Annotated in this window: 75 protein-coding genes, 1 other RNA gene and 2 pseudogenes; 45 read left to right on the top strand and 33 right to left on the bottom strand. The window is 59.1% G+C overall.

Going from position 1 to position 49,582, the window contains the following annotated elements:
• From ACN0TA_RS17715 to ACN0TA_RS17590, 26 genes and pseudogenes are all read right to left on the bottom strand, one after another.
• Positions 1–252 (bottom strand): annotated as a pseudogene (locus tag ACN0TA_RS17715) (hypothetical protein); the annotation flags it as partial.
• Positions 253–255: 3 nt separating this feature from the next.
• Positions 256–513, bottom strand: a complete 258-nt coding sequence (locus tag ACN0TA_RS17710; RefSeq protein WP_417585425.1) for a hypothetical protein — start codon at positions 511–513, stop codon at positions 256–258.
• A gap of 23 nt (positions 514–536) precedes the next feature.
• Positions 537–908 (bottom strand): hypothetical protein, encoded by a 372-nt coding sequence (locus ACN0TA_RS17705; RefSeq protein ID WP_417585423.1) that lies wholly within the window; start codon positions 906–908, stop codon positions 537–539.
• Positions 909–968: 60 nt separating this feature from the next.
• On the bottom strand, positions 969–1,184 hold the full coding sequence (locus ACN0TA_RS17700) for a hypothetical protein (protein ID WP_417585421.1): 216 nt from the start codon (positions 1,182–1,184) through the stop codon (positions 969–971).
• Positions 1,185–1,850 carry a Lar family restriction alleviation protein gene (locus tag ACN0TA_RS17695; protein ID WP_417585419.1) on the bottom strand — a complete coding sequence of 222 codons (666 nt, stop codon included), beginning with the start codon at positions 1,848–1,850 and terminating at the stop codon, positions 1,185–1,187. It lies immediately after the preceding gene.
• Positions 1,847–2,695: a hypothetical protein gene (locus ACN0TA_RS17690; protein WP_417585417.1), complete on the bottom strand. Its 849-nt coding sequence runs from the start codon at positions 2,693–2,695 to the stop codon at positions 1,847–1,849. Before ACN0TA_RS17690 ends, ACN0TA_RS17695 begins: the two co-directional genes overlap by 4 nt.
• Positions 2,692–2,880: a hypothetical protein gene (locus tag ACN0TA_RS17685; RefSeq protein WP_417585415.1), complete on the bottom strand. Its 189-nt coding sequence runs from the start codon at positions 2,878–2,880 to the stop codon at positions 2,692–2,694. The genes ACN0TA_RS17690 and ACN0TA_RS17685 overlap by 4 nt, the downstream gene beginning before the upstream one ends.
• An 87-nt stretch (positions 2,881–2,967) precedes the next feature.
• Positions 2,968–3,423: a hypothetical protein gene (locus tag ACN0TA_RS17680; protein WP_417585413.1), complete on the bottom strand. Its 456-nt coding sequence runs from the start codon at positions 3,421–3,423 to the stop codon at positions 2,968–2,970.
• Positions 3,392–3,790 carry a winged helix-turn-helix transcriptional regulator gene (locus ACN0TA_RS17675; RefSeq protein ID WP_417585411.1) on the bottom strand — a complete coding sequence of 133 codons (399 nt, stop codon included), beginning with the start codon at positions 3,788–3,790 and terminating at the stop codon, positions 3,392–3,394. The genes ACN0TA_RS17680 and ACN0TA_RS17675 overlap by 32 nt, the downstream gene beginning before the upstream one ends.
• 49 nt (positions 3,791–3,839) lie before the next feature.
• On the bottom strand, positions 3,840–4,301 hold the full coding sequence (locus tag ACN0TA_RS17670) for a single-stranded DNA-binding protein (RefSeq protein ID WP_417585409.1): 462 nt from the start codon (positions 4,299–4,301) through the stop codon (positions 3,840–3,842).
• Complete coding sequence (locus ACN0TA_RS17665) at positions 4,285–4,815, bottom strand: HNH endonuclease signature motif containing protein (protein WP_417585407.1); 531 nt, start codon at positions 4,813–4,815, stop codon at positions 4,285–4,287. The genes ACN0TA_RS17670 and ACN0TA_RS17665 overlap by 17 nt, the downstream gene beginning before the upstream one ends.
• The gene (locus tag ACN0TA_RS17660; protein ID WP_417585405.1) at positions 4,815–5,690 is read right to left on the bottom strand and encodes a lambda exonuclease family protein; all 876 of its coding nucleotides are present in this window, start codon (positions 5,688–5,690) and stop codon (positions 4,815–4,817) included. Before ACN0TA_RS17660 ends, ACN0TA_RS17665 begins: the two co-directional genes overlap by 1 nt.
• Entirely contained in the window at positions 5,687–6,298 is a 612-nt protein-coding gene (locus ACN0TA_RS17655) for an ERF family protein (protein ID WP_417585403.1), read from the bottom strand. Before ACN0TA_RS17655 ends, ACN0TA_RS17660 begins: the two co-directional genes overlap by 4 nt.
• A gap of 2 nt (positions 6,299–6,300) precedes the next feature.
• On the bottom strand, positions 6,301–6,471 hold the full coding sequence (locus ACN0TA_RS17650) for a hypothetical protein (protein ID WP_417585401.1): 171 nt from the start codon (positions 6,469–6,471) through the stop codon (positions 6,301–6,303).
• Positions 6,468–6,755 (bottom strand): hypothetical protein, encoded by a 288-nt coding sequence (locus tag ACN0TA_RS17645; protein WP_417585399.1) that lies wholly within the window; start codon positions 6,753–6,755, stop codon positions 6,468–6,470. The genes ACN0TA_RS17650 and ACN0TA_RS17645 overlap by 4 nt, the downstream gene beginning before the upstream one ends.
• 115 nt (positions 6,756–6,870) lie before the next feature.
• Complete coding sequence (locus tag ACN0TA_RS17640) at positions 6,871–7,212, bottom strand: hypothetical protein (protein ID WP_417585397.1); 342 nt, start codon at positions 7,210–7,212, stop codon at positions 6,871–6,873.
• A 94-nt stretch (positions 7,213–7,306) separates the two neighbouring features.
• On the bottom strand, positions 7,307–7,741 hold the full coding sequence (locus ACN0TA_RS17635; protein WP_417585395.1) for a hypothetical protein: 435 nt from the start codon (positions 7,739–7,741) through the stop codon (positions 7,307–7,309).
• Positions 7,738–8,106, bottom strand: a complete 369-nt coding sequence (locus ACN0TA_RS17630) for a hypothetical protein (RefSeq protein WP_417585393.1) — start codon at positions 8,104–8,106, stop codon at positions 7,738–7,740. The genes ACN0TA_RS17635 and ACN0TA_RS17630 overlap by 4 nt, the downstream gene beginning before the upstream one ends.
• A 504-nt stretch (positions 8,107–8,610) precedes the next feature.
• Positions 8,611–8,877, bottom strand: coding sequence for a hypothetical protein (locus tag ACN0TA_RS17625; RefSeq protein ID WP_417585391.1), 267 nt, complete (start codon positions 8,875–8,877; stop codon positions 8,611–8,613).
• A 90-nt stretch (positions 8,878–8,967) separates the two neighbouring features.
• The gene (locus tag ACN0TA_RS17620; protein WP_417585389.1) at positions 8,968–9,180 is read right to left on the bottom strand and encodes a DUF551 domain-containing protein; all 213 of its coding nucleotides are present in this window, start codon (positions 9,178–9,180) and stop codon (positions 8,968–8,970) included.
• Between the two features lie 37 nt (positions 9,181–9,217).
• Complete coding sequence (locus ACN0TA_RS17615; protein WP_417585387.1) at positions 9,218–9,541, bottom strand: hypothetical protein; 324 nt, start codon at positions 9,539–9,541, stop codon at positions 9,218–9,220.
• A gap of 114 nt (positions 9,542–9,655) precedes the next feature.
• The gene (locus ACN0TA_RS17610; RefSeq protein ID WP_417585429.1) at positions 9,656–10,024 is read right to left on the bottom strand and encodes a hypothetical protein; all 369 of its coding nucleotides are present in this window, start codon (positions 10,022–10,024) and stop codon (positions 9,656–9,658) included.
• A 211-nt stretch (positions 10,025–10,235) separates the two neighbouring features.
• A pseudogene (locus ACN0TA_RS17605) lies at positions 10,236–10,685 on the bottom strand (DNA cytosine methyltransferase); the annotation flags it as partial.
• Between the two features lie 63 nt (positions 10,686–10,748).
• The gene (locus tag ACN0TA_RS17600; protein WP_417585385.1) at positions 10,749–10,892 is read right to left on the bottom strand and encodes a hypothetical protein; all 144 of its coding nucleotides are present in this window, start codon (positions 10,890–10,892) and stop codon (positions 10,749–10,751) included.
• A 124-nt stretch (positions 10,893–11,016) separates the two neighbouring features.
• Entirely contained in the window at positions 11,017–11,187 is a 171-nt protein-coding gene (locus ACN0TA_RS17595; protein ID WP_417585383.1) for a hypothetical protein, read from the bottom strand.
• Positions 11,184–11,549: a hypothetical protein gene (locus tag ACN0TA_RS17590; RefSeq protein ID WP_417585381.1), complete on the bottom strand. Its 366-nt coding sequence runs from the start codon at positions 11,547–11,549 to the stop codon at positions 11,184–11,186. Before ACN0TA_RS17590 ends, ACN0TA_RS17595 begins: the two co-directional genes overlap by 4 nt.
• Before the next feature lie 50 nt (positions 11,550–11,599).
• On the opposite strand from ACN0TA_RS17590, the gene ACN0TA_RS17585 reads away from it, so the two are divergent.
• Positions 11,600–11,863, top strand: coding sequence for a hypothetical protein (locus ACN0TA_RS17585; protein WP_417585379.1), 264 nt, complete (start codon positions 11,600–11,602; stop codon positions 11,861–11,863).
• Between the two features lie 328 nt (positions 11,864–12,191).
• Here the strand turns inward: ACN0TA_RS17585 and ACN0TA_RS17580 are convergent, their stop codons facing one another.
• The 4 genes from ACN0TA_RS17580 to ACN0TA_RS17565 all read right to left on the bottom strand — a co-directional run bounded on the left by ACN0TA_RS17580 (position 12,192) and on the right by ACN0TA_RS17565 (position 14,404).
• Positions 12,192–12,449, bottom strand: coding sequence for a DUF1654 domain-containing protein (locus tag ACN0TA_RS17580; RefSeq protein ID WP_417585377.1), 258 nt, complete (start codon positions 12,447–12,449; stop codon positions 12,192–12,194).
• A gap of 161 nt (positions 12,450–12,610) precedes the next feature.
• The gene (locus ACN0TA_RS17575; RefSeq protein ID WP_417585375.1) at positions 12,611–12,877 is read right to left on the bottom strand and encodes a hypothetical protein; all 267 of its coding nucleotides are present in this window, start codon (positions 12,875–12,877) and stop codon (positions 12,611–12,613) included.
• A 92-nt stretch (positions 12,878–12,969) separates the two neighbouring features.
• Positions 12,970–13,473: an ImmA/IrrE family metallo-endopeptidase gene (locus ACN0TA_RS17570; RefSeq protein WP_417585373.1), complete on the bottom strand. Its 504-nt coding sequence runs from the start codon at positions 13,471–13,473 to the stop codon at positions 12,970–12,972.
• Positions 13,474–13,750: 277 nt separating this feature from the next.
• On the bottom strand, positions 13,751–14,404 hold the full coding sequence (locus ACN0TA_RS17565) for an XRE family transcriptional regulator (RefSeq protein WP_417585427.1): 654 nt from the start codon (positions 14,402–14,404) through the stop codon (positions 13,751–13,753).
• Positions 14,405–14,510: 106 nt separating this feature from the next.
• On the opposite strand from ACN0TA_RS17565, the gene ACN0TA_RS17560 reads away from it, so the two are divergent.
• The 28 genes from ACN0TA_RS17560 to ACN0TA_RS17425 all read left to right on the top strand — a co-directional run bounded on the left by ACN0TA_RS17560 (position 14,511) and on the right by ACN0TA_RS17425 (position 32,512).
• Entirely contained in the window at positions 14,511–14,738 is a 228-nt protein-coding gene (locus ACN0TA_RS17560; RefSeq protein ID WP_417585371.1) for a helix-turn-helix domain-containing protein, read from the top strand.
• A gap of 169 nt (positions 14,739–14,907) precedes the next feature.
• Positions 14,908–15,099 (top strand): hypothetical protein, encoded by a 192-nt coding sequence (locus tag ACN0TA_RS17555; RefSeq protein WP_019407181.1) that lies wholly within the window; start codon positions 14,908–14,910, stop codon positions 15,097–15,099.
• Positions 15,099–15,992, top strand: coding sequence for a YdaU family protein (locus tag ACN0TA_RS17550; RefSeq protein ID WP_417585369.1), 894 nt, complete (start codon positions 15,099–15,101; stop codon positions 15,990–15,992). Before ACN0TA_RS17555 ends, ACN0TA_RS17550 begins: the two co-directional genes overlap by 1 nt.
• Complete coding sequence (locus tag ACN0TA_RS17545) at positions 15,989–17,824, top strand: toprim domain-containing protein (protein ID WP_417585367.1); 1,836 nt, start codon at positions 15,989–15,991, stop codon at positions 17,822–17,824. The genes ACN0TA_RS17550 and ACN0TA_RS17545 overlap by 4 nt, the downstream gene beginning before the upstream one ends.
• Positions 17,825–18,076, top strand: a complete 252-nt coding sequence (locus ACN0TA_RS17540; RefSeq protein WP_417585365.1) for a TraR/DksA C4-type zinc finger protein — start codon at positions 17,825–17,827, stop codon at positions 18,074–18,076.
• A complete protein-coding gene (locus ACN0TA_RS17535) occupies positions 18,073–18,258 on the top strand; it encodes a hypothetical protein (protein ID WP_417585363.1) in 186 nt (61 codons plus the stop codon). Before ACN0TA_RS17540 ends, ACN0TA_RS17535 begins: the two co-directional genes overlap by 4 nt.
• On the top strand, positions 18,251–18,766 hold the full coding sequence (locus tag ACN0TA_RS17530; protein ID WP_417585361.1) for a hypothetical protein: 516 nt from the start codon (positions 18,251–18,253) through the stop codon (positions 18,764–18,766). The genes ACN0TA_RS17535 and ACN0TA_RS17530 overlap by 8 nt, the downstream gene beginning before the upstream one ends.
• Positions 18,763–19,119 (top strand): Ref family recombination enhancement nuclease, encoded by a 357-nt coding sequence (locus tag ACN0TA_RS17525; protein ID WP_417585359.1) that lies wholly within the window; start codon positions 18,763–18,765, stop codon positions 19,117–19,119. Before ACN0TA_RS17530 ends, ACN0TA_RS17525 begins: the two co-directional genes overlap by 4 nt.
• Positions 19,116–19,547 (top strand): hypothetical protein, encoded by a 432-nt coding sequence (locus tag ACN0TA_RS17520; RefSeq protein ID WP_417585357.1) that lies wholly within the window; start codon positions 19,116–19,118, stop codon positions 19,545–19,547. Before ACN0TA_RS17525 ends, ACN0TA_RS17520 begins: the two co-directional genes overlap by 4 nt.
• Complete coding sequence (locus ACN0TA_RS17515) at positions 19,544–19,765, top strand: hypothetical protein (protein ID WP_417585355.1); 222 nt, start codon at positions 19,544–19,546, stop codon at positions 19,763–19,765. Before ACN0TA_RS17520 ends, ACN0TA_RS17515 begins: the two co-directional genes overlap by 4 nt.
• On the top strand, positions 19,762–20,130 hold the full coding sequence (locus ACN0TA_RS17510; protein WP_417585353.1) for a VRR-NUC domain-containing protein: 369 nt from the start codon (positions 19,762–19,764) through the stop codon (positions 20,128–20,130). The genes ACN0TA_RS17515 and ACN0TA_RS17510 overlap by 4 nt, the downstream gene beginning before the upstream one ends.
• On the top strand, positions 20,130–21,323 hold the full coding sequence (locus ACN0TA_RS17505) for a hypothetical protein (RefSeq protein WP_417585351.1): 1,194 nt from the start codon (positions 20,130–20,132) through the stop codon (positions 21,321–21,323). The genes ACN0TA_RS17510 and ACN0TA_RS17505 overlap by 1 nt, the downstream gene beginning before the upstream one ends.
• A 12-nt stretch (positions 21,324–21,335) precedes the next feature.
• Positions 21,336–21,881 (top strand): hypothetical protein, encoded by a 546-nt coding sequence (locus ACN0TA_RS17500; protein ID WP_417585349.1) that lies wholly within the window; start codon positions 21,336–21,338, stop codon positions 21,879–21,881.
• Between the two features lie 759 nt (positions 21,882–22,640).
• A complete protein-coding gene (locus ACN0TA_RS17495; protein WP_417585347.1) occupies positions 22,641–22,928 on the top strand; it encodes a hypothetical protein in 288 nt (95 codons plus the stop codon).
• Positions 22,925–23,137, top strand: a complete 213-nt coding sequence (locus ACN0TA_RS17490) for a hypothetical protein (RefSeq protein WP_417585345.1) — start codon at positions 22,925–22,927, stop codon at positions 23,135–23,137. The genes ACN0TA_RS17495 and ACN0TA_RS17490 overlap by 4 nt, the downstream gene beginning before the upstream one ends.
• A 437-nt stretch (positions 23,138–23,574) precedes the next feature.
• On the top strand, positions 23,575–23,787 hold the full coding sequence (locus ACN0TA_RS17485; RefSeq protein ID WP_417585343.1) for a hypothetical protein: 213 nt from the start codon (positions 23,575–23,577) through the stop codon (positions 23,785–23,787).
• Between the two features lies 1 nt (position 23,788).
• Positions 23,789–24,307 (top strand): hypothetical protein, encoded by a 519-nt coding sequence (locus tag ACN0TA_RS17480; RefSeq protein ID WP_417585341.1) that lies wholly within the window; start codon positions 23,789–23,791, stop codon positions 24,305–24,307.
• Positions 24,308–24,310: 3 nt separating this feature from the next.
• Positions 24,311–25,801, top strand: a complete 1,491-nt coding sequence (locus ACN0TA_RS17475; protein WP_417585339.1) for a terminase — start codon at positions 24,311–24,313, stop codon at positions 25,799–25,801.
• Positions 25,801–27,177: a DUF4055 domain-containing protein gene (locus ACN0TA_RS17470; RefSeq protein ID WP_417585337.1), complete on the top strand. Its 1,377-nt coding sequence runs from the start codon at positions 25,801–25,803 to the stop codon at positions 27,175–27,177. Before ACN0TA_RS17475 ends, ACN0TA_RS17470 begins: the two co-directional genes overlap by 1 nt.
• Positions 27,177–28,262: a minor capsid protein gene (locus ACN0TA_RS17465; RefSeq protein ID WP_417585335.1), complete on the top strand. Its 1,086-nt coding sequence runs from the start codon at positions 27,177–27,179 to the stop codon at positions 28,260–28,262. The genes ACN0TA_RS17470 and ACN0TA_RS17465 overlap by 1 nt, the downstream gene beginning before the upstream one ends.
• 7 nt (positions 28,263–28,269) lie before the next feature.
• Positions 28,270–28,521 (top strand): hypothetical protein, encoded by a 252-nt coding sequence (locus ACN0TA_RS17460; protein WP_417585333.1) that lies wholly within the window; start codon positions 28,270–28,272, stop codon positions 28,519–28,521.
• Complete coding sequence (locus ACN0TA_RS17455; RefSeq protein ID WP_417585331.1) at positions 28,476–29,114, top strand: hypothetical protein; 639 nt, start codon at positions 28,476–28,478, stop codon at positions 29,112–29,114. Before ACN0TA_RS17460 ends, ACN0TA_RS17455 begins: the two co-directional genes overlap by 46 nt.
• Positions 29,115–29,228: 114 nt before the next feature.
• The gene (locus tag ACN0TA_RS17450; RefSeq protein WP_417585329.1) at positions 29,229–29,972 is read left to right on the top strand and encodes a hypothetical protein; all 744 of its coding nucleotides are present in this window, start codon (positions 29,229–29,231) and stop codon (positions 29,970–29,972) included.
• Positions 29,973–29,975: 3 nt separating this feature from the next.
• Positions 29,976–31,016 carry a hypothetical protein gene (locus ACN0TA_RS17445; protein ID WP_417585327.1) on the top strand — a complete coding sequence of 347 codons (1,041 nt, stop codon included), beginning with the start codon at positions 29,976–29,978 and terminating at the stop codon, positions 31,014–31,016.
• Between the two features lie 44 nt (positions 31,017–31,060).
• Positions 31,061–31,360 (top strand): HeH/LEM domain-containing protein, encoded by a 300-nt coding sequence (locus tag ACN0TA_RS17440; RefSeq protein WP_417585325.1) that lies wholly within the window; start codon positions 31,061–31,063, stop codon positions 31,358–31,360.
• A gap of 3 nt (positions 31,361–31,363) precedes the next feature.
• Positions 31,364–31,741: a hypothetical protein gene (locus ACN0TA_RS17435; RefSeq protein WP_417585323.1), complete on the top strand. Its 378-nt coding sequence runs from the start codon at positions 31,364–31,366 to the stop codon at positions 31,739–31,741.
• 1 nt (position 31,742) lies between these two features.
• Positions 31,743–32,117: a hypothetical protein gene (locus ACN0TA_RS17430; protein ID WP_417585321.1), complete on the top strand. Its 375-nt coding sequence runs from the start codon at positions 31,743–31,745 to the stop codon at positions 32,115–32,117.
• Positions 32,117–32,512, top strand: a complete 396-nt coding sequence (locus ACN0TA_RS17425) for a hypothetical protein (protein ID WP_417585319.1) — start codon at positions 32,117–32,119, stop codon at positions 32,510–32,512. The genes ACN0TA_RS17430 and ACN0TA_RS17425 overlap by 1 nt, the downstream gene beginning before the upstream one ends.
• 533 nt (positions 32,513–33,045) lie before the next feature.
• Here the strand turns inward: ACN0TA_RS17425 and ACN0TA_RS17420 are convergent.
• Together ACN0TA_RS17420 and ACN0TA_RS17415 are read right to left on the bottom strand one after the other, a co-directional pair.
• Entirely contained in the window at positions 33,046–33,543 is a 498-nt protein-coding gene (locus ACN0TA_RS17420; RefSeq protein ID WP_417585317.1) for a hypothetical protein, read from the bottom strand.
• Positions 33,544–33,619: 76 nt separating this feature from the next.
• Complete coding sequence (locus ACN0TA_RS17415) at positions 33,620–34,027, bottom strand: Arc family DNA-binding protein (protein WP_417585315.1); 408 nt, start codon at positions 34,025–34,027, stop codon at positions 33,620–33,622.
• Positions 34,028–34,248: 221 nt separating this feature from the next.
• On the opposite strand from ACN0TA_RS17415, the gene ACN0TA_RS17410 reads away from it, so the two are divergent.
• The 16 genes from ACN0TA_RS17410 (at position 34,249) to ACN0TA_RS17335 (ending at position 49,175) form a co-directional block, all read left to right on the top strand.
• Complete coding sequence (locus ACN0TA_RS17410; RefSeq protein ID WP_417585313.1) at positions 34,249–35,232, top strand: Rha family transcriptional regulator; 984 nt, start codon at positions 34,249–34,251, stop codon at positions 35,230–35,232.
• Complete coding sequence (locus ACN0TA_RS17405; RefSeq protein WP_417585311.1) at positions 35,229–35,804, top strand: hypothetical protein; 576 nt, start codon at positions 35,229–35,231, stop codon at positions 35,802–35,804. The genes ACN0TA_RS17410 and ACN0TA_RS17405 overlap by 4 nt, the downstream gene beginning before the upstream one ends.
• On the top strand, positions 35,797–36,255 hold the full coding sequence (locus ACN0TA_RS17400) for a hypothetical protein (protein WP_417585309.1): 459 nt from the start codon (positions 35,797–35,799) through the stop codon (positions 36,253–36,255). Before ACN0TA_RS17405 ends, ACN0TA_RS17400 begins: the two co-directional genes overlap by 8 nt.
• Before the next feature lie 242 nt (positions 36,256–36,497).
• Positions 36,498–36,914: a phage tail terminator-like protein gene (locus ACN0TA_RS17395; protein ID WP_417585307.1), complete on the top strand. Its 417-nt coding sequence runs from the start codon at positions 36,498–36,500 to the stop codon at positions 36,912–36,914.
• Positions 36,915–36,975: 61 nt separating this feature from the next.
• Positions 36,976–37,881 carry a phage tail tube protein gene (locus ACN0TA_RS17390; RefSeq protein WP_417585305.1) on the top strand — a complete coding sequence of 302 codons (906 nt, stop codon included), beginning with the start codon at positions 36,976–36,978 and terminating at the stop codon, positions 37,879–37,881.
• Positions 37,882–37,890: 9 nt separating this feature from the next.
• Positions 37,891–38,283, top strand: coding sequence for a hypothetical protein (locus ACN0TA_RS17385; protein WP_417585303.1), 393 nt, complete (start codon positions 37,891–37,893; stop codon positions 38,281–38,283).
• A gap of 367 nt (positions 38,284–38,650) precedes the next feature.
• A complete protein-coding gene (locus ACN0TA_RS17380; RefSeq protein ID WP_417585301.1) occupies positions 38,651–39,049 on the top strand; it encodes a hypothetical protein in 399 nt (132 codons plus the stop codon).
• Between the two features lie 53 nt (positions 39,050–39,102).
• On the top strand, positions 39,103–39,462 hold the full coding sequence (locus ACN0TA_RS17375) for a hypothetical protein (protein ID WP_417585299.1): 360 nt from the start codon (positions 39,103–39,105) through the stop codon (positions 39,460–39,462).
• Positions 39,459–41,741 carry a tape measure protein gene (locus ACN0TA_RS17370; RefSeq protein ID WP_417585297.1) on the top strand — a complete coding sequence of 761 codons (2,283 nt, stop codon included), beginning with the start codon at positions 39,459–39,461 and terminating at the stop codon, positions 41,739–41,741. Before ACN0TA_RS17375 ends, ACN0TA_RS17370 begins: the two co-directional genes overlap by 4 nt.
• Positions 41,738–42,259, top strand: coding sequence for a hypothetical protein (locus tag ACN0TA_RS17365; RefSeq protein ID WP_417585295.1), 522 nt, complete (start codon positions 41,738–41,740; stop codon positions 42,257–42,259). Before ACN0TA_RS17370 ends, ACN0TA_RS17365 begins: the two co-directional genes overlap by 4 nt.
• Entirely contained in the window at positions 42,256–42,738 is a 483-nt protein-coding gene (locus ACN0TA_RS17360; protein ID WP_417585293.1) for a DUF1833 family protein, read from the top strand. Before ACN0TA_RS17365 ends, ACN0TA_RS17360 begins: the two co-directional genes overlap by 4 nt.
• A complete protein-coding gene (locus ACN0TA_RS17355; protein ID WP_417585291.1) occupies positions 42,738–43,163 on the top strand; it encodes a hypothetical protein in 426 nt (141 codons plus the stop codon). Before ACN0TA_RS17360 ends, ACN0TA_RS17355 begins: the two co-directional genes overlap by 1 nt.
• Positions 43,126–45,807, top strand: a complete 2,682-nt coding sequence (locus ACN0TA_RS17350; RefSeq protein WP_417585289.1) for a host specificity factor TipJ family phage tail protein — start codon at positions 43,126–43,128, stop codon at positions 45,805–45,807. The genes ACN0TA_RS17355 and ACN0TA_RS17350 overlap by 38 nt, the downstream gene beginning before the upstream one ends.
• A gap of 73 nt (positions 45,808–45,880) precedes the next feature.
• The gene (locus ACN0TA_RS17345) at positions 45,881–48,130 is read left to right on the top strand and encodes a hypothetical protein (RefSeq protein ID WP_417585287.1); all 2,250 of its coding nucleotides are present in this window, start codon (positions 45,881–45,883) and stop codon (positions 48,128–48,130) included.
• 44 nt (positions 48,131–48,174) lie between these two features.
• The gene (locus ACN0TA_RS17340; RefSeq protein WP_417585285.1) at positions 48,175–48,663 is read left to right on the top strand and encodes a glycoside hydrolase family 104 protein; all 489 of its coding nucleotides are present in this window, start codon (positions 48,175–48,177) and stop codon (positions 48,661–48,663) included.
• Positions 48,660–49,175 carry a DUF2514 family protein gene (locus ACN0TA_RS17335; protein ID WP_417585283.1) on the top strand — a complete coding sequence of 172 codons (516 nt, stop codon included), beginning with the start codon at positions 48,660–48,662 and terminating at the stop codon, positions 49,173–49,175. The genes ACN0TA_RS17340 and ACN0TA_RS17335 overlap by 4 nt, the downstream gene beginning before the upstream one ends.
• 133 nt (positions 49,176–49,308) lie before the next feature.
• On the opposite strand, the gene ssrA is transcribed toward ACN0TA_RS17335, so the two are convergent.
• Positions 49,309–49,582, bottom strand: a transfer-messenger RNA (tmRNA) gene (gene ssrA / locus ACN0TA_RS17330); the annotation flags it as partial.

Raw genomic sequence — 49,582 nt, 5'->3', positions numbered from 1 at the left:
GGAGACGCTCACGACACTGCGTCCCTTCGTACATGAAACTGATTTCAATGCTGGAGGCCGACGCGCGCCGGACTCCATTCCGCTTTCCACCCATGCTTCGTACCCTTCCACGCTGATCAGCACATGGCCGTCCGGTGCCTTGATCCAGATTTCACCCAGGGGCCAGACTCCTTTGGAGAGCTTGGACCGGATTGCGTGCTCAGTGTAGCCGGTTGCCTCTGCAAATTTCTTGACCGTCTGGTATCTGGCCATCCCTCACCCCCTCACCGTTACGCCGGCTGCTTCGATGGCGGCGCGGCATTTGTCAACTGCGCGGTTGTGCTCATTGCACATCATCATGTCGTCGCTCGGATAACCGTCATCGCACGTCAGCTTTTCGGGAAGCTCAACCACCAGCTCCCGCCGCGACGCCAGCCACACATTCCGCATCTGATCCTTCACGTCCTCGAACTGCTCGCGGTGGGGCTTCTTGATCCACCACGCCTCGAACTCGGCACCGGTCTTGTCTGTCATCTCTATCTCCTCCCGCATTGGGGCTAGGCGTTGGCGTCCTGAATGTCTTCTTCCGTGAGCACGTATTCGGTCACGTCTGTGATCCGGTAGAAGGCTGGATGGCAGTGGCGATTCACCCAATCGCTCAGCATCGCTTCGAGCTCTGCCTTCGCCTCGGCCGTAACGCATGGGAAGTCCTCGGCGTGCTCGCCGAAGTTGTCATAAGCGCGTTCGCCCATCATTTCGAGAACGTCATATGCACTGATAAAAGCGGTAGCTGGTGGGGTTACCCCTGTTCCGAAGTAAACCGTGTCGCCCGCCTTCAGCTCGTCATTGCCAGCCAGCAAGTCGCTGAGGCAGTCGCAGTTCCAGTCTTCTTCGTTGTCTGACCAGTACGTCGGGTTTTCAGTAGTCATAGCAAATCCTCCCAGCCGACTCTCGCCGGCAGGCTGTGATGTGGTGTGTGGGTTAGGGAATTAGCGAGTCAGAGGAACAGGCCAGCCAAGCGGCATTCCGTCTTTGCGGATTAGGTGTTGCGGCTGGTCATCCATCATGCGCATCGGCACATCTCCAGCGCCGCAGCTTTGGCAGCCGTGGGATATGCCACGGCAGATCGGATGCAGGCGAACATGGCCGCTCCGGCACTTGTTGTTCGTGCCGTCGTACTCGGTGCAAGGAATCAACTCTTTCATTCACTCCTCCTTCGCATCCATGGCGGCGCGAGCTGCATCGATGGCATCACGGAATGTAAGTCCTGGCTTATTCCAGTCCTCGCCATACATGAACGTCCATCGCCCGCTTTCTTCTTCGTAGAACCAATGGTTTTCGACGAACTCCAGCCGCTCCGCATCCTTCCGCAGCGCCTCGACCTCGGCGCGGAGCTGGTTGACCTGACGAGCCAAGACGATGTGCGAGTGCAATGCGTCTTGATAGAACTCTTCCTTGACGTCTAGCGCGTGTTTCAGAGCGCCCCGCTCGGCGGTCACGGCAGACAGGGCGGCGAGGTGCTGCGTGACAGTCATCAGCGCTTCGCCCTTCGCGCAGGACTTCACGATCCTGACGTGAGGGATATAAATGCTCGGCTGGTCGCGGCGGTAGTCGCCATCCATGTAGCCAATCACATCAATCCCTTCCGCCTCTGCGGGCTTGGCGCGGCTGTTCCAAGCCTCGATGGCTGCATCCCGGCCCGGCTGGTCTTCCAGTTCGCTTTGCTGCACGCCGACTGGTCCGCGCGCCAGGCAGGCGCAATGCTCGTCAACCATGCCCTGGCAGATAACCACCGAGGCATCCGAATCCAGCTGCTCGACGAACGCATCTTGTTGCCCGCAAAACGGGCACGACTTCAGTTCTTCGCTCATGCATCACCTCGTTTGGCGGGGCTGGCAGCACGCAGACAGCCACGATGCTCGCTATCGGTCACCAGATACCCGCAGCACTGGCAGCGCGGGGCGGTCTGCGCGATGGGGGCGGCGTAGATTGCAACCCGCCCGTCTCCAGGTTCCTTGCTGAGCGATGCGGCACACCCTGCCACATGGTCCGGAGACAGCCGCTCAAGGTCGGATGCACGAAGGTAGGCAGCAGGCTGCTGCTCGGTCTGCGCGGGGCGTGTGGCGCGACTCAAAAGGCGCTCGACGAACAAGTCGAATTCCTCTGCCGTGAACAGGTAACCATCGCCGTCCTCTGCTGGCTGTCCTTCTTCGAACGCCATCTGGTGAATTTCATCTGGCAGTAGCGCATCCTGCGCCGGGGCTGGCTCGCTAACGTAGCGTTTCCTCTCGCAATACATCAGGTCGGCATAACCGCCAGGCTTACCCATGCGGTGATAGCCTTTTTCGTCAGCCGGAATCCCAGCTTGGCATCCGTCGCACTGGTTGATTGGGGCCGGCTCGGCCTGCTGGGATAGGGCGGCGTCCCAGGCACGTCGATATACATGCTCGACACGATGTGATTGCAGATGCTTACTCGCATCAACGACGGCCTCCAGCTCCGGCACCTTGAACTCCGCTAATACGTCTGCCTTGTGACTGTCATAAAGCATCGTGATTGCGACCGATGCTGTGTCACGCAGCAACCCCGTCACCTGCTCCAACTGCCGCCACGTCTTGCGGTGCCGCTCCATTTCCAGCTGCACCTCGCCCTCTAGCCGCTTTATCTCTTCCAGCGCATTGACTAGCGTCTGGCTGTTGTCTGTGGTGATGGTCATACCTGGCTCCAAAGCTCTGCGTTGCTCAATTCATCGTCCGTGACGTACAGGTGGTTTGCCTCGCCCTGCATCAGCGTCACAGCGCCATTGCTAACTACCTTCACGTATCGGGTATTGGTCGGATTGTGCAGCCAGATGACGCACTGCCGGTTGATGCGGCGGACTGTTGCTGATTCGGTGAACATGGGTGCGCTCCTTCGGCGGGACGCACCGTAGGCAGGCGCAGTCGCCGATCAATTTGCGTGGTGTGGTTCTGCAATAGATGGGGCGGGTCATGCGACAGCGCGCCTCTCAGGCCAAGCGCCACACGCATCGAACACGCGATAGGCTTGGTCCTCATCCAGCCCCTTGCCGCCCGGCACAGCGATCCAGCCAGAGCCGATCTTGTGGTTCGGATTGCATCCGGCCAGCAGCTCCCGGTAGCAGTGCTCAAGCACCTCGGCCAGGCTGTCGGACTTGTACATGCCGTCAGGGGCTATTTCGGTCGACTTCATGTAACGCCGGCCCTGGTCATCGATGCAGAACGCGCCGATGTAGATGACCCAGCGGTGCGCGATGTCGCAGACCGCTTCGGCGATCTTGTGGCTTGGCGCGATGTTCTTGCAGGTCTTCCAGTCCATCAGGCCTTGCCGGCCTTCGGGGTCGATATTGACGACCGATACCCGGAACTGCCGAAGGATGGCGCGGCTGATTCGCTCAAGCCTGGCCCGAGGCAGCGTGCTTCGCATCTCGAATCTCCCGGATAATTTTGCTGACGGTCGACGCGGAAAGGCCGGTGCGCTTGGCTATTTCCTTGGTGTTCAACTGGCAGTTGGCTAGCGCCTGGATTCGCTCGATGTTGCGTGCATGTACCTGCTGGCGTTCATCGTTGACCTTGGCGCGTGAGCGAACCTTCACCGCCTCGTCGCTTAGGCGCTGCTGCTTCCGCTCCGGGCAGCTAATGCGGTAGGGAATCCGCTTGTCAGTGGTGAGGATCGGGGTAGTTTCAACGGGGCCGTGCTCAGCCTCGAATGCGGCCATCTTGCGGGCTATTTCCTGGCGCGCAGCCTCGTGCGACGCCAGCGAGTTAACGCGGTCGTATCGGTAGTCTTGCATGGTTATTGTCCGGGGAGGAGGGCGCCGAGGAGCGCCCTAAGTCATTGATTTAGAACGGAATGTCGTCGTCGAAGCTGTCATAGTCCGGCGCGGGCTGCTGTTGCGGCTGGCTCTGTGGGCGGGGCTGGTTTTGCTGCTGTGGTCGCTGTGGCCTGTCGCCACCTTCAGCCTTCCCCCCGAGCAGCTGCATCGTGCCGCCCATATCCACCACAACCTCCGTGGTGTACCGCTTCACGCCGTCCTTTTCCCATTCCCTGGTCTGAAGACGGCCTTCGATGTAGCACTGGCTGCCCTTACGCAAATACTCGCCCGCGATCTCTGCGACCTTGCCGAACAGCACGACGCGGTGCCACTCGGTGCGTTCCTGCTGCTGGCCGGTCTGCTTATCCTTCCAGCTATCGGTAGTGGCTAGCGTAATGTTCGTCACCGCATTGCCATTGGGTAGGTATTTAGTTTCGGGATCGCCGCCGCAATTCCCGATGAGGATGACGCGGTTAATTCCACGTGCCATTTTGGTTTCTCCGTCTGTTAATAGCGTTGGCTTTTGCGTGCAGGCTGGCGTGCTCTGCAGCAGTCATTACTTGAAGGTTCGATGGGTTGTTGTTAGCGCGGTTGCCGTCGACGTGGTGAACGTGCTCTCCTGGCTGAAGAGGCCTGCCTAGCATTTGCTCGGCAATAACGCGGTGCTGGGATCGGCCTTTATGCTCTCCTCTTGTTATTTCTAAATAGCCGCTTGGTTTAAGCGATATCCCGCATGCGTGAGCGTCTGCATAGGCAGCCATCGATTCCTTGATTCGCTCCCTGTGCTGCTCCGTAAACTCGCGCCGCTTCCCTCGCATGCCCGAACCAAGGCGCCCCTGCGCGGCTGCAGATCGAACTCCATCGGAGCGGCTTCTGAGCTTCCCTGCGCGCTGGACGTGGTAACGCACCGTCGAACGAGACAAGCCGATCAAGCCCTCTATCTCCGGCAGACTGAAACCGAACTCGTACAGATCGACTATTTGCGCCGGAACTCCGCGCGCCATTAGCGGCACTCCTTAACTGAATAAACAACGGTTGGTTTCTTGCGATAGGCCGCCAGGTCGGCGCCTGGCGCGTAGCGCTCGATGGCCTTGGCGTAATCGACGGTGCCGGAGCGTTCCGACCGAATGACATGAACCAACCGGCCTCTCTGGCTCTGCTCGCCCGCCTCTGCAATCAGCGCCTTTTTCGCCGCTTCCAGCCGGGCGCCGGCCTTGTCCGCTTCGGCCTTGGCGTCGGCATACTCAGCTTCTAGCGCCGACCATGTGAGGTCTTCGCGGATAAGCGGGATCAGGTGGCGCGCCGACTTCTCTTCGCTGGCGATGGTCGCTAGATACTCAGCGCGGAAAGCCTCAAGGGCGGGCATGTGCTGGAACAGCCAGAGCGGATCAGCCTCGACGCGCTCAACCATAATTTCGCCATCGCGCCAGATCACGAAGTCGCACCAGTCGCGCATAGTGCAGGCCAGTTGAAGCTGGATTTGCGCGGCGTAGTGCGGCACCTCAGCCAGCGTCGTGTAAGTGGCGCGAAACGGGCATTTCACCTCGATCAGCCCGTCATGCCCGACAAGTCCGTCTGGCGACGCGGCCAGCCAGTCGTGTTCTGCGTGAATATGCAGGCCGGTAGAGATGATCAGGCACTCAGCCTGATCCTCGTATGCCGCGATGGCTTCTGGCTCGTGCTCATGTCCGAAAGCCGTGGCCTCGTTGCCGGTGAACTCCGATTCGGCGCCGTGGTACTCGCGCACCATGTCGCGCATCACATCGTCGCGGCTCTTGTATTTGTCTAGGCCGAGGATCGCAGCAACCCGCGACCCAGTGATTCGGCCAATGCGCTGTTCTAGCCAGTCAGCGCCCTGAAATGCGTTGAGAGAAGTCATGCGGCCTCCTTCTGGCTTTCCAGGTGCGCCAGGGCTCCATCAAACTTTTCGGCCGGCAGCAGGTCGAGCGACGGAATGCGAATGCTTGCGCACCATGCGGCCTCGTCGATATTGGAGGCGGCAATGATTTCCCGCAGCGTGGCTACTTGATCGGCGCTGATCCGTGGCTTCGCAGGCTTTTCAGGCTGCGGCGCAGGGCGTTGCTGCTGACGCGGCGCGTGGCCAACTGCGCTATTCGCGTCATCGTCTTCCTGCGCCACGCCTGCGACCGCTGCCAGCGAGTAGCGGCGGCAGTAGGTGATGGCTGAACCAACGCCTTGCGCATCCTGCTTGCTAACTGGCGCGCTGATCGTGCTGCTCATCCACTGGCCAGAGCTGTGCATCAGGACCGTCTCTACGCTGACAATGCCGGCCTCAAAGCTCGGGCACTGAGATACAGATAGGCCGTGCGAAGCGAACACAGGGCGCACCGTGTTCAGGATCTCAGCCAAGTCGGCGTACTTGCTCTTGAAGTGCGGGTTGTTGCTGGACTTGCTGGCGTTCTCAAGCTCGCCCTGGGCCTTGGCAAGCGCTGCGGCCAGCTCGTTGATCTGTTCTGACTTGTTCATGCTCAACCTCCGAAGAAGTAAAAGATCGCCGCCTCACCAATGAGGCCGAAAGCGAGCGTTGCGGAAAGGACGCCGAACCCGGTAAGGGTCCACCAAGCAGCTGCGAAGCTGTGGCCTGATGGAGTGTCGTCGTGCGGGCCGGTGTCGTAGGGGAGGGGAAGGGTGCGGTTCATATGTACTGGTCCTTCGTAAGCTGGCCTAGGCACGCGATAGGCTTCAGGTAGTGCAGGTCAGATATGAAGCAATTTCGATCCCAGGACGGGTTGACCAAAATGTGGTACCCGCCGGGGCTGCCCTTCTTGCGATCGCTTCGAATCCCATTGAGGAAGCCGGTGTAGAGCAGAGCCTTATGCACCGGGTTGCCTTGCCTGAACGCAACTTCAACCTGATACCAGCTGGATTCTTCCCATCCGCCATCTGGCGCGATGATCGTTCTTTCATCTGGCGGCATTTTCATCCCGTCACCATCCCTGCAAGTCCGCTCAGATAGAACCAGCCGGTAATCCCGGCCAGCGTCAGTAGAAAGCCGCGCCACCATGCGTAGCGCAGGGATCGTTGTCTTTGGCTAGCCATCACATCGCCCTCCCGATTTCGGCTGCTGCGCGGACGATGGCGCGGCGCCAGCCTGACGTGTAGTCTTCGGGGCCGTACATGTATTCGATGCACTCAACGCCATTTTCGTCTTCTACAACAACGCAAGCCTCTGAAGACAGAACATTCAGACATAGACCGGCAGCCAGCCGCAGCGCATCGCCGTCGTCGTCGAGTGGGTTCCATGGCACGAAGTCGTCACCTTCAAGAATCCAAATGTCCCGCAGATCAACTGCGCCGTTGTGGTATTCGATCTTGTCGCCCCATCCGCCAGTAACCCCAGCAGCCTTCGCGGCCATCTCCAACAATTCCCTGTCATCCATCACACGCCCCCCAACAGGCCGACATGGGCCAAGTAGGCTAGGAAGCCAGCCACGCCTAGCAGCCCGAAGGCCCCGGCGAGTTCGGTTACGGCGTTCATGGCTGCTCTCCTTGCAGGGCGGCGAATGCTTGGTGCTGCGCATCATCCATTTCGTACAAAGCGTCTCGCATTCCTGGAAGACGCTGCATGTCGAGGTATGCCTCGCGACTCAGCAGCTTGAGGCGAGCTTGGTTGGCGTTATAGAAACGTTCCAATGCCGACCGCAGCGCATCCCGCTCAGCGAGAAGGGCGTCGCGCTCGGCTTGTTGCGCATGGAGCGTGCTGATCAGTCCATCGACCTGCTCCTGCAGTTCGCACACCGCGACTCCGTAGCTGTCGCCATCTTTGGTGCGCACGTCCACGCCCAGCAGATCACGCAGCAGGGCAACCATCTCGGATGGATCCGCGATGACGTAGTGGTCGTCAGGCTCGCGGACGTACTCGAAGCCCTTCTTCAGGCACTCTTCCTGCCAGTTCACTTCCTTGCTCATGCCGCTCTCCCGTGCTTTATCTGTTCGGCTTCCTTGCGGCGCCGCTCGGCTTCGTGTTCGATGAATGCCGCCTGGAGCTTGTCGATGCTTCGGACGATGTCGCCGAGGGCCAATGCAAGCCCCGGATTACGCTGCCCGATGACTGCTTGCGTGCTGTCCCAGCGCCATTTCAGGCCCATCTCAATGATCAGCGAGGCGGCCATCTCGACCGGAATCTCAACCTTGTCCGCAGCAAACTCGGCGTAGGCCGCGACGATGGACGGCTCAAGCTCGTCCAGCCCCTCGTGCAGGGCTTCTTCGAGCGTTGTGTTATCAGCAGGCAGGGACGACTCTCGACGCCGCTGGCCGCGTGCTAGTGCGTTCATGCTGAATCCTCGCGGAATGGCACCCACTGCAAAGCCCCCGTCCTGTATCGCAGGACCAGTGAGGTACAAGGGGAGGCTTTGCGGTGAGTGCTGGGGAGGGTAGGAGGTGATGCAGTGGCCGGACGCTACTCCGGCTATTGCGCCGTACAGTCTCAGACTGCCGCCTTTCGGCCTCACGGCTGCGTGTCTGCTTTCCACGCCGCACTGCATCGGGGAGTGATCTGCCCTGAGTCGAACAGGGAAGACATGCTGGGCTTCTCGCCAGATTGATCAGGTCCGGCACCGGCCGGCGCTACATGGGGGCTACCCGTTCACGCCGGCCGCGCATCAGGCTCGCGGTCCGCGCCAGATCACTCTCCGATACACGCTCCTTACGGGAGCGAATCGGCCATCTCAACGGGCAAGCTGTGAGAGCCCGCCAACGGCTGCCGGTGTTTTACGCAATCAGGGCACTACCGGCTTATCCCTGTCGCAGGTATCCCGAAGGGGCGCTGCGCTCGCCTGTTACTTGGTGCGGTCTGCCAACATTGCGTCTGCGTACAGGCCGCGCATCTGAGCCAGCATTTCCATGAGTTGATCGCCCGAAAATACCTTTTCGCCAATGTCCTCCAAAGCAAGTTTGGCGTCAGCCATCGTGATCGGAGCATGTGCCGCGAAGTAATCGCGAACGGAAATGCCGGGGCTAGGAAGCGTTTTCCGTATCTCATTGCCCGAAACGAACTTGTGGCCGCCTTCGCTTGGAAACGCCGGCCCGCCTGTTTTATCTTCCATCATCCATCTCCTTCCAATTCCTCCCCCACCACTCCCAGACAATCCATACGATCCAGATAGCGGTGAGGAGGAGTAAGCCGTGATAGGGGGTCATTGCGGGGGCGGGGGAAGTGGCATCCAGTGGGTGATATTGCCGTAGCACTCCCAGTTGCTAGAAAGCCCGTCCATGACCGTTACCAGAGTGAACTGGCCCTCCAAAAACAGGGCACACATGGTGTTCTGGTTAGTGGTAAAAGCCAGAACATTTGCTGGCATAAAGTAGGCGTCAGGCAATCGCTCGGTCACGCTTATCCATTCGCTCATCTCATCTCCTATGTGCTGATGGGTGCCCATGGGGCGGTTAGGCGGGAAGGTTATTGTCGCTGCCAGCGTGCGACATGAACTCGCTGATCGTCTCTTCGCCGATGGCTTCCAGCGTGTCGTCCGGGTCGCTGTTCGCAAGCAGCCACTTGCGCACGTCTTCTTCGCCGATCGCTTCCAGCATCTTCTCGGCTGGCACCTCAAGCAGAATGTCGCTCGGGTCCAGGTCGTACAGGCGGTCGTCTAGGTCGAGCGCTTCGGCAACTTCTCGCCCCACCGCTTCGGCAGTCACTTCTAGATAGCTTCCGTAGCCGCTGCCGAGGTGTGTTGCAGAAACGCTTGAAGCCTTAAATATGATTTCCATTTCGGTAGCTCCGTTGTTTATCTCTGCCTCTCCAGCCACACCTCATAAGCCAGGGTGGCTAATAGAACGGCTGCCATTAGGTACAGCTCGGGGAGGGTGGGCATGGGTTAGGCCTCATCGCGGCTTGAATGAAGATCCGCGCCGCTTCAGCATTGATGGCGTTTCCGTAGGCGCGCAGTCGTCCCACTCGGGAGGTAGCGCCATGAGCCAGCGGGAATGTGCCGGGTTCAACTGGCCGCCACTTTCCATCCCGGCACAAGAGCCAGTCAGCATCTCGCCAGAGGCCGTTAACCGGGCCGGCTGATCCGTCTTGCAGCAATCCACCGTCTTCCGGCTGATGTCGTTGTTGCCCGCTGCGTTGTTCCCGTTCTGCGCCGGGGTTCCCGCCATTGGCGTCGGCCAGCCTGCCAGGAAGTAGCTCGCCTGCATCCCTAGATCCGTCACCGTTGCCACGCTTCGCCCCATATCCAGCTTGCATTGCATGTGCTGCTCCGGCGTCCCGCCTGGTTGGTTCGCTGTCGGAGTGGCCCAGCCTGCTAGCGTCGCGAAGGCGCATTCCGAGAGAGGCTTTCCGCGTGTCTGCAGCAGGCGGCTCGCTAGAAACTCCTGCGAGGCGCTTGCGCTTATAAAGTCTCGTGCTGCCGGCGTTGGCCAGCCAGTAGAGCCTGTCGCGGATGTGCGGGGCACCGACGCCCGCAGACGGGAACGGGACGGCCCCGAAGGCGTACTCCATGGCTTCCAGGTCAGCTTGTACAAGGTCGAGCCAAGGGCCTGCGTCGCTGCTTGCAACCTGCTCTCCAAAGACGACTGGAGGGCGGCACTGCTCGATGAGCCAATTGAACGCTGGCCAGAGGTGGCGCTCATCAGCAAACCCAGCTCCTTTGCCTGCCGCGCTGAAAGGCTGGCATGGGCAACTCCCGGTCCATACAGGAACGTCATCTGGCCATCCGGCTCTACGAAGAGCGAGGGACCAGACTCCAACGCCTGCAAAGAAGTGGCATTGCGTGTAACCGGCGAGGTCTGCAGGGCGGACATCCTCGATACTCCTCTCGTCTACGTCGCCAGGCGCGATGTGGCCAGCGGCGATCAAATTGCGCAGCCACTGAGCCGCGTATGGGTCATGCTCGTTGTAATACGCGGCCATCTGCGCCTCGCTTGTTAATCCATCACGCCACCAACTCCACCTCATGCACTCGCTTAACCCTTGTCAGCGGCCCACCGTAAACGGCAGATCTGCGCGCTGGCCTACCGCCTGTCTTCCGTAGGGGAACTGCTCGGTGCCGCGATCCTTTGGGACCAGCTCGAGCGGGGCGGGTGGATTGCTCGGCGGTTCAGGCTCGGTCTTCTTCATACGTGCCTCCTTGATCTGCTAAGGAATCCTCGGTAGTTCGTTTCGGTTATCTTCCCGCTGGCCACTCTTGCGAATGGCCAGAAGTGAATGTTCCGTTCTCCGTTGCGCGCTATGCCGAGTCGTCTCAGTGCACGACTGGCTTTTGCGCGTCGCTAACGTCTTTGGCCAGATCATCCAGTGCTTCGCGCAGAAGATCGGCCGCGTATTCCTCTATGCTCATGCCCGCAGCCTCAGCTTGAATTTCGAGCTCTATCTGCACTTCTTCGGGGAAGTCCGAGATCCTGATTTTCGTCATGCTGTAAGCCCTGCCTCATCCAGTCGCTGAGCTCTGACTACTAGCTGCGTCCTGGGCGCGTCTGGGCGGCGTATCGGGCGCACCTGTGCGTGCTCTCCGCCTACCAATAACGCCAGCACCAGGGGAGCGATGATTCCCCGGCGCATGGCTTCAAGGCAGAGGCCGCGTGTTGTGCGCTGGTTGCCCAGCTTGAAGCGGGCGTCGTCTAGCTGCTGCTTGACGGTGTAGTGGCTGCAGTCCATCAGCCGTGCGATTTCCTTTGCCGTCTTGTCTGTTGCTGCCCAGAGAACGGCAAGCAACTGGCGCGGTGCCAGGCCTTCGCCGAGGCGTCCTTGCCAACCATCAATTTGGATGGTGTCCATGTGATTCTCCGAATCGGTCTGATAATGTTCTGGCAAACAAGGAGGTGACCATGGATGCCAAAAGTCTTGATCTTCTTCGCCAGCTGAAAGCCTCGTTAACAGCCGAGCGGCGCGACAAGGAATGGCCTGAGAAGACCTGCAGGTTCTGCAAATCAAAATTCCGTTATCACTACAGCTGGAGCCCGGCGCCGATCATGTGCAAGGGCTGCAGAATTGAGCGTAAGACGCCGTATCAGCCAGGCGAGGGCGATACGCTGTACTTGGAAACCCAAGTATTTCGCGGCGGTAGCCCTGGAGCTGGTCGCCGTAAGTAACTAGCGCTCGCATTCCAGAACGCCCTCATCAGAAGGCGCTCCAGCAATACTTGCTTCACACCGACCCGCTACTGGCGGCCATCGGTGCGCTTGTCGCTATGTCAAAGAACTCATCGCTAGTCGGTCCCCTTGCGGGGGCTAGGAGAAGGTTTCGGCCTTCCCGCCCTATCCGGCGAATCTCCGGAGTTGTGTGTTGCTGTCGTCGCTGTCGTCGCTGTGTTTCGCTTCGATGGGTGAATAATCACGCATTGTGTTTATCGTGTCAACACGCGATGTGATTATTTTAATCACAGGCAAAGAAAAGCCCGCTCAGTGGCGGGCTATGGTTTCAGTGTTCTGATCCGGTCCAGATGACGTGGACGCTTCCATCTGGCCATCGGCGCATGGTCACGTTGTCTGTCTGTTCGATCTCTTCGAGAAGGCGCTCCCAGTCCTCGGGCCGGTCGTCCGGCTGGCGGGTGAGGTTAGCTTGGCGCTCGTACTGCGCGCGCGGTGTGGTGATGAGGTGGTTGATGCGCCGCACCAGGCGGCCATAGCTGGAGGCTTGGCGTTGGTGGGTGATGGTGTGGGCCTGAGTCCGATTCATGGCTAGCTCCTTACTGCTGGATATCCGTACAGTAATAAGGGGTTAGCGAAAGTTCAATCGGAACGGGGAGGGTGAGATTAATTGTGTAAAGTTTTGGAGCGGATCGGCCAGTCGGGACCAAGCTAAGCTTCGAAGACCTCGGCAAGGTGACAGGTTTCGAACTAGGAAAACTTCTTGACCACGTATTCCTTTGCGACGGCGAGGGCTTCCTTGAAAAGATCGGCCACGGTACCCGTCGGGAGTTTATCCTCCTCCCTTGGCTCGCTGGAAAGCCTCATCAAGATGAGCATCAACGCAAGCGGGAACGCAGCTAGCAGCCAAAGCAGCATATGATCGTGCGGTTTGCCAGCAATTATTCCACCCCATACGTAGAGCACGAACGTGGCAAGGACTGCTGCTGCGAACATGAAGAGCGTCTTGAAGATCATTCCGCGCCACTGATAGCGTCGCTTCAGTTCCTCAAGCTCGCTTTTGGAGCGCTCATCGGCTAGAACGCTCGCGTTGTCGAGCGAAAAGTCGACTATCGACGTCTGAGTAGACCCAGGTTCTTCAGTCGGTACTCCATCGCTGCGCCTGATACATTCAGGGCTTGGGCTAGCGCCGTTATCGACGTCAGGTCCTTCTTTTGTATCAGCCATTGCAAGACCTCGGCTGGCATCAATAGCTCGGCGGCGAAGTTATTTGCTTCCCGCTCTTTTAGCAGCGCTGCACTTGTGTAATTCCTGGCATTGTCGCGAAAAGCGGCGCCATGCTTCAGAAACATATGGCCAAGCTCGTGTGCGACAGTAAACCGCTGGCGAACCTTCGCGTCGGACGGGTTCACTGTGATGAGCGGGCCGCTGGCGGTCAGATCGAAGCTGCCGCTCAGGTCTTTTTCACGCATTCGCGGATCAGCTACGACCGAGGCCCCAGCGCGACGGGCTAGCTTTGCCGGATCGATAGGCAGGCTTCCATCCCAATAGGCGTCAAGGGCGGCCTTGGCGTCCATAATTTCCAGGGATGACTTGTTAGCGATTTCGCTCACTGCAACCTCCTGGGGCGATGATGAATTGATCCCGAATCGACCGCGCGGTTTTTCAGGGCGGGCGAGTATAGCGACATTCCACTTTAAGTGTATAGCAACAGCTATAAGCCAAATGAGGCCAGATGTATACCTTAAAATACAGACAACGGCGCGGGTCAGTCGTCCTCATACGGCTCTCAAGCTCATTCCCCGAGCTACTTAAAGTCGCCGGGGTCTGTAGCTCTCTCGCAGTTGACGGCAGCTACTCCAGGACGGCGCTATCTATCGTTTGGCTGAGTTAGAGCCTGACCTTACTCGGCGGCACGATGGCGCCGACGAAGTGGATGTGTTCGATGTCATCGAAGGCGATGGTACGCATGTCGTAGGCCGGGTTGACGGAGAGCACGCCCACCTCGACATCGTTGGCGTAGCCCAGCAGCTTCAGCATGCTTTCCCCATCGCGCAGGCGGATCATGACGTATTCACCTGGTACCAGTCGGCCGTTTGGTTCACAGACTGCAATCCAGCCGCTGCGGATCGCGGGGGCCATGGAGTCGCCCTTTAGGCGTAGCGCATAGGCGCTGGCGTCGCGGGAGTAGGCGTCTACGGTGCCGTCAGCTTCTTCCAGGGCATACCAATAGCCCTCTGCGCCCATCTGTGCTGTCCCGACGATAGGGATAGCCCGGTACGGGCTCACGATTGGCGGGCCTTGCTCGACGTTGCTGGCGTCGTCCGCGTCGAACTGGCCGCCCTCGCCAAGTAGCAGCCACTCCTTAGGGATGCGAAGCACATCCGCCATCAGAGCAATGTCGTCCAAGGACGGCTCACGCGTGTCCTTTTCGTAGTTTCCAACGCGTGACTGGGAAGCCCATTTGCATGCCTTAGCAAGACCTGCTTGTGACATGCCTGCACGGTTTCTGTAGTGAGCGATACGAGCGCCGAGTGTCTTCATGTCGCTGATTTTAATCACGCTATGAAATATGTTGCGCTCACTCTTTGTGTTTGCTAATAACACGATATGTGTTTATCCTATGCGCATTGATCACAGGAGTAAGGCAATGAACCGAATCGCCGAGCTACGAGAGGCGGCCGGGATCACCCAGGCGGCCCTGCACCGGAAGCTCAATTGGAAGCAGTCCAGGCTGGCTAACTACGAATCTGGCGCTCGCCCGCTGAAGCTGGAAGACGCCCGATTGATCGTTAAGGCACTGAACCAGCTTGGCGTTCGCTGCACCTTGGACAAGGTTTTCCCGCCTTTCCTGAAGCAGTCGAGCGAAGCGGCATAAGAGACATCCCTGTCAGTGGTTTCCATGGTTCCCATCTTAGGACCAACGGATCGGACAGGTAAGCGAAGCGGAGAGGGTGAGGATTTATCCAGTGCCCGGAAAGCGGAAACAAAAAAGCCACCGGGCAAGGGTGGCTTCTTCAACAACACAGCTAGAGCTGGAGCCAATTATGCCGAATACACCGATTAAGTGCAATTCCTACCTGATCGTTCTTGAGGGTGACGAGCTAGTCATCTCGCAGAGCGGCCATCAATCCATTCAGAACCTGCGCATCACCTGCGATCAGCTAGAGGTGTTTTGCGCCCATCTGCAGATCGCTCGCCGTGATCGCACTCCTGTCGTGAAAGAGGAGTGCCGGTAATGCATTACTTCAAGCGCAACATCGGTGACTACCACAAGAAGGCCGGTCGCCTTTCCATGCTTGAGCACGGTGCGTACACGCTTCTGATGGATGCGTGCTACGACCGTGAACGCTTCCCTACCATGGATGAAGCTATCGACTGGTGCTGGGCTCGCAGCGATGAAGAAATAGCAGCCGTGAAGTTCGTGCTGACGAAATTCTTCACCCTGGAAGGCGAGCAATACACCCAGCAGCGTATCGCTGATGAAATCGAGTCGTTCCATGAAAAGTCTGAGAAAAACAAGCAGATAGCTCTGGATCGTGAGGCGAAGCGCAGAGCGAAGCGTGCACCAGACGAGCACGAAACGTGCACGAATGGCCACCTAACCACTAACCAAGAACCACTAACCAGTAACCAAGAAGAGCAAGAGCAAAAAGCTCTTGTGCCATCTGCCGATGACACGAGCGCCTACTCGGCTGAGTTCGAAGAGTTCTGGGCTGAGTACCCGAAGCGTGAAGGCGGCAATTCCAAGAAGGGCGCCCACAAGGCCTGGAATGCTCGGCTCCGTTCGGGCGTGAAGGCAGAAGACCTGATCCTGTCGGCCAAGCGTTACGCCGACCAGATGCAGGCCAAGGGCAACATCGGCACGTCGTTCGTGAAGCAGGCCGCGACCTTCCTGGGGCCGGATGAGCATTGGCGCGAGGCCCTGGCTTCGAACATCCACCCGCTGCGCACCACTGCCTCCGGCGGCGTCGTGAAGGGCGATTCCCGCACCTGTCCGCCGCTGACCCGCAAGGGCGATTTCGAGTACTGGAACGCCATCGAAAATCGCTGGGAAGTCCGCAACACCGAAACCCACGATCCGGCCACTGGCTACGCCTGGTCCTACCTGAAGTCTCGGGGGCAGGCATGACTCCCTCCGAGATTGCCAGCCGTCTGGCTGATCGCGTCAACGACGTGTGCCACTACCTGCTGCCGGCCGGTAAGCGTGAAGGCTCGGAATGGCGCGTCGGTAGCACCAATGGCGAGAAGGGGCAGAGCCTCGGCGTTCACCTGAAGGGCGATAAGTCCGGCGTCTGGTGCGATTTCTCGACCGGCGAGACGGGAGACCTGCTGGACCTGTGGCGTGCGACTCGTGGCTGCGACATGCGTACCGCGCTGAGCGAGGCCAAGAGCTACTTGGGCGTTCACGAGCCGAAGCTTGAATCTCCCAAGGTCAAGGAATTTGCCCGCCCGGATCGGCCGAAGTGTGGCACGCCGAAGGAAGATAGCCCGGTCATGGCCTACCTGAAGGGCCGCGGCCTGAAGGCTGAAACCATCGCCAAGTTCAAAATCGCAGAGCAGGGTCGGCTGATCGTCTTCCCCTACCTGCGTGACGGCGGCCTGGTTCACTGGAAGACCATTGGCATTGACCGCGACGAGAACGGCAAGAAGACCGGCATTCGCACATCGCCAGGCACTGAGCCGTGCCTGTTCGGCTGGCAGGCAGTTCCGGCCGACGCCCGCGAAGTCACCATCGTGGAAGGCGAGATCGACGCCATGACCGCCTGGCAGTACGGCAAGCCGGCGCTGTCGGTTCCGTTCGGCGGCGGCAGCGGCAACAAGCAGGCTTGGATCGAGCACGAGTATTCCAACCTGGAGCGCTTCGACACGATCTACCTGTGCCTGGACGCGGACGAGGAGGGCGAGAAGGCCACCGAAGAGATCATCAAGCGCCTCGGCCGCGAGCGCTGCCGCCTGGTTAGCCTTGGCTGCAAGGACTTCAACTACGCGCTAGACACACTGATGTTGACCGAAGACGACATCGACGAGTGCTACGCCAAGGCGAAGAACCTTGACCCGGACAAGCTGGCCGGCGTGCTCGACTTCGCCGATGAGGTTTGCGCCGAGTTCTTCGAGCGCAATCCGACCGTCAGCGGCATGGAAGTGCCGTGGGAGAAGGCCCGCGACGTGATCCGCTTTCGCTCCTCCGAGCTGAGCGTCTGGACCGGCTGGTCTGGCCACGGCAAGTCGCAGCTCCTGAACTACCTGGCCTATCACGGTATGCGCAAGGGCGAGAAGTTCTGCATCGCCTCCATGGAGATGCCGGCCCGCCGCACTCTCCAGCGCATGGTCCGCCAGGCTTCCGGCCTGTGCTATCCGACCCGCGGCTACATCAACGCCATCCTTGAATCGCTGGCCGGCAAGCTCTGGATTTACAACCAGGTCGGCTCGGCCAAGACGAGCGAGATGCTCGAAACCTTCCGCTACGCAGCCCGCCGCTATGGCGTGACGCATTTCATCGTGGACAGCCTGGCCAAGCTCGGCATGGCTGAGGACGACTACAACGGCCAGAAGCAGGCCATGGAAGCCCTGGTTGGCTTCGCTCACGAGATGGGCGTGCATGTGCATCTGGTCGCTCACCCGCGCAAGGCGGAAGACGAGTCGAAGGCGCCCGGAAAGCTCGACGTTCGCGGTGGCGCCATCCTCACCGACCTGGCAGACAACGTGATCACGGTCTGGCGGAACAAGAAGAAGGAAGAGGCCATGAAGCAGGGCGGTGAAGACGCTTCTGTCTTCGAGAGCCAATCCGACGTGCACATGATCATCAGCAAGCAGCGGCTCACCGGCGAGGAAGGAAAGATCCCGCTCTGGTTTGACCAAGGCTCCGCTCAATACCTTGAACGCGCAGAAAGCAAGCCGCGCCAGTGGGTGAACTACTCCGGCCAAGTCGAGCAGCGCCCTGACCTGAAGGAAACCGCATAAATGCCAGTCATCAATGAAATGGCGGAAGCCCTGGAGCAAGTCCGCACAGCCCCCGACGTAACAGACCGCGCTACTGGCCTAGAGGAGGCTGATCGGATAGGGGGCGTGCAAGTAGTGCGCGCCAGGCTGCATGTTCAGGGCGCTGAGTTCTGCATCGACTGCGACGAGGAGATTCCGGCCGCTCGCCGCAAGGCCTATCCGTCGGCGGTGTGCTGCGTTGAGTGCCAGGGGATTCGGGAGGTGCGGAAATGAAATTTCTGCTCTACGTCCTGTTTGGCTTCGATCTGTTCGCCAGCCTGGTAATCATGATTCTCGCAGCGACCGGCAAGGATGTCGGTGAGGCACAGCGCTATAACGGGCTGCGCCTGCTGATTGAGGTCGCCGCCCTGGCTGTTATCGCTGAGATCGGCAAGCGGGGTGCTGCCCGTGGCTGAGACCAAGCGCAAGCCAAAGAAAGCCCGCCCGGTCTACTTCAGCGTCCGTCGCCTGGTCGATCCGTCGACCGGTGAGGAGGTGGGCGCCCTGGTCCCGCGTCACCGCATCGATCAACGCCTGATGCGTGAGCGGAACTACCGCATCGGTGACGAACTGCGCGCCGACCTGAAGAAGCCTCGCAACGCCAAGTTTCACCGCCTGGTTCACTCGCTCGGTGGGCTTGTCGCTGACCAGATCGAAGCCTTCCAGGGCATGGGCTGCCACGACGCCATCAAGCGCCTGCAGCGAGAGACGGGCATCTGCTGCGAGGTCCAGACCATCGACCTGCCAGGCATCGGCAAGCTGGACGTATCGGTAGCCCAGTCGCTGGCCTTCGATGAGATGGAGGAGGGCGATTTCTACCGGCTGTGGCAGGGAATCTGCCGCCACATCTGCGAACGCTACTGGCCGGGCATGACTGAAGACCAGATCGGCCAGATGGTTGACCTGATGCCGGAGGCTGCATGAAAGGCAAGACGCCAACCAAGGCTCAGAGCGACTACCACGACCAGATTGCCCAGCTCGGCTGTATCGCGTGCAAGAAGGACGGTCGGTTCAACCCAGTCGTGAGCATCCACCACTGCGATGGCCGCACGAAGCCCGATGCTCATTGGCTAGTGCTTCCAATCTGCGCTGGACACCATCAGCACGGAACCGGCGCTCCCGGTCTGACCGGAATTCACCCATTCAAGGCCCGCTTCGAGCTGGCCTATGGCAAGCAGGAAACACTAATCCGCGACTGCGCCCTGCAGTTGCTTGATATGGGCCTGACGCTACCGGCGCGGGTCATGGAATTGATCGGACTGGAGCAGGCGGCATGAGCCACGAACATTACTTCATCGACGTATCTCACATCGACCGGCTCGACGTGTACCGCCTGCTTGATCTGTTCAAGGTCACCTGCCCGGTTGCTCAGCACATCGTCAAGAAGGCATTGGCGGCAGGCCAGCGCGGACACAAGGACACCCGGCGCGACTGGCAGGACATTGCCGATAGCGCCGCACGCCGGTTGCAGATGATCAGCGAGGACGAATCAACTTTCGGTCAACAGAACACCTTCGACTACCGCACCGATGCCGAGAAGGCCACAAAGGACCCTCGCACCGTTGCCGGCGTAGACGTGTCGTTCGACACAGAGAAGCACATGAACTTCGCGCCGGAAAACCAGTGCGGCAAGTGCGGCTTCCCGAGCACTGCCCCTTCCAAGGCTCATTGCAAGCACCACTACGCGGAGGCCAGCCATGCATGAACCACTCTGCGGCGAATGCTGGATTGAACTTGGCGGAATTGACTGCCGATGCTCGGGCGCTGATCGAAGCGGACAAAACGGCCTGCCTCATCCGGTGGAAGGTGCGCGACCTCAAGGGGCCGGAGAAGGATCGACAGGGGCGCGTGCTGCTGGCAGCTGTTCCGGAGAGTGCGCGGGATGCCGTTGTGCAAGCGCTGAAGGCGAGGGGGAGTAGATGAAATTGGCCGTCCCGACCGAGCATGACGAACAAAAAGCCGTCGTGAAGTGGTTCGACATGCAGTACCCGTCCCTGCGCGGTCGTTTGGCAGCTGTTCCGAATGGTGGCCAGCGCCACATAGCGGTAGCGGCAAAGCTCAAGGCTGAGGGCGTCCGCAAGGGCTTCCCCGACATGATGCTTCTCAAGCCATCGGGCGGCTACTTCGGCCTTTTCATCGAACTCAAGCGCATCAAGGGCGGCAGCGTATCGCCAGAGCAAGCCGATTGGCTCGACTGGCTCAGCCAGCAGGGCTTCTTGGCCGCAGTTTGTAAGGGGGCTGATGAGGCCCGCAAAACCATTCAGGACTATCTGGGGAGAGCCGCATAATGGCCGCACGCAAGCACGACGACGACACAATCATAGCGGCGCTGACGGGGCGCACCGTTACTGCTGCGGCCGAGATCCTGGGGCTGCATCCTCGGCGGGTGGCTGCGCATAAGTCCCGTCTGGGTCTGAAGGGCCATCTGCCGGAGATGAGCATTACGACCCGGCTGCCGGAGTTCCTGAAGATCAAAGGCACTTCCCAGCTAATGAAGCGCGGCGAGGAAGAGCCTGTTCTGTCGTGGGTAAAGACGAACACCGACGCCGAGGCACTGGCTGCGATGTTCGAGCGGTTCGCCCAATCCTATCTGGAGGAAGCGCAGCCGTTTCCGGAAATTCCAGCGCCTTCGACCGAGCTCGATGCCGACATCATTCCTTGGTTCAACATCGGTGACGCTCACCTGGGAATGCTGGCTCACTCGCACGAGGTCGGCCATAACTTCGACCTAAAGATCGGGGAGCGTGAGTTGGTCACGGCCATGATGCGCCTCATCGATCGCGCCCCGAGTTGTGAGCGCTGCGTTATCCAAGACCTCGGCGATATGACCCACTATCAGGACTTCACTGCCAAAAGTGAGTCCGGTCACGACTTTGACTACGACAGTCGTTACCCGAAGATGATCGACGTTGCCGCCCGGGTGATGCGGACCATCGTAGACAAGGCGCTCTCTAAGTTTCAGTTCGTCGACGTGATCGTTAACCAGGGCAATCACTCGCGATCCAACGATATCTGGATGCGCACGTTCCTGTCGCACGTCTACAGCGAAAACCCCCGCCTGCATGTGCTGGACAACCGAAGCGTGTTCATCCCGTACCGCATGGGCAACACCTTCGTGATGTGCCACCACTCCGACAAGTGCCGGCCGGCTCAGCTCGCGCATGTGATGGCGACCGACTTCGCGAAGGATTGGGGCGAGACGACTTATCGCTATATCGACATCGGCCACATCCACCACCGCATGACCTCAAAAGAGCACCCGGGCGTGACGGTTGAGTCATGGAACCAGCTCGCCCCGGGTGACAAGTACGCCCACGACGGCGGCTGGCGTTCCCGCGCGTGCCTGACCTGCGTGCTGCGCTCGAAGACCTACGGCGAGAAGGGCCGTATCACGATCAGCGCCGAAGAAGTGAAAGACATCATCGACAAGGCTGTGCCAGGTGCTGAAGCACTCAAGCGCCGCGCTGTGTATTCGGTCTAAGGGGAGAACGATATGACCTACCCATCAGTTGTATCAGCAGTAGTCCGGGCTCTGGCTGCGGAGACGATCAATAGCGCGGGGGGCTGTGACTTCGAGCCGAAGGTTCAGGTTGCGCGTGTGCCTGGGGAGATCAGCGGAAAGGAAGCGGCATTCCTGTCTGATTGCTGGGTGCATGGGCGTCTGCATAAGGCGTTGCCGGTCGGTCTGTGGCTGGCTCTCGTGGCCAAGTACAGCACCCACTTGGAGCGCAAGCACGACGCAATGATGGCGCTGGCTGGCTCGGTGAAGTCGCCGGCACCGGAGCGGTTCATTATTGCTGCGACCGCGACATGGGCATTCCCCAAGTTGCCAGGCATGGAAGGGAAGCGCAGCACTAGCGTTCTTCCTGCATCGTGGTACGACATGGATCGCTGGAGTGAAGAGCCAGTAGCCGAGCGCACACAGCACCGCTGGAAATCAGCCATCCGCCGCGACTTGGAAGACCAAGTGAACAAAGCTCTGGTAGAGGCGCAACACATTCTGGACATGGAAGGTTTAATTTCATGTCAGGCTGCTTGACAGAGTGGCAGACTGGCAGTAGATTATCGCTATCTTGGTCATTTCACGCGTTGAGATGGTCGAGAGCAGGTGAATGCGCAGGCTGATGCGCAAGTGTAAGACCTGATGGATTGCGGGAATCGTGGCCGGTAAAGTGAGTAAGCGCCCAGATGGCCACGGCGAGTCCAATAATAAGCGGCTGAAACCTTCGCCCCAGTGAAACTCTGGTGTCACTAAGGCCGCTAATAGTCATGCCGGAGATCAGCACCGGCCACCTGCACACAACGGGTCTGGACTGCCGGGCCGCCGTCGAGTAACTGCACCGTGAAGCGGTCGACGGGTTGAGACACGGCGAGGCGTGTGACCGAGGCAGCGTAATGGCCTCCCCGGATACGGTAACCGGAAATACAACCTCTGCATCTCTGATGCAGACCAGAGCCCAGCCTAACCGCTGGGCTTTTTTATTCCCGTCGATTTCCACGGGAATGCTTCATGCGCGAACGGTTCGACAAGGGCTCACCTACCCAGCGCACCAATTCAACACATCCGCCATGCCTCTGTCTGCGATTGGGAGTTCCCGCTCATCAAGCACAAATCGCGCGGATCTTTATTCGCACCTCATTGCAAATATCCCGCACCAATGTGCAGAAAACGCGCAATGCAGTGCAAACCTCTTCCGGCCCCATGCCTGCCTCCTCGCTCCGAGCGGATCGCACGCGCATGTGAGGCCGGACTTATTCACGAGACTCCACTATGACCGACAGCCATGAGGGCAGAACAGTGCATGAGCGAGTCGGAGCACTGGAGCAAGAGGCAGCCGTAACCCGGCACCGCCTTGATCGATTCGACCGTGACCATGCCCAGTCACCTAATCGCCTGACCAAGCTCGAGCAACAGTTCGAGCACATGACCCGCCAGCTCACCGCAATCGGGGAGAGTCAGGACGAGGTAGCCGGGAAGGTCGACACGCTGAGCACCAAGCTCACCTACGGCATCGGTGCCGGCGTGGTGCTGGTGGCAGTGTTCGACAAGCTATGGCCGTTCGTTGCCAAGGGGTTCGGCTCATGAACCTGATCCCTGAGTGGCGCAAGTGCTGGCGTCTGACCAGTGTGCAGCTCGCCATCCTGACGGCAGCGCTTAACGCCGCAGCAGTGGGATGGGTGGCGTTCGACGGACACATCAGCCCGATCGTATGGGCCAGCGTGAACATGGCACTGGGTATCGCTGCCGCTATCTCCAGGGTGATTCCTCAGCCGAAGGTGACTGGCTCGGAGTGAACGCATGCTGCTGCTGAATCTGATACTGGCTTGGCTCTATCGGCCACCGCCAAGACGAATTGAATATCCCCAGGCGGCTGATGTTGAGCCATACCGCGAGCAACCCCTGAGCCATAGGAACCGCACCCATAAGGCGGGTGTATGGACCTGTATGCCTGGGACTGGAATCTGAGGGCTGGCTGGCAAACCCGGTCAGCCCGATCTCGTGAGCGCATTCACTGAGTACGTTGACGAGGTTTCGATATGAAGCCATCACCTGGGCATTCGTATTCGTTACCAGCTTCCTATGGACTGGCTTCATTGGCTACAGCATAGCGAAGGCATTCGCATGAGACGCGCCCACGCCTACCTCCTATCCGCCTACCTAATAGCCTGCCTATGTGGCCTGCTAATCGCCGAGGCCTGGAGATGGGGGAGGAGAGAGTGGAGGAGCAGGTATGACAAACGTAAGCAGGCTGTACTCAGAAAAGCCCGTTAGTGCCGAAGTAAACGACGCGATGAACGCCTTATGCGATGAGGTAGGGGCGGCTCTCAAGAAGGCGAAGGACGCAGGCGTTCCGCAAGGGTTGGTGGTCGCGATCATGGCGGGCTGCTTTCACGAGGAGACGGCACGCATGTTGATTATTCGAGATAACAACGCAGGTTCCTAACATGGCAAAGCAACCCGATTGGGAGGCTGTCGAATCGGCCTATCGGGCTGGTTCGCTATCTGTCCGCGCTATCGGCGAGGCGCATGGGGTAACTCATGTCGCTATCGGTAAGCGCGCAGCAAAAGAAGGCTGGCAGCGAGACCTGAGCGAAAAGGTTCGGGCCGCTACCAAGGCAAAGGTTACCAAGGCGGTTACCACTGACGGTTACCAGTCAAAAGCGGTAACTGACGACGAAATAATTGAAGAGGCTTCCGATCAGCTGACGGCTGTGGTGCTAAGTCATCGCAAGGGGCTGGCTCGCTGGCAGGCAATCGCGGACAAGCTCAATGACACGTTGAACGACATGAGCGTTGCACCAGATGCAGTGGGCGAGTTCTCGCGGGCTCTTAATGCTGGCGTCGATGCTCAGCTGAAGATCATCAAAGGTCAGCGGCAAGCCTTCAACCTCGACACCGTGGAAGGCGACAAGACGGTCAGCGACCTGGCCGCACTGATGGACGAGCTATCGACTGAGGCCTGACAGATGAAACCCGAGCACCTTGCGAAGCTCCGGGACAAGCTGTTTCGACTCAATTCGCTCTACTTCATCACCGACAAGCAGGGAAAGAAGACCCGGTTCCGCATGACAGCGGAGCAGCTTGAGTACTTCGAAGGCCTGCACACTCGAAACATCATCCTGAAGGCTCGCCAGCTCGGCTTTACGACTGAGCAGTGCATCATCCAGCTCGACGCGGCGCTATTCGAGTCGGCCAAGTGCGCGCTGATCGCTCACACCCTGAACGATGCCAAGCGACTGTTTCGGGAAAAGATCAAGTTCGCCTACGACAACCTGCCGGCTGAGATCAAAGCGGCCAACCCGGCGCGCAACGATGCGGCCGGTGAGTTGGTATTCGCCAAGGGCGGCTCGCTGTACGTCAGCACGTCCTTCCGGGGCGGCACGCTGCGTTATCTGCATGTGTCTGAGTTTGGGAAGATCTGCGCCAAGTTCCCGCACAAGGCGCGCGAGATCGTCACGGGTGCATTCGAGGCGGTTGCGACTGACTGCTTCGTCACCATCGAATCGACGGCAGAGGGCAGAGCCGGCTACTTCTTCGACTACTCGCAAGCCGCTGAGAAGCAGCAGGCCGCAAAGCAGCCACTTGGCAAGCTGGACTGGAAGTTCTTCTTCTTCAGCTGGTGGAAGAACGCTGACTACTGGCTAGACCCAGCCGGAACGGTCCTGCCGCAGCGCCTGACAGATTATTTCGTCGAGCTTGAGGCAAAGCACGGCGTCAAGACGAACGACGGCCAGCGCGCATGGTACGCCGCCAAGGAGAAAACCCTCGGCGACGACATGAAGCGGGAATATCCGTCGATCCCTGCCGAGGCATTCCAGCAGAGCATCGAGGGCGCCTACTACGCCAAGCAGTTCGCCAAGCTGTACGCACAACAGCGCATCGGCGTACTGCCTGACAACAGTCACCAGCCGGTGCACACCTTCTGGGACATCGGCGTCGGCGACTCGACGGCGATCTGGTTCGTTCGGATCGTGGGCGAAGAGTTCCACGTCATTGACTACTACGAGAACAGCGGCGAAGGCCTGCGGCACTACATGAAGGTGCTGAAGGATCGCGGCTACACCTACGGCGACCACTGGGGGCCGCACGACATCGACAACCGCGAGTTCGGCAGCGACGGCAAGACCCGTCGAGAGATCGCGCAGGAAGGTTACGAGTTCGACGGGCAGCGCTACAGCATCCGCTTCCAGGTGGTGCCGAAGCTGGGCGTAGACGATGGCATTGATCACGTCCGCGAGATCCTGCCCCGCTGCGCCTTCGATGATTCGAAGTGTGAAGAGGGCATCGCCTGCCTCGAAAACTACCGCAAGGAATGGGACGACAAGCGCGGCTGCTGGAAAGACAAGCCGCTTCACGATTGGTCGTCTCACGGCTCAGACGCATTCCGCTATTTCGCGGTCGCGATGAGCAGACGTAAACGCACAGGCGGCATGCGCCGTATTGGAGGATTGGCATAATGCCAGTGCAATCGACAAACCCTGATTACGATCGGCATCTGTCCGAGTGGCAGCTGATGGATGCTGCGCTCGACGGCGAAGACGCCGTTAAGGCGGATGTCCGCAACCTTCCGAAGCCTAGCGGGATGGTGGAAGCGGAGAAGCAGGACGCCGCAGCTAATCGCTACCTATACGATAACTACACGGCTCGCGCTCAGTACGAGCACTGGGTGCGCGATAGTCTGCGTTCAATGATGGGGCTGGTATCTCGCTTGGAGCCAGAGATCACTCTGCCTTCCGGCATGAAAGGGCTTCTTGATAACGCGACGGATGATGGCTTTGGCCTGAAGCAACTGTTCTTCAGGATGGTTCGCCAGGCGATATCTCATGGCCGCGTGCCGCTGGTAGCCAACATCGACGACAACGGGTTGCCGTACTTCTCGACCTATACCGCAGTCAACGCGATCAACTGGAAGACAGCAAACCAAGGTGGACGGCAGGATTTGGTGCTGGCGGTGTTCCGCGAGTTTCGCGAGAAGCGGCAGGACGAGTTCACGCACGATTGCGAGCCTGTGTTCCGCATCTTCACGATGCGAGACGGCGTTTGCTATAGCTCGGTGCGCAACGATGGCGGCGAGATAGTAGATGCGGAGAAGCCACTAGGTACCACCGGCTCCGACGAGCGTTTGGTCAAAGGCCTGCCGTATATCCCTGTCGTTTACTGCGGCTCCACAGACAACGGGCCAGGCGTCGACGAGATTCCGCTGCTGAGCATGGCTCGCGCCGCGCTGAAGTCGTACCAGCTTAGCGCCGACTACTTCACTGCGCTCCACCAGACCAGCCACCCGCAGCCATGGGTATCTGGGCTGGAGGAAGACGCTGATCTGTCAGTCACCGGTCCGTCTGCTGCGTGGGATCTGGGCGTGAATGGCTCGTGTGGTTATCTGGAATTCCAGGGTGCCGGAATTGAAGCCGTCCGTACTGCCATGTCCGACCAGAAGAACGCAGCTCTTGAGGCTGGCGCGAAGGTCATGGATGTGACCGGCACCGAGTCAGGGGAAGCTAGAAAGCTCCGCCAGAACGACCAGCACGCCACGCTGCACAGCATCGTCATAACGGCTGCAGAGGCATTAGAACAAGGGCTGCGCTACTTGGCCGATTGGCTTGGCTTCAATGAGAAAGACGTGACGTTCACGGTCAAGCCTGACTTCGTTGCGGTGGGCGTTGATCCGCAGATGGCGACACAGCTTCTGCAGGCGGCGCTGGCCGGCGTGATCAGCCATGACACCTATTGGCACTACATTTCGACCGGCAAGGTTCCTGACCGAAACTGGATGGACGAGATGGAGCGCCTGACAGAGCAGGGGCCTAGACTGGGTAACGCAGGGGTTGAATGATGGCCAGCGCTAACGAGCGGCTTGCAGATGCGGCGGTTGGCCATGCTATCGACCTTACGCGCTACTCAAATGGCGTCGTGCGCCGGATGATTGCCTTGCTGAACCGGGCGGACACCGAGCTATTCGCGCAGCTGGTGGATGCCCTGGAGCGGTTGCCACCTCAGTCGTTCACCGTGCAGCGGCTGGATGCGCTTCTGGTGTCAGTTGAGCGGTTGAATGCCTCAGCCTATGCGGCGGTTGGGGCGGACCTAGACACCGAGCTGGTAGCGCTGGCTGGGTATGAAGCAGGCTACCAGCACAAGCTGTTGGCGAGTGTTCTGCCTCCAGCTGTAGTCGAGTCGCTGACCCTAAGTGCGGTGAGTGCTTCGCAGGTCCATGCAGCCGCGATGGCGAGGCCGTTCCAAGGCAAGCTGCTTTCTGAGGCGCTGAAGGATATCGAGGCGACTCGCGCCACCCGGATTCGCGATGCAATTCGAATGGGCTTTCTTGAGGGCGAGACGATTGATCAGATGGTCCGCCGCTTGCGAGGAACACGGGCGCTGAACTATGCCGATGGCCTGCTAGAGGTTGATCGCCGAGGCGTTGAGGCGTTGGTGCGTACGGCGGTTAACCACACCGCCAACTACTCGCGGCAAGCCTTGTTCGAGGCAAATGCGGATCTGGTGAAGGAGTGGCAGTTTCTGGCGACTCTTGACGGTAGGACGACAATCACATGCGCTTCGCTCTCAGGCAAGACGTATGCGGTAGGCGCCGGCCCTCAGCCGCCGCGGCACTGGAACTGCCGCAGCACATCCGTTCCGGTCCTTGCCTCTGCATGGGAAGCGTTGGGGCTGAGAAAGTCCGAGATTGACCCAGGCACACAGGCATCAATGGATGGCCAAGTCGCCGCTGACGTGTCGTATAGCCAATGGCTCAGAGGCAAGCCGGCCGCTTTCCAAGACGATGTCCTGGGAGCGGAGCGCGGCAAGCTGTTCCGAGACGGAAAAGTCAGCATCGACCGGTTCACCGACAACAAGGGTCGGGTCTATTCACTGGATGAGCTGCGCAAGCGAGACGCTGCCATGTTCGAGCGCGCCGGGCTATGATTGGCCTATGACAGACAAGCCCAAACTTCACGTCATCGACGGCAGTGCCGCTGATGACGACAACCGCCAGAAAGCGCGCAAGTTGACGCAGAAGCGTCCGCAAGCTGCGTGCTTGTTGCGCTGCTTTCGGTGCAGCGGTTCGGAGGTCATCGAAACGAAGGTCGGCATGGTCTTCAAAGGCGGTAAGGCGAGCGGCGGGACGAAGCAGACCCTTTGCGCGACATGCTTCATGAAGGGCGAAAGGGTAGTACTGCTGTGAGGCTTATTCATATGCTGGTTTTGAGCCTTTCCGCGTCTGGTGTTGTATTGGGCTTTGCAGCGGGATTCGCGCTTGCAATCCAAATGAACCCAGAGACTGCGGACCGCTATGTACTGAACTTGGGTAGCTTGGGCGAATGGGCATCAGCAATCGCATCAGCCGCAGCGGTCTTAACCGCTTTATGGTTGGCCTGGAAGCAGCGGCGAGATTCTGAAGAAAAAATCCTTCTCAAGCAGTATTCAACTAGGGATGGCTATTGGTTGTCTCTGGTTTCCAGCGGCGGTAGAACCGCAACGGTGCTGGAAGTGTTTTTGACTTCTAAACGCGGCGAGCAAACCATAGCGCTATCTAGACCGCCATTGGTGCAGTCTGGAGATCTTCCTCGGCAGATGCAGTACGGCGACACATACACGATCACGGCGGACGCATCCGAGTACGGACGGATCGCAACGGAGTGGGCCCAGGCTCATCCCGGCTCATCAATTCCGCTTTTGTATGTCGTAGTCGTTACATCGCTGGGCAGTTTCGAGCAGGAGATCAACCCGGATTTCTGCCAATCGTTGCGTACAGCGTTGGAAGGTAGATCCGGCTAACGCCAGCGACGAAGCCAATGCCCGCCTGATGCGGGTTCTTTTTACAAGCCTCGGCAATGCCGGGGCTTTTTTATGCCTGCAAAGCGGGCCGACAAAACCCAAGGGGTGAACCAAGTGGCAGACGAAAACACGATTGATCTTGAAAACCCATCCGTAAAGGAAGCCATCGCAGCTGCGGTGGAAGCGGCGACTTCCGGGCTCAAGAACAAAAACTCCGAGCTGCTTGGCAAGCTCAAAACGTCCACGACTGAGCTCGATAGCTTCAAAACCCAGTTTGAAGGGCTGGACATCGAGGCTGTGAAGGGTCTTTTGACCAAAGTTGGCCAGGACGAGGAAACCAAACTCATCGCCGAAGGCAAGCTTGACGAGGTGATCACCCGCCGGACTGAACGCCTGCGCAACGATCTCGACAAGCAACTGCAGGCCGAGAAGGCCCGCGCTGACAAAGCAGAGGCCTTCGCCGCGAAGTACAGCGATAAGGTCTTGGCAGATTCCATCCGCGCCGCAGCCATCAAGGCCGGCGCGCTCCCTGAGGCAGCAGAGGACATCATTCTTCGCGCCCGGGGCACTTTCAAACTCAGCGAGGACGGCGAGGCGATCGCTACCGACCGTGATGGCGAGGTCATCTACGGCAAGGACGGCAAGACGCCTCTATCCCCGCTCGAATGGGCGGAATCGCTTCGCGAGTCTGCGACACACCTCTGGCCAAGGGCTCAGGGTGCCGGACCGACCGGCGACAACGGTGGCAAGGCCACAAAGAAGTTCAACGACCTAACCGAAGCCGAACGTACCGCGCTGTATCGGAACAACCCCGATCAGTACCGAGCGCTGCGTGAGGCGGCCACCACCAAGGAATAAATCATGGCTACTACACGCCTAACAGACGCAGTAATCCCGGAAGTCTATGCAGACTACCAAGCAGAAAACACCCCTGAGCGAACCGCCTTCTTTGAATCCGGCGTAGTCGTTCGTAACGACATGCTGGACGCGAAAGCCAGCACTGGCGGCCAGGAAATTCAGGTTCCGTTCTGGCGGGATCTGGACGCTTCAGTCGAGCCGAACGCGTCGAACGACGATCCGGCTGACATGGCTTCGCCCAACAAGCTCGGCTCTGGCCTGCAGAAGGCTCGCATCAGCTACCTGAACCAGGGCTACTCGGCTGCTGATCTGGTGGTCGAGCTCTCCGGCTCCGACCCAATGCAGCGCATCCGCAACCGCTTTGGCACCTACTGGCAGCGTCAGTGGCAGCGCCGCGTCATTGCATCTGCCGTAGGCCTGCTGGCCGCGAACGAAGCGAACAACGATGGCGACATGGTCTACGACGGTGCCGCTGAGTTGTGGTCCCGCCAGTCGTTCACGTCAGCAGTGTTCACGCTGGGCGATGCGTTCGGTCAGCTGTCGGCCATCGCGGTCCATTCTCTGGCCTACAAGCAGATGATTGATGCCGATGACATCGACTTTGTGCCGGACAGCCAGGGCAACCTGACCATTCCGACGTTCATGGGGCAGCGTGTCATCGTTGATGACTCCATGCCAGCCACTAGCGCGGGCGATCCGGCAACCATCAGCACCACTGCTGTGTTGTTCGGTTCCGGCGCGTTCGGGTACGGCGAAGGCGACCCACTGGTTCCGGTGGAGATCGAGCGTCAGGCGCGCGCTGGCAACGGTGGCGGTGTGGAAACGCTGTGGGAGCGCAAGACGTGGATCCTGCACCCGTTTGGCTACCAGTTCACCGGGGCCGACATCACCAATCGCGCGAACGTGAACGGCCGCACCGGTGCTGATACTAGCGTCGACGAGTTCTCGCCACTGCTTGCCGACCTCCGCAAGGCTGCCAACTGGCAGCGCGTGGTTGATCGGAAGAACGTACCAATCGCGTTCTTGAAAATTCGCGGCGCCTAAGGGCTGGATGAGGGCTTCGGCCCTCTTTCTCATTGGAGACGATCATGAGCAAAGACGACATCAAGCCGGGCGAACAACTGACACTTGCCCAGATCAACCGCTTGCGTAAGCAGGCCCAGCTAGCTCCTCAGGGTGGCAATGGTGGCGGCGTTGCCGACGGTAGCGGCAAACCCAAGCCGGAAGCCGGTGAAACTGACCCGCACACGATGAATGTGCCCGAGCTGAAAGACTGGCTGACCGAGCAAGGTATCGAATATGAGGCCGGCGCGAAGAAAGCCGACCTGCAAGCGTTGATCCCGGAACCCAAGCCGGAAGCCGGTGAAGCCGAAACCAACGAGGACTGATACATGACCGATTTCATCACCGTCGCCGATGTAGACACCCTGCTTGGTCCTAGCTGGGCTGGCGCCGGTGATGCGGTCCTTGCCGTGACTATGGCCAATGCCTGGTTGACGGCCAAGATTAGAAAACCTGTCGCGGACCCTACTCCGGAAGCCATCAAGTTGGCGGGCGCGCAGGTGGCGAAGGAGGCTGCAGCTGGGTTGCTGTATAAGGCAGCTGAGCGCGAAGTCCTCGAAACGGAAGACAGGGTAGAGGGGGCCGTGACCCGAAAGCGCGTATTCGCCGAAGGTCAGGTTCTGCTGACGGCTGGCGAATCTTTCGCGCTAGCCCTGTTGGCGCCATGGACGCGCCGCGCCGGCGTCATGATGCTGAAGAGGGTGTGAGATGGCCTTCTACGACGAAATGGCAGGCCTTGCGCTAGAAATGCTCACAGAGTTTGGCCAGCCGGTGACCCTGCGTGACACAGTGCCGGGCGAGTACGACCCGATCACAGGCGGCACGACGCCAGGCACAGTCACCGAGCAGGTCGGTAGCTGCATCCTTCAGGAGTACGGTCTCCAAGAGTCCGGTGCCGCCAACCTAGCCGGCAGTGACATTCGGCAGAACGACAAGAAGATTCTGATTGCAGCGAAGGGGCTCACGCCTCCTACGCTCAGCACCCAAGTCATCGCAGGCGGCCATACGTGGACCGCGGTGAACATCAAAGAGATCAACCCGGCCGGCACGCCGCTGGTCTACGAAATCCAAGGGAGGCGCTGATGGCATTCGCAAATGATGTGCGGCGCTTCACGACGCTGACTGCCGAGGCACACAACAAGATCACCCGCGTGGCCACGCTCGAGCTTTTCAGTGGGGTGATCCGAATGACGCCAGTCGACACAGGGCGGGCGAGGGGTGCGTGGACGGCTTCAGTTGGCGCGCCGTCAGCCGCTGAGCCGGATCGGCTAGACAAGAGCGGAGGCGAAGCGATCGGTGAGGTGGAAACGAAAACACCCGCCGGCGCCGGCCAAGTGACCTTCTTGTCGAACAATCTCCATTACATCGAAGAACTTGAGCGAGGCAGCTCAAGCAAGGCTCCGGAGGGGATGGTTACGCGGAGCATGGATCGAGTAGAGAAGATGGTTGAGGCGGCGATTCGTAAGCATAGAGTTTGAGCTGCCCGCCCGTACGCGCGGGGATTTCTGTTGATGGCACAGGCCGCGGCGCCGAGCCGGTCAGACGGAGGCCATGTCTTAAGCGGGTCGTAAAACATGCCCAGTGTCGTTATCACCATGGTTAACAGCCCAGACATCACCTAGCGGGGCTAGGTGCCCAAGCCGCCTGCCGTCCGGGTCGAACAAGGCACCATTCGAGACGTCGAAAGGCGGCCGCCCTGGCAGAGTTGATTGCCCAGCTCCGTCTACGATGTGCCCAAGCACCTCCTGTGACTCCAGGTCCTTGAAGACGCCCCAGCGACCGATCATGTATGGCTTTGTCTGCATCATTTTTTCCTAGAGAGTTTGTAGGCTCATGAAAGTTAACCAGCGAGACATGGCTGCAATATTTATTAGCGAGCGATGCAGCGGACAATCAACAGAAGCATTCATTGCTTTAGCGGGCTCAAGCTCCCCGGTCATGTTTGTAAATCTATGGAGCCGCTCGGCTGGACCGATCGGCTACGCCGAACTTCGGTTGGTAGGCAAGGAAACTATGAGCCAGAAGCGGACTGCAGGCTTGTACGAATTATCGCGACTGCACCCGGCAGATTATCCATGCCCAGGTCCAGTAGCTTCGTTGTCAGGTGTTTTATGGCCTCGCCGGGAAGCTCTCGAACAGCTTGCAGCAGGGGACGCCTCTCTTCCTCTGGGAGATCTGAGGATTCCAGCTTCTGGGTGATTAGCTGCCGGATTGTATCCTCGTGCAGCTTCACGGTGACGACGCCCAAGATTGCACTGAGCCCGCCGTCATCGGCCAGAAAGTCGAGGCCGCGGTGGGTCACCTTGATGGCCATCGGGCGAGCGATCGCGCCGCCGAGATTTTGGCTGAACACCCCTTCAATCAGACCATGATCGTTCAGGTAGTGGATGTTTCTGACAATGTCTGCGGTTGAATCATCTAGTCCGAAGTCTTCTGGCTGAACCAACGCCGGATAGGCATCCGCTACGCGCTGGAGTATCTGGAGCTGTAGTTCGCGGTTCAGGATCACGGCCTTTCCTTGGACAGAGGGAACAAAAGCACAAAAGGACATTTCGTTGCCAGTAAGGAGCCGGTGCGTAGACTGGCTACTCGGCTTTTGGCTTGCGGGTGGTTCTGAGACGGCGCGGTTGTGGCTCGTCGAATAAGGCTGGCTCCGATGCCTTCAGCTGCTTTGTACGAGGTGTCGCAGTCATGCCTTTCACCTGCTCAAGAACGATTTCGATGTTAATCCGCAACTCTTCGAGATCTGAAATAGGTGCGCTTGATCTATGAGCTTCGCCTGATATGAGCACGCCTGAGGCCATTTTAGCGATATCGGCGTCGTCGGCGGAAAGCATGTTGGCAGGCCGAATATGGTCAACGTGAAAAGTTGATTCAAGACGGGCGATGAGTTCCGCAGTAGTGGATCTACGATTCTCAGCTGCAGCCGCTTCGAGCTTTTCTTTCAGCTCAGCGGGCATTCTGAAGTTAACTTGGGGGTCGGTTCTACTCATAAATGAATAATGCAGCACGGTGCTATTGACAGCAAGAAAGCACGGTGCTTGAATGAGCACAACAAAGCACGGTGCTATGGAGGCAATATGAAGATTCGGGAGTTACCCCAGCTGTTTGCACGAGTAGAGCCAGTCGTCAAAGACCGGGTGACTGAAGAGGCAAAGCGGAACCGCCGCAGCCAAGCCGCTGAGGTTGGCTTGTTGATCGAGGAGGGTTTCAAGTGGCGGGAATTGCAGAGCAGGCAGGCAGTAGCCTGAAACGAAGAAGCCCCGACGAGGTGAGAGTCGTCAGGGCTTCAGATGCGAACACATTTGGAAGGGAACGCGAGATGAATAATACCACAGTGATTGATCTGCGCCAGTTTGTTGCGGAGCGCAACGGTGAAGCCCGTACAGACTCGATGAAGGTTGCCGAAGCGTTCGGCAAACAGCACAAAGACGTGCTGCGCAAGCTTGATAGCATCGAATGCTCAGCTGATTTCCGTGAGCGCAATTTTACGCTCACGCAAGAAACGATCATGGCCGGGGCAGTGCAGCGGAAAAGCCCACTCTGTGAAATGACCAAAGACGGTTTCATCTTTTTGGTGATGGGCTTTACCGGCAAGAAAGCGGCGCAGGTCAAAGAGGCTTATATCTCTGCCTTCAACTGGATGGCGGGCCAGCTCGGGATAAGCCAAGCGCCCAGCGGAAGCATAGGTGCTCAGGGCGCAAAGCTTATTGCCGCTGTAAAGCGCTGCAAGGTGGCCCGCCTTCCAAGCCAGCACCGTCGCAAGGCTCTGGCAAACATGGGCCAGCATCTGAACAGTGCCTTTGGGGTCCGCTCGGTTGCTGACATACCAGCAGACAAGCTGGACGCTGCGCGCAACTTCATCGCCGCGTACGTGGTTGAGGGCGAATGGCTGGAAAAGGATTCGAGCGGCGGCGTAACACTGACAGACTCCCAGGCGATCAACCTTTCACACCTGCTCCATTCGGTAGCATGGGTCGGCTATCGCTGGAATCAAGGCATCGGTGCGGGGCTGCAGCACATCAATCGCCATATGTGGGCCGGGACCTTCGAACATGTAGACAACATGCTCCGCTGGGGCCGCTTGCTGGATCGTGATGTGCTTGCGAGCCTGAAAGAGGCCGAGCTACGGGTCAGCCCAGGCGGACTTGGCGGGTTGCGCCCGAATGACTGCATTGCACAGGGGCTGGCAGCATGAGCATGGAGCTGCTTACCATCCGGACCGTTGGCACCTCGCCGCTGATGATGCATAGCGACAAGCTGGCAAACCCGCTGCTTCCTGAAACCAAGGCGCACAAGGAGCTGACCGGAAAGCGCAAAAAAACGGATGATGACCATCTCGCGATTGCGCGCTCCGAGTTTGTGGCCGGCGCTTATTGGGACGAGAAGGTCGGCTTCTACATTCCCGGCCAGAACTTCGATGCGACCTTCTGGAGTGGCGCCAAGCTGCAGAAGATGGGCGTGCACTGGAAGCGCGGAGCGCTGGTAATGACGGATAAGGCGAAGCTGCTTTTCGATGGTCCGTCGACGCCCGCTAAGCTGTGGGAAGACACGCGTTTCGTTGACTGCCGGGGCGTCAAGGTAGGTATGGCCAAGCTCATGCGTTACCGCCCGGTCTTCTTGGAGTGGGCAGCGGAGCTTGAAGTGGCGGTGAATACCGATGTCATCAACCTAGAAGAAGCCAGGAAGGCGATAGAGGATTCAGGAAAGCTGATCGGAGTGTGTGAGTACCGTCCGCGCTTCGGCCGGTTTGAGGTGGCTTATGGATGAGATGGTCAAGTACCCCTTATATAAGCAGGCCGTGCAAGACTTCCTTGCTGAGTTTGCATATGGCGATATGGTCAGCCACGCATGGCTTGAAGAGCATTTCGGGATGCCGACCATTGGTGACTCGAAGCAGCTCACTGCTGAGCAGTTCCGAGAGCGCCAATTTGAATGGCTGTCGAATGTCGAAGCATTCAAATCCGAACTCTTGAAGGACCATCAAGTTTGCCTTCAATCAGTCTGGGGGCAGGGCTACCGATGGGTTCCGCCGCATGAGCAGACAGAGCTGGCGGTTACCGAGTTTCAGCGGAGTGCAAAGAAGATATTCGGCGCAGCGGGAAGCAAGCTTCGCAATCTGCGAGTGCTTGAGCTGAACAACGAGCAGCGCCGGGCAAACATGGATGCAGTAGCCAAGTTTTCAGCGCTGCAGGTCATGGCCACCAAAGCATTGCAATGAGGCGAGTTTCGATCCGGTCTGGCTAGGCGAGCTATGGCGCGGTGAGGTATGGCAAGGCATGGGCTGTAAACAGCGTATAGCCGCTCAGGTGGGCGGTTATGCGGTGGCGATAGCCGCCAGTGGCGGGGCAAGACGTGGCCAGGTGCGATGTGCTCAGGCTAGGCATTGTCTGGTAAGGCATGGGCCGTAAACGGCATGAGGGCGATTCCGAAAGGGTCGCCCTCTTTCTTTGGAGCGAAAAATTGAGCGAAAGCAAGATTCACAGCGCCCTGGTTTCTGCATATCTGGCATCAGGCGTCATGCCATCGAACCGGACGGCATACGAGGGCAAGACCTTCACGCCGACCAGCGGCCAAAGTTGGGCGCGCCTGACCGGGCTACCCAGCGGCAGAGCCCCGGCAGCGATGGGCACCGATGCCCCGCAGGAATGGACCGGGATACTTCAGATCGATCTGTTCCACCCGAAGGATACGGGGTTCGCGCCCATGCTCGCAGATGTAGACACCCTGCTGAGGTTCTTCACATCTGGCAAGCGGCTGGACTATCAGGGCCAAGGCGTCCTGATCCGACGCGCCGAGCGATCGCCTATCCGAACCGAGGACGTCTGGCAGTCAGTCAGCGTCAGCGTTAGCTGTACCGCCTGGAGCTTCCTGGCGTAACCCCATCAAGAAACAACAGCGGCCCGCCTAGTGCGGGCTTTTGCATTTCTGGAGAAAGCAAATGGCCTATGCAGTAGGTGTTTCGCAAAATACGTATCTCAAGCCGGAAGGTCCTGACGGCGCGCTTGATCCTGCAGTAGCTTGGATTCCGTTGCGCTTGATCAGTAACGGACTTAGCCAGACCGTCGAGGAGCTGGAGTCGGACGAGATGCTGCCAGGCCGCCACATGGCCGAGTCACGCAGCGGTGTGTCCAGTGTCGCAGGTGATTTCGAGGCCGAGCTGACCTTCGGCACCTTCGACATGTTGCTTGAGGCCGCTTTCCATGGAACATGGACTGATGACGTCCTAAAAACCGGATCCACCCGACGCAAGTTCGCCGTGCTGAAGCAGAACGAAGACATTGGCCGGACTCAGATTTACCGCGGCTGCGAAATCGGGACCGTCACCATCGACTGCCCGCTGCAGAGCAAAATCGGCATCACCTTCTCGCTGATCGGCACGAAGGAAGAGGCCTATGTCGTAGACGTGGCCGAAACCTTCGCCGAGCCGACCGACACCGTGATGATGACCACCTTCGAGGGATCGCTATTCGAGGGCGGTACCGGTCTGAACCATGCGACCGCTCTCAGCATCACGCTTGAGAACGGCATGGAGGCGATCTACCGCCTGTTCTCGCGCGATGCGTACGATGTCAAATTGGGCCGCATCAACGTCAACGGCTCGCTGTCCGCCTACATCGAAGACGATCGCCTTAAGGCGAAGTACCTCGGCGAGACGAAAACTCCGCTGGTTGTGACCCTGACCGATGGCGAGAACAGCTATCAGGTCAGCATGACCCAGGCCAAGCTGACCAGCGCGAGCGAAGAAGGCAGCGGCGACGATCCGATCATTCAGTCCTACGACTACAAGGCTTTCAACGATCAGGCCGTCGACACTGAAATCACCATCACCCGCATTCCGGCGTAAGGGGTTTGCATGAAACCGAGTGACTTTTTCACCCGGGCCAAGGCGAACGAGGGCGAGCGCATGCCGCTCTCCCTGCCTGATGGGACGCCAACGGATGAGTGGCTGCTGGTCCGCGGCGTGGATTCGGATGAGTTCCGTTTTGCGACAGACGAATTCAGGCGCGAGCTGCTTGCATTGGCGTCTGTGAAGGACGAGAAAGAGCGTGCGGAGAAGAGCGAGGCGGCGCGCCTCAAGCTGAACGCGGCGTTCGTGATCGGCTGGTCATTCGAGGTTGAGTTCACAAGCGGCGCCCTGCTTGAGTTCCTGCGCGAATCACCCTACATCACGGCAGAGGTTGACCGGTTCGCGAGTGACCGCCGCCGTTTTTTTGGGAAACGCTCGACGAGCTCGCCGACGGACTGATCGCGCACGCCGAGCATCAACTAGGACTACTGCGGCCAGCCGGGCCGCGGCCTAAGAAAGGTCCTGACAAACGCATCACCGTCCGCGCGCAACTGGAAGCGATCGCGGATAAGACCGGCAAGCGCCCGTCACGCCTTGATGGCCCGCCTTGCCCGCCTGAGCTTGCCTATGTATGGGATTGGTACTGCTCTGCCAGGCCAGTCAGCTCGTTGGTTGAGCTGAAGGCCTGGGCTGACCTCTACAGCCACACGCTGAAGCCGCACGAGATCATGCTGCTCAGACGCCTGGCATCGGTTGAGCAGCGAGTGGCGAGCCAGTAGGGCGCCGATTTGGTAAAGTCGGTGCTTTCTACAGGGAGGGGTAAACCATGCGTTTCGTACTAGTTCTGTTGCTGGCCGGCGTGATCGGAGCTTTGTCTGGGTGTGCCGCGCCGCCGACTCGACAGGAGATAGATTCAGCTGACTATGGCGAGCAGATTAGCCAAGCCGATGCCGAGGCAAAGGCAAAAGAGGTGTTCGCGAGAACCCTGAAAGACCCTTACACGGCGCAGATATCGTTCGGACAGCTCTACAAGGGGTATACGCTGACGGCGCCTCTGCAGGGCCGTAAGGCTTCATACGGCTACATGCTCGACGTCATGGTCAACGCAAAGAACAGCTACGGCGGTTACGTCGGTGCAAAGCCTTACCGATTCATGTTTCGCAATGGCCGGCTTGTCGAGGGTTGGCGAATTAGTGATGGCGGGATGCTGATACCCATCATCTAGCAGCAAGACAACTAAAGCCGCCTCCGGGCGGTTTTTTCATGCCTGGAGAAAAGATGCGCCCCCAAGACTTCTACACCAAGACGCGGGCCAGCGCAGGAATTCGCATTGAGCTGATAGACCCTGCTGGAAATAAAGAGTGGGTGCGCGTCAGGTCTGTCATCAGCGATGAGCACCGCCGAGCACGCGAGGAACTGGTCCGACAGGCTGTCGCTGACGGCCGAATCGTCGCAAATGACCCATCGCAGCGAAAGGCGCTAGCACGGCGCCGTCGCGCTGTACTCGCCGCGTCCTTGGTTGCCGATTGGTCGATTCAAGCCGAGCCGGCTGACCTTTTTATCAAGAATCCGCGACTCCGGCGCCAGGTTGAGCTGATCGCCGAGAACCACGCTTTGCACTTTGGAGCTGCCGAATGACTGAATACGCAAGACTGGTCGTCGCAGTAGACAGCACTCAAGCTGCAAAGGCGCGCGCCGAGCTGGACAAGCTTCCGGGAGCCGCTGGGCGCGCTGAATCGTCGGCAAACCGTATGGGCGCATCGTTCGCCAAACTCGGTGGAATCCTTGCATCTGCGATCAGTATTCGTGAGATCGCGCGCGCCTCCGAGCAGTACGTCAACATGACAAACCGGCTGCGGCTGGTGACTGAGGGTAGCGAGCAGCTGGCCTATGCCCAAGAGGCAGTCATGCGGGCGGCGCAGCAGACTTACCAGCCGCTCGAGACGACCGCCGAGGTCTATCAGCGCATCGCTCAAAACGCCAGCGCGCTTGGACTGTCGTTTGCCGAAGTCGAAGCCATTACCAAGACGGTAAGCCGCACGATTGCGCTCAGCGGTGCAGATACCCAGACAGCAGCGGGCGCTATGCGTCAGTTCGGCCAGGCATTGGCGTCTGGCTCCCTGCGCGGCGACGAACTGAACTCCATTCTTGAGGGCACCCCAGCACTCGCCCAAGCCGTGGCTCGGGGGCTCGGTGTGTCGACTGGCGAGCTACGCGCGATGGGCGCAGAGGGTGAGCTTACCGCGTCGAAAATCATCACCGCCTTGCAAAACCAAGAGTCGGCCGTCGAAGAAATGTCGCGCACCATGAACGTGACGGCAGGCCAGGCCATGGTCACCTTCGGCAACTCGCTGATCGGCATCGTTGGCAAGCTGGACGAAGCAAGCGGGGCAAGCCGTGGGTTCGCCAGCGCCGTTCTCGACCTGTCCGGCGCGCTCACCAGGTTCAGCTCTGGCGAGTTCATGGACTTTTTCCGTGACACCAAGCAGACGGCCGCTGGTTTCAACAACGAGATCAGCGTCACCCTGTCGAAGATTCGCGACCTGAATGACGCCCGGAGCAGGCTGGACAAAAATGATCCTGAAGACACGGTGCTATTCCGCTTCAAGTTCTGGAATAAGGAAGAGCTTGACGCAGAAATCGCCGGGCTAGACGGACAGGTTCAGAGGTTCCAGAAAGCTCGCGATCGACTAATCGAGCTGGGCAACAAGCCGGGGGAGGCCACCCCAAAGGGTGATACATCGGTCAGTCAGACGCTGACGCCTCCGCCTGAGACGACCGACAAGGCCACGAAAGCGATAGACCGCCAGATCGAATCTATCCGCATGCAGGCTGAAACGCTCGGCATGACTGCGGATCAGGTTGAGCTCTATAAGCTGGCAGCGGAAGGCGCAACGGAAAGCCAACTGCGGCAAGCTGCGGCGGCATTGCAGGCCGTCTCTGCCTACGAAAAGCAGGCAGAAGCGATCCAGCTTGCCAATGACGCCGAGGAACAGAACAACCAGAAAGCGGCGTCCATTCTCGAATCGCTACGCACCGAAGAGGAGCAGATCCGGGAATCGTACGAGCGTCGTCGCCAGATCATCATGGATGCCACTCTGCTCACAGAAGAGCAGAAGAACGAGGCCGTGCTAGCGCTCAAGCAGGAGCACGACGAGCAGATGATCCAGGCCAACGGATCGTACTGGGAGCGCTATATGGTGGCCGCCCAGGAAAACCTACTGGCCTTCGATGAGATGGCCGGGACGATGCTGGAAAACTTCACCGGCCGCTTCGGTGATGCGTTCGAGTCCATGGTCTTTGATTCGCAGAGCCTGGGTGAAGCTGTCTCAAACTTGGCGCAAGGCATGGCTCGCTCCGTTGTGAACGCTCTTGGACAGATGGCTGCGCAATGGGTCGCGTATCAGGCTCTGCAGCTAGCGCTGGGTAAGACCAGCGAGGCAGCTGCTGTCGCAGGCGCTGTCGCAACAGGCTCAAGCATGGCGGCTGCGTATGCACCTGCCGCTGCAATGGCGTCGCTGGCGTCATTTGGTGCGAACTCGGTTCCAGCGATGGCGGCCATCACAAGCACGACAACTCTGGCGCAGGGCATGGCCATGATGTCTTTTGATGGTGGCGGGTTTACTGGATATGGCCCTCGCTCGGGAGGTCTCGACGGAAAGGGCGGCTTCATGGCCATGGTTCATCCGAACGAGACGATCATCGACCACACCAAGTCGAGCAGCAGCGGCGGTTCTGGCGGCGGAATGCCGAACGTTCAGATCATAAACAACGGTGAACCCGTCACGGCTCGCGCTGAAATGGATGGCGACACGCTGACGCTGATCCTTGATAGGGTCCGGAGCGACATCATGAACGACGGCAAGACGAAGGAAGCGATCGGCGCCAAGTTTGGGCTGCAGGGGGTCGGCGTATGATCCAGTATCCCGCAGAGCTGCCATACCCGGACCTTTCCGGGTACTCGCTCGAGCACGCGCCGAACCTGACTCGCACACCAATGATCAGCGGCCGCGCACGTCAGCGCAGGCGCTATACCAGCGTACCTAGCTTCGTGACGCTTTCCTGGGGAATGCCTCAGAAAGAGTTCGAACTGTTCGAGGCTTGGTTTCGCTGGGAGCTGAAAGAGGGCGAGGAGTGGTTTACCGGCTGGGCGCAGACTGGCGGGCCGGCAAGGCAGACAGTAATGCGGTTTGTCGGCTCTGATGGCGCCCCCGCCTACACCGCGCGCATGGATGGGCCTGATTACTGGCGTATCAGCTGCCGGCTTGAGATTCGCGAGAAACAGACCTTCGCCGACGGCTGGCAACATCTGCCGCAGTACATCCTGTTCCCGTCGATCCTAGACCTAGCGCTGAACCGCGAATGGCCAGAATCGAAATACCAGACCTACATGGGCGCGTTTGACGGGGGCGTGAATGAGGAGTGGCCGCAATGACTATCCTCGAGCAAGTCTATGCCTCAGGCGGCGACGTGATCATTCACACGCTGGAGATCACGTGCGCAGCCTGGGCTGATCCGATCCTGCTGTGTGAGGGGTTCGAGAATCAGTCTGTGATCGACGAGAACGGTCGCGCCTTGACCTTCGAAGCGGCGGCCTTCCAGCTCGCCGAACCCGAGCGCAGTAATCGCGGCAGCCAGACGCTGGACTTCGCCGTAGATGGCGTCATGGGCACGGCACAGCAGAAGGTCGACGCGGCGCTAGAGGCAGAGGAGCGCATCACTCTCATCTACCGAAAGTTCCTCGCCAGCAACCTGACGGAGCCGGCCGAGCGCCCGTATCGCATGACCATCCTCGGCGGGGAGATGAATGGCTCGACGGTCCAGCTGCAGGCCGGGTTCTTCGACCTGATCAACCGGCAGTGGCCACGCGACGTTTACTCCACGACGTTCTCACCTGGCCTGAGATACCTCTGATGCTTGAGCAATACCTATTCGCCCGTTACGTGGACGGCGGGCGAGGCGAGGTCGTGGGCGGCGTACGGGAATTTGACTGCTGGGGGCTGGCGATGGCGGCCCGTGAGGAATTGCTTGGCCTGCCGCCACTGCCAGATGCCGGCGTTATCAGTCGTCACCGGCTGCGCGAGTCCGCCAAGTCCTACCGGCTCTATGCCGATCTGCTGCCGGAAGGTCCGCCAATACCGGGCGCTCTGGCCGCTGTCATGAGCGGCGAGCTTTGCACCCACGTCGGCGTCGTCCTCGAACTGGATGGGGTGCTGGCCGTAGCAGAGATCAACCCAAAGTCCGGCTTTCGCTGGCTCCGCATAGCCGACTTCGAACGCACCTACTACCGAGTGAAATACCATGCCGATCGAGATTTACGCGAGCAAGTTTGCGGCTGAGCCTGCTGAGCGCCACGAAACCAGCGATCGCATGACTGTGGACGGCTGGCTGCGAGTCAACGTGCCGAGCTTCGAGGCTCGCGATAAGGCGCCGATCAGCGTAACCATCAATGGCCAGGTGATTGATCCGTCCTCCTGGGATGACTCTGAGTTCGCGCCGGCTGACTTCGTGTCGATCTGCGTAGAGCCGAAGGGCAGCTCGCTAGAGACGATCTTTCGTCCTGGCCCTTTGGCCAAGCTGTTCGGCCTTGGTAACCCGTTTGCTCAGGTCGCCCCAACTACACCGAAGGCGCGCCCGCAAGGCAAAGACCTTTCGTTGGTGACGGCGAAAGGCAACCAGGTATCGCTCAACGCCGTGATTCCTGAAATCGCTGGCACCTTCAAGCGCTATCCGGACTACCTGCTCCCTGCGCATCGTTACTTCGGAGGGCCGCGAGAGCAGTGGGTCGAGATGCTGCTTTGCGTAGGGAAGGGGAAGTACGACATTCCGGCCAGCAAGATTTTGGTCGGTAACACGCCAATCATTTCGCTCGGCGCGGATGCTCAATACCAAATCTTCCAGCCAGGCGCAAACGTCTCCGGCGACAGCGCGTCGACTTGGTGGCATAGCGCCTCAGAGGTCGGATCTACATCTACAGGGACTGCGGGCCTTGAGCTTAAAGCAACCTATGAGGTTGACCCGGTTCCTGATGCGAGCTCGTACCAACTTAGCGGCAACACGATTGCAATTCCGACTGGCGCTGGCCAGTTCCCGGACGGCTGGGCTGCCGGCATGATTGTAAGGGTAGAGGCCAGTTATCCGCACACCGTGATCGATGGCGGGGCAGGCCGCGACATAATCGAGGCTGACTTCAGCAAGCTCGGCCCGTTTGTTGGAATGAAGATCGAGATAACCGGTGACAATGCTGGCCTGTATCAAATCGAAACCTACGTCCCGCCAATTGCGCCATCCACTGTCGGACAGATTACGCTGAGCTACGTAGGTGGTGGCGCGGTAACCGGGCTGAAAACCGGATCGTTGTCCATGGGTATCGGCTACGCCGGGTTGCGCTACCGAATCACTGCGGCTGGTCCGTACTCAATCGCAGTGGAGCGTTTGACCGATACGGGCGCTTCGGATACCGCTTGGTCCGGCTTTGCACCACTACAGAGTTCAGCTGTTGTGATTTCCCTGGATGCATCAACGCAGCAGGGGGATTGGGCAGGTCCTTTCTGCGCATGCCCGCCTGGCGAAACTACCAACCTCATCGAATGGGACGTGATGTTCCCTGGTGGTCTGATCCATATTGGCAGTAAGGGTCAGCTGATATCTCGGTCTGTTACGGTCGAGATTCAGTATCGAGATTTCGACGCGGCCGGGGCGTGGGCATCAACTACCAAAGTCATCACGCAGAAAACCCTCGACCAGGTTGGATTTACGTTCAGTCAAACCCTGCCATCGATGATGCGCCCAGAGGTTCGCATGCGCCGCATCGGGGCCAAATCGACGAATACCAACATTCAGGACAGTGTTCAGTGGTACGGGCTACGAGCAAAGCTGCAGGCGCCCACTAGCTATGATGGCGTCACAGTCATGGCTGTCAGACTTCGCGGCGGTGATCGCCTTGCCTCGCAGTCTGAGGCGCTTGTGTCAGTAGAGGCTACCCGCGTATTACCAGTCAGGAACGGCGGCACTTGGGATGTTGAAACCCCGACGCGGGATATCGCCCCGTGGGTTATTCACGTTGCCCATTCGATCGGTTACACCGACGACGACTTGGATATGGCTGAACTGGACCGCTTGCACGCCATATTGGCCGCCCGCGGCGACCGCTACGACGCAGTCATTGACTCAGCTAGCACGGTGAAACAATCGTTGCTGGAGGCGCTGCAGGCTGGATTCGCGGATTTCACAATCGACCGCGGTTTGATCCGTCCGGTGCGTGATGAGCCTCGCACGGTCATGGAGCACCCGTACACGCCGCAGAACATGACTAAGCCGCTGACTCGGCAGTTCTCCGCGCTCAAACCAGATGATTTCGATGGCGTAGACGTTGAGTACGTCGACAGTCGCACCTGGCAGAGGGAGACGGTTCAGTGCCGCCTACCTGGTGATGCTGGAGTGCGCGTCGAGAAGCTGAAGCTTGATGGTGTCACAGGCCGCACGCAGGCCTGGCGGATCGGGATGCGGCGCCGGATGGAACAGAAGTACCGGCGATGGTCGTACAGCTTTGGCACTGAGCTCGATGCGCTGAACAGCCGCTATCTCAGCTACGTGCCGCTTCAGGACGACGTGCCCGGCTACGGCCAGAGCGCGCTGATGCTGAGCTACGACAACGGCATCATCGAGTCATCCGAGCCGTTCGACTGGTCGGCCGGCGGCGCGCATGTGGTCGGTATTCGTCGGCCAGATGGCACGCTTTCAGGTCCATACGCCGCAACGCGCATTGATGACTACCGGCTGTCGATCGTTGGCTTGGACTTTGAGCCCGACACATCGTGGAGCATCGAGCCGCCGCATCTGCTGTTCGGCCCGGTCAACCGCTGGAGCTATCCGGCACTGATCACTTCCATCAGCCCTAGAGGCACCGATGGCGCAACGGTGCAGGCGGTCAACTACGCGCCAGAAGTCTACACCTACGACGACGCCACACCACCAGCCTAACAATTAGCCAACACCACATACCGGACACGGCCCAAACGGACGCCGTGCGATCCCGTTCGCCTGGAGTAAACGCATGACTTTCAATACCGGAAACCCTGTTGGTTCGGTGGACCCGCGGGACCTGTACGACAACGCGAAGAACGCTGACATTGCCGTTAATACGCAGGACCCCACTTGGACCGACCGGCTAGGCGTTGAGCGCAAGAGCTGGGCAGGTATCGAGCAGGGCGTTTCGGACGCTTTGTCTCGCCTCGGTTATCAGGTCAAGGGCGATTACGCTGCAGATCTTTTGATTGAGAACTACGGCGAGGTATTCCGCAAAGACGGCGAGTTCTACCGGGCCAAGGCCGAAACCACGCTTCCATACTCGCTGAATGGCGACTGGGCAGTAGATGCGCCGAAATTCGTTTCGGTCGGGGATGCTGTGCTGCGGCAGGAGTTGGCCGGCGCAGATGGCGGCGAATTAGTAAACGTCGGAGGCCGCAGCGTATCCGATAAATTCTCAGATCAGCCGCTGTCAATTATCGACGCTGGCGCCCCGGTTGACGGCGTTTCCGATTGCGGCCCAGCGCTAGCAGCTGCTCTTGCGCAGTCGAGTCGCATCTACTTTCCGGAGAATGCGAACGGTTACGCATTCAAGAGCCAGATCAACGTTGTGTTGACAAGTGACACCGTGATTGATTTCAACGGCCAGACGCTGACCTTTGAGGGCGGCCGGATCATACTGCGAGGACAGACCATCCTGTCCGGCGTTCTTCCGCAGACGCTTAAGCCTAGATATTCCAAGCAGTGGGTTCTGGCCTCTGCGGCAGGCGTTCAGCCAGGGGACTTGCTATACGTAAACACTGCCATTCAGCCGTCGCCGGATTGGGCGGATACCAAAAAGGACTTGGTGCGTATTTCATCTGTCAGCGGTGAGACTCTCACCTTGGATGCCGGCTTGAATTTCGCGTACAGCACTGGCGATTCAGGCATCTATGCGGACGTTTACCGGCCGGTAACCCTAGAGATCAAGCGCCCAGTCGTGAAGCTAATTGCTGCCGACAGCGACACGACCCCTTACGTATGCTTCGACCTGTGGGCGCTTCGCGACGTAATTGTGCGCAACCCGGAGATTATCGGGCAGCGACCGTTCGACCGAGCAAACAACATCTACCGCGTGGGTCTGCAGTTTTACAAGTGTTGGGGCGTGACTGTAGAAAACCCGGTTTACGATTCCATGAGCTACCCCGCTGGCGCATACGGCGGTACGCGGAATGTTCGAGAGGTAAACGTTAGGTCGCGCTATTGCCATCACGCCCATCTTGACATGGGTGATTGGGCATCGGACTACAAATGCGTCGGACTCGATAGTCAAGATGCTTATCAGGCGGTGAACAGTCACCCGGCCTTCCGCGTGGAGGTTCACAGCTTTCACGCAGCCAACGACTATGGTATCTCGAACATGCGCTGCTTCGGTGGCGGGCTATTCAACGGCGTGATCGAGACTAGCGGCGGCGATGATCTGGAGCTTTCCCAGTATCAAAGCAATCCCGTGGCGGCTGGTTACGAATATCTATACGCCGATGCTGACTTTACACTTGATGGTGTTGATTACGTAGCGCCGAATCGCGTTGTGAAGCCCGTCGTCGAGGTGCGCAACGGGCGACGGGTTTATGTCACTCGCACGAAAGCGCCATCCTTTGGTGTTTCCGCAGCTGCAAAAGGGTCTGTTACCGACCTTGTTTTCGGGCCTGGAAACCGTTTCGGCACCCTGGCAACTGCAACTCCCCCCGTAATCAACTTAAGAAGCGCTGCCCGAGCACATGTGCCGCCGAGGATTGATAGTTATCTCGACGGCACAGTAAGGCATATCGACTTACGCCGCCAGCTGGCAGACCAGGGGGGTGACATTGTTAGGGCTTACGGCGCAATTGCGCGAAGCCTTTCAGGGGAGCCCGCAGTAGTGCCGGTTCGGGTGCATGTCAACTGCATTGCCGGTATGGATCAGGTCAATGACGTTATAGGGAAGATCAAGTTATTTTCTACCGTAAAACATCAAAACACGGGCCTTTTCGCCACTTTAGAGAAGACGTTCAACTTCTATATGAAGGTCAGCGCGACAAGTCTGGTGGAATTCCCCACTACGTCAATCCAAGCAACGGGCGCGTCGGGGCAGGCAAACGAGAGCCTTACACTCGGAATCTCGAATGTCAGCTTTGCCGGCGAAAGTCAGCTTGGAGTGGCTGAGGATCATTATGTGCAGTTCGATGTATCCCTAGCGAGCGGCAGAACTAGTCCTTCTTACTCGCTCAGTTATGAGCTAGAACTGATCTGTTCATAAATTAAAGCCCCGCCAGTCGGGGCTTTTTATTGCCTGGAGTTCTCATGCCTCGAATATCAGCCGCCCAAGCGGGCGGCGCGAACGTCTGTGCCTTTCTGGATCTCGTTGCATGGTCAGAAGGCACAGATAACGGGCGTCAGGCGACGAATGATGAAGGGTACGACGTGGTTGTCGGTGGGGGGTTATTCGAGTCCTACGCAGACCATCCGCGACGCCTGATCAGTCTGCCATCGCTTGGCATCAAGTCCACCGCCGCGGGTCGCTATCAGATCCTGTCGCGCTATTGGGATCACTACCGCAAGCAGCTCGGATTGGTCGGCGGCTTCACGCCTGAAAACCAAGACCGTATTGCGCTGCAACTGATCCGCGAATGCCGGGCGCTGGACGACATCAAGGCCGGACGCGTCGAGCAGGCCATCCATAAGTGCCGCAGCCGGTGGGCGTCATTGCCGGGCGCCGGTTACGGGCAGCACGAGCACAAGGTTAGCAGCCTGCTGGCTGCGTACTCGAAGGCCGGGGGATTCCTCGCATGATCGCCTGGCTGAAGTTGGTCCCTACTTGGTCCTACTGGGTCCTTGCCTTGGTCCTTGTGGCGGGCGGACAACAGATCCGGGTCCTGTCGGCTCAGTCTGACGCCTCGAAGGCGCAGGCGGAGCTCGCCAACTACCGCACCGAAGTCAGCGAGCGCGACCGCCGTGCCGCGCTGTTCGTGATTCAGGAAAACCAGCGGCGTCAGGCCGAAACGGAGAAAGCAGATGCAGAGGCACAGGAACAACTGGCTTCAGCGCGGACTGATGCTGAGCGCGCTGGTAGTGCTCTTGAGCGCCTGCAGCAGCGCCTCGCCACAGCTGAGCAACGCAGTCGTGACGCCGGCAATGCCATCACTGCCAAGCTCAGCGCGTCAGCCGAAGACGCCGCCCGAGTGCGAGCCGACGTGTTCGGCCGGATTGGAGAGGCTGCTCAACTCTATGCTGCTGTCGCCGACGAGCGAGGAATAGCCGGGGCGACGTGTGAGAAAGCTTATGACGCGGTGAAGGGGAATTGAGATTGCCCGGACGGGCTGAGAGGGGAACAAAAAAGGTTGCTGAAATGTTGCTGAAACCCCGACTAACCGGGACATATTTTCAGCAACTTTCAACAACCTTTTCCGCTAGAGGCCCCATGTTTCGGGGCTTGTTTGGTGGAGCCGGGGGGATTTGAACCCCCGTCCGCCAGCTCTCCACTGTCGGTACTACATGCGTAGCCAAATCTATTGAGTTAACTCCGCGCCGCCCGATTGGCAGGGTGCTTGGAGCGAGCTGCATGAGTTTTAGCCGTTACGTCTGCAGCGAACTTGGCGGCGATCCTGTTCTATCTGACAGTCATTTCGGGTTTACAGGCATCCCCTAGTGACCGCTGGCGCCGAAGCGACCAGATGAAGGTTAGGCGGCTAGCGCGTACCCTTCGTAGTTG

The organism is Pelagibacterium sp. (assembly GCF_048264985.1).
Lineage (GTDB): Bacteria > Pseudomonadota > Alphaproteobacteria > Rhizobiales > Devosiaceae > Pelagibacterium.
The sequence above is the reverse complement of the archived record's forward strand: the minus strand, read 5'-3'. Positions and strand labels throughout refer to the sequence as shown.

Excerpts from the sequence above, each read along its gene's own strand:
- ACN0TA_RS17710 (WP_417585425.1), bottom strand. The coding sequence starts at position 513 with ATGACAGACAAGACCGGTGCCGAGTTCGAGGCGTGGTGGATCAAGAAG.
- ACN0TA_RS17705 (WP_417585423.1), bottom strand. The coding sequence starts at position 908 with ATGACTACTGAAAACCCGACGTACTGGTCAGACAACGAAGAAGACTGG.
- ACN0TA_RS17700 (WP_417585421.1), bottom strand. The coding sequence starts at position 1,184 with ATGAAAGAGTTGATTCCTTGCACCGAGTACGACGGCACGAACAACAAG.
- ACN0TA_RS17695 (WP_417585419.1), bottom strand. The coding sequence starts at position 1,850 with ATGAGCGAAGAACTGAAGTCGTGCCCGTTTTGCGGGCAACAAGATGCG.
- ACN0TA_RS17690 (WP_417585417.1), bottom strand. The coding sequence starts at position 2,695 with ATGACCATCACCACAGACAACAGCCAGACGCTAGTCAATGCGCTGGAA.
- ACN0TA_RS17685 (WP_417585415.1), bottom strand. The coding sequence starts at position 2,880 with ATGTTCACCGAATCAGCAACAGTCCGCCGCATCAACCGGCAGTGCGTC.
- ACN0TA_RS17680 (WP_417585413.1), bottom strand. The coding sequence starts at position 3,423 with ATGCGAAGCACGCTGCCTCGGGCCAGGCTTGAGCGAATCAGCCGCGCC.
- ACN0TA_RS17675 (WP_417585411.1), bottom strand. The coding sequence starts at position 3,790 with ATGCAAGACTACCGATACGACCGCGTTAACTCGCTGGCGTCGCACGAG.
- ACN0TA_RS17670 (WP_417585409.1), bottom strand. The coding sequence starts at position 4,301 with ATGGCACGTGGAATTAACCGCGTCATCCTCATCGGGAATTGCGGCGGC.
- ACN0TA_RS17665 (WP_417585407.1), bottom strand. The coding sequence starts at position 4,815 with ATGGCGCGCGGAGTTCCGGCGCAAATAGTCGATCTGTACGAGTTCGGT.
- ACN0TA_RS17660 (WP_417585405.1), bottom strand. The coding sequence starts at position 5,690 with ATGACTTCTCTCAACGCATTTCAGGGCGCTGACTGGCTAGAACAGCGC.
- ACN0TA_RS17655 (WP_417585403.1), bottom strand. The coding sequence starts at position 6,298 with ATGAACAAGTCAGAACAGATCAACGAGCTGGCCGCAGCGCTTGCCAAG.
- ACN0TA_RS17650 (WP_417585401.1), bottom strand. The coding sequence starts at position 6,471 with ATGAACCGCACCCTTCCCCTCCCCTACGACACCGGCCCGCACGACGAC.
- ACN0TA_RS17645 (WP_417585399.1), bottom strand. The coding sequence starts at position 6,755 with ATGAAAATGCCGCCAGATGAAAGAACGATCATCGCGCCAGATGGCGGA.
- ACN0TA_RS17640 (WP_417585397.1), bottom strand. The coding sequence starts at position 7,212 with ATGGATGACAGGGAATTGTTGGAGATGGCCGCGAAGGCTGCTGGGGTT.
- ACN0TA_RS17635 (WP_417585395.1), bottom strand. The coding sequence starts at position 7,741 with ATGAGCAAGGAAGTGAACTGGCAGGAAGAGTGCCTGAAGAAGGGCTTC.
- ACN0TA_RS17630 (WP_417585393.1), bottom strand. The coding sequence starts at position 8,106 with ATGAACGCACTAGCACGCGGCCAGCGGCGTCGAGAGTCGTCCCTGCCT.
- ACN0TA_RS17625 (WP_417585391.1), bottom strand. The coding sequence starts at position 8,877 with ATGGAAGATAAAACAGGCGGGCCGGCGTTTCCAAGCGAAGGCGGCCAC.
- ACN0TA_RS17620 (WP_417585389.1), bottom strand. The coding sequence starts at position 9,180 with ATGAGCGAATGGATAAGCGTGACCGAGCGATTGCCTGACGCCTACTTT.
- ACN0TA_RS17615 (WP_417585387.1), bottom strand. The coding sequence starts at position 9,541 with ATGGAAATCATATTTAAGGCTTCAAGCGTTTCTGCAACACACCTCGGC.
- ACN0TA_RS17610 (WP_417585429.1), bottom strand. The coding sequence starts at position 10,024 with ATGCAATGCAAGCTGGATATGGGGCGAAGCGTGGCAACGGTGACGGAT.
- ACN0TA_RS17600 (WP_417585385.1), bottom strand. The coding sequence starts at position 10,892 with ATGAAGAAGACCGAGCCTGAACCGCCGAGCAATCCACCCGCCCCGCTC.
- ACN0TA_RS17595 (WP_417585383.1), bottom strand. The coding sequence starts at position 11,187 with ATGACGAAAATCAGGATCTCGGACTTCCCCGAAGAAGTGCAGATAGAG.
- ACN0TA_RS17590 (WP_417585381.1), bottom strand. The coding sequence starts at position 11,549 with ATGGACACCATCCAAATTGATGGTTGGCAAGGACGCCTCGGCGAAGGC.
- ACN0TA_RS17585 (WP_417585379.1), top strand. The coding sequence starts at position 11,600 with ATGGATGCCAAAAGTCTTGATCTTCTTCGCCAGCTGAAAGCCTCGTTA.
- ACN0TA_RS17580 (WP_417585377.1), bottom strand. The coding sequence starts at position 12,449 with ATGAATCGGACTCAGGCCCACACCATCACCCACCAACGCCAAGCCTCC.
- ACN0TA_RS17575 (WP_417585375.1), bottom strand. The coding sequence starts at position 12,877 with ATGATCTTCAAGACGCTCTTCATGTTCGCAGCAGCAGTCCTTGCCACG.
- ACN0TA_RS17565 (WP_417585427.1), bottom strand. The coding sequence starts at position 14,404 with ATGAAGACACTCGGCGCTCGTATCGCTCACTACAGAAACCGTGCAGGC.
- ACN0TA_RS17560 (WP_417585371.1), top strand. The coding sequence starts at position 14,511 with ATGAACCGAATCGCCGAGCTACGAGAGGCGGCCGGGATCACCCAGGCG.
- ACN0TA_RS17555 (WP_019407181.1), top strand. The coding sequence starts at position 14,908 with ATGCCGAATACACCGATTAAGTGCAATTCCTACCTGATCGTTCTTGAG.
- ACN0TA_RS17550 (WP_417585369.1), top strand. The coding sequence starts at position 15,099 with ATGCATTACTTCAAGCGCAACATCGGTGACTACCACAAGAAGGCCGGT.
- ACN0TA_RS17545 (WP_417585367.1), top strand. The coding sequence starts at position 15,989 with ATGACTCCCTCCGAGATTGCCAGCCGTCTGGCTGATCGCGTCAACGAC.
- ACN0TA_RS17540 (WP_417585365.1), top strand. The coding sequence starts at position 17,825 with ATGCCAGTCATCAATGAAATGGCGGAAGCCCTGGAGCAAGTCCGCACA.
- ACN0TA_RS17535 (WP_417585363.1), top strand. The coding sequence starts at position 18,073 with ATGAAATTTCTGCTCTACGTCCTGTTTGGCTTCGATCTGTTCGCCAGC.
- ACN0TA_RS17525 (WP_417585359.1), top strand. The coding sequence starts at position 18,763 with ATGAAAGGCAAGACGCCAACCAAGGCTCAGAGCGACTACCACGACCAG.
- ACN0TA_RS17520 (WP_417585357.1), top strand. The coding sequence starts at position 19,116 with ATGAGCCACGAACATTACTTCATCGACGTATCTCACATCGACCGGCTC.
- ACN0TA_RS17515 (WP_417585355.1), top strand. The coding sequence starts at position 19,544 with ATGAACCACTCTGCGGCGAATGCTGGATTGAACTTGGCGGAATTGACT.
- ACN0TA_RS17510 (WP_417585353.1), top strand. The coding sequence starts at position 19,762 with ATGAAATTGGCCGTCCCGACCGAGCATGACGAACAAAAAGCCGTCGTG.
- ACN0TA_RS17505 (WP_417585351.1), top strand. The coding sequence starts at position 20,130 with ATGGCCGCACGCAAGCACGACGACGACACAATCATAGCGGCGCTGACG.
- ACN0TA_RS17500 (WP_417585349.1), top strand. The coding sequence starts at position 21,336 with ATGACCTACCCATCAGTTGTATCAGCAGTAGTCCGGGCTCTGGCTGCG.
- ACN0TA_RS17490 (WP_417585345.1), top strand. The coding sequence starts at position 22,925 with ATGAACCTGATCCCTGAGTGGCGCAAGTGCTGGCGTCTGACCAGTGTG.
- ACN0TA_RS17485 (WP_417585343.1), top strand. The coding sequence starts at position 23,575 with ATGACAAACGTAAGCAGGCTGTACTCAGAAAAGCCCGTTAGTGCCGAA.
- ACN0TA_RS17480 (WP_417585341.1), top strand. The coding sequence starts at position 23,789 with ATGGCAAAGCAACCCGATTGGGAGGCTGTCGAATCGGCCTATCGGGCT.
- ACN0TA_RS17475 (WP_417585339.1), top strand. The coding sequence starts at position 24,311 with ATGAAACCCGAGCACCTTGCGAAGCTCCGGGACAAGCTGTTTCGACTC.
- ACN0TA_RS17470 (WP_417585337.1), top strand. The coding sequence starts at position 25,801 with ATGCCAGTGCAATCGACAAACCCTGATTACGATCGGCATCTGTCCGAG.
- ACN0TA_RS17465 (WP_417585335.1), top strand. The coding sequence starts at position 27,177 with ATGGCCAGCGCTAACGAGCGGCTTGCAGATGCGGCGGTTGGCCATGCT.
- ACN0TA_RS17460 (WP_417585333.1), top strand. The coding sequence starts at position 28,270 with ATGACAGACAAGCCCAAACTTCACGTCATCGACGGCAGTGCCGCTGAT.
- ACN0TA_RS17445 (WP_417585327.1), top strand. The coding sequence starts at position 29,976 with ATGGCTACTACACGCCTAACAGACGCAGTAATCCCGGAAGTCTATGCA.
- ACN0TA_RS17440 (WP_417585325.1), top strand. The coding sequence starts at position 31,061 with ATGAGCAAAGACGACATCAAGCCGGGCGAACAACTGACACTTGCCCAG.
- ACN0TA_RS17435 (WP_417585323.1), top strand. The coding sequence starts at position 31,364 with ATGACCGATTTCATCACCGTCGCCGATGTAGACACCCTGCTTGGTCCT.
- ACN0TA_RS17430 (WP_417585321.1), top strand. The coding sequence starts at position 31,743 with ATGGCCTTCTACGACGAAATGGCAGGCCTTGCGCTAGAAATGCTCACA.
- ACN0TA_RS17425 (WP_417585319.1), top strand. The coding sequence starts at position 32,117 with ATGGCATTCGCAAATGATGTGCGGCGCTTCACGACGCTGACTGCCGAG.
- ACN0TA_RS17415 (WP_417585315.1), bottom strand. The coding sequence starts at position 34,027 with ATGAGTAGAACCGACCCCCAAGTTAACTTCAGAATGCCCGCTGAGCTG.
- ACN0TA_RS17405 (WP_417585311.1), top strand. The coding sequence starts at position 35,229 with ATGAGCATGGAGCTGCTTACCATCCGGACCGTTGGCACCTCGCCGCTG.
- ACN0TA_RS17400 (WP_417585309.1), top strand. The coding sequence starts at position 35,797 with ATGGATGAGATGGTCAAGTACCCCTTATATAAGCAGGCCGTGCAAGAC.
- ACN0TA_RS17390 (WP_417585305.1), top strand. The coding sequence starts at position 36,976 with ATGGCCTATGCAGTAGGTGTTTCGCAAAATACGTATCTCAAGCCGGAA.
- ACN0TA_RS17385 (WP_417585303.1), top strand. The coding sequence starts at position 37,891 with ATGAAACCGAGTGACTTTTTCACCCGGGCCAAGGCGAACGAGGGCGAG.
- ACN0TA_RS17380 (WP_417585301.1), top strand. The coding sequence starts at position 38,651 with ATGCGTTTCGTACTAGTTCTGTTGCTGGCCGGCGTGATCGGAGCTTTG.
- ACN0TA_RS17375 (WP_417585299.1), top strand. The coding sequence starts at position 39,103 with ATGCGCCCCCAAGACTTCTACACCAAGACGCGGGCCAGCGCAGGAATT.
- ACN0TA_RS17370 (WP_417585297.1), top strand. The coding sequence starts at position 39,459 with ATGACTGAATACGCAAGACTGGTCGTCGCAGTAGACAGCACTCAAGCT.
- ACN0TA_RS17365 (WP_417585295.1), top strand. The coding sequence starts at position 41,738 with ATGATCCAGTATCCCGCAGAGCTGCCATACCCGGACCTTTCCGGGTAC.
- ACN0TA_RS17360 (WP_417585293.1), top strand. The coding sequence starts at position 42,256 with ATGACTATCCTCGAGCAAGTCTATGCCTCAGGCGGCGACGTGATCATT.
- ACN0TA_RS17355 (WP_417585291.1), top strand. The coding sequence starts at position 42,738 with ATGCTTGAGCAATACCTATTCGCCCGTTACGTGGACGGCGGGCGAGGC.
- ACN0TA_RS17350 (WP_417585289.1), top strand. The coding sequence starts at position 43,126 with ATGCCGATCGAGATTTACGCGAGCAAGTTTGCGGCTGAGCCTGCTGAG.
- ACN0TA_RS17345 (WP_417585287.1), top strand. The coding sequence starts at position 45,881 with ATGACTTTCAATACCGGAAACCCTGTTGGTTCGGTGGACCCGCGGGAC.
- ACN0TA_RS17340 (WP_417585285.1), top strand. The coding sequence starts at position 48,175 with ATGCCTCGAATATCAGCCGCCCAAGCGGGCGGCGCGAACGTCTGTGCC.
- ACN0TA_RS17335 (WP_417585283.1), top strand. The coding sequence starts at position 48,660 with ATGATCGCCTGGCTGAAGTTGGTCCCTACTTGGTCCTACTGGGTCCTT.